This is a genomic window from Actinomyces sp. HMSC08A09, from assembly GCF_001807465.1.
In the GTDB taxonomy this organism is placed as follows: Bacteria; Actinomycetota; Actinomycetes; order Actinomycetales; family Actinomycetaceae; genus Actinomyces; species Actinomyces oris.
This window is the reverse complement of the sequence record NZ_KV789147.1, coordinates 1-56,386: the sequence shown is the minus strand read 5'-3', so window position 1 is coordinate 56,386 and position 56,386 is coordinate 1. Positions and strand designations below refer to the sequence as shown.

At 65.3% G+C, this 56,386-nt stretch carries 54 protein-coding genes, 3 tRNA genes and 1 pseudogene (1 of these 58 cut by a window edge); 29 read left to right on the top strand and 29 right to left on the bottom strand.

The features are described from left to right. From HMPREF3165_RS13340 to HMPREF3165_RS13330, 6 genes are all read left to right on the top strand, one after another. Window positions 1–360, top strand: the final stretch of a protein-coding gene (locus HMPREF3165_RS13340; protein WP_141745052.1) for a hypothetical protein. The gene continues 405 nt to the left of window position 1, outside the view; only the last 360 of its 765 coding nucleotides appear in the window; its start codon lies beyond the left edge, outside the window; the stop codon is at window positions 358–360. Next, window positions 345–836 (top strand): hypothetical protein, encoded by a 492-nt coding sequence (locus HMPREF3165_RS13335; RefSeq protein ID WP_141745051.1) that lies wholly within the window; start codon window positions 345–347, stop codon window positions 834–836. Before HMPREF3165_RS13340 ends, HMPREF3165_RS13335 begins: the two co-directional genes overlap by 16 nt. Window positions 837–909: 73 nt before the next feature. Continuing rightward, entirely contained in the window at window positions 910–1,821 is a 912-nt protein-coding gene (locus tag HMPREF3165_RS13045) for a hypothetical protein (RefSeq protein WP_083303296.1), read from the top strand. 163 nt (window positions 1,822–1,984) lie between these two features. After that, window positions 1,985–2,533 (top strand): hypothetical protein, encoded by a 549-nt coding sequence (locus HMPREF3165_RS10575; RefSeq protein WP_070513301.1) that lies wholly within the window; start codon window positions 1,985–1,987, stop codon window positions 2,531–2,533. 100 nt (window positions 2,534–2,633) lie between these two features. After that, window positions 2,634–3,260 carry a nucleotidyl transferase AbiEii/AbiGii toxin family protein gene (locus HMPREF3165_RS10570; RefSeq protein WP_070513290.1) on the top strand — a complete coding sequence of 209 codons (627 nt, stop codon included), beginning with the start codon at window positions 2,634–2,636 and terminating at the stop codon, window positions 3,258–3,260. 198 nt (window positions 3,261–3,458) lie between these two features. Next, complete coding sequence (locus tag HMPREF3165_RS13330) at window positions 3,459–4,229, top strand: hypothetical protein (protein ID WP_141745050.1); 771 nt, start codon at window positions 3,459–3,461, stop codon at window positions 4,227–4,229. 39 nt (window positions 4,230–4,268) lie between these two features. Here the strand turns inward: HMPREF3165_RS13330 and HMPREF3165_RS13040 are convergent, their stop codons facing one another. Continuing rightward, window positions 4,269–6,365, bottom strand: a complete 2,097-nt coding sequence (locus HMPREF3165_RS13040; RefSeq protein WP_083303295.1) for a KAP family P-loop NTPase fold protein — start codon at window positions 6,363–6,365, stop codon at window positions 4,269–4,271. Window positions 6,366–6,514: 149 nt separating this feature from the next. On the opposite strand from HMPREF3165_RS13040, the gene HMPREF3165_RS10565 reads away from it, so the two are divergent. Together HMPREF3165_RS10565 and HMPREF3165_RS10560 are read left to right on the top strand one after the other, a co-directional pair. After that, window positions 6,515–7,669 (top strand): hypothetical protein, encoded by a 1,155-nt coding sequence (locus tag HMPREF3165_RS10565; protein ID WP_070513286.1) that lies wholly within the window; start codon window positions 6,515–6,517, stop codon window positions 7,667–7,669. Window positions 7,670–7,800: 131 nt separating this feature from the next. Beyond that, on the top strand, window positions 7,801–8,052 hold the full coding sequence (locus HMPREF3165_RS10560) for a helix-turn-helix domain-containing protein (RefSeq protein ID WP_256275275.1): 252 nt from the start codon (window positions 7,801–7,803) through the stop codon (window positions 8,050–8,052). A 40-nt stretch (window positions 8,053–8,092) separates the two neighbouring features. On the opposite strand, the gene HMPREF3165_RS10555 is transcribed toward HMPREF3165_RS10560, so the two are convergent. Then, window positions 8,093–8,401, bottom strand: a complete 309-nt coding sequence (locus HMPREF3165_RS10555) for a helix-turn-helix domain-containing protein (RefSeq protein ID WP_256275274.1) — start codon at window positions 8,399–8,401, stop codon at window positions 8,093–8,095. A 336-nt stretch (window positions 8,402–8,737) separates the two neighbouring features. Between HMPREF3165_RS10555 and HMPREF3165_RS10550 the strand changes: the two genes are divergently transcribed. Then, window positions 8,738–8,822, top strand: a tRNA-Leu gene (locus HMPREF3165_RS10550). Window positions 8,823–8,967: 145 nt separating this feature from the next. On the opposite strand, the gene HMPREF3165_RS10545 is transcribed toward HMPREF3165_RS10550, so the two are convergent. Beyond that, window positions 8,968–10,218 carry a DUF1266 domain-containing protein gene (locus HMPREF3165_RS10545; protein ID WP_070513275.1) on the bottom strand — a complete coding sequence of 417 codons (1,251 nt, stop codon included), beginning with the start codon at window positions 10,216–10,218 and terminating at the stop codon, window positions 8,968–8,970. Between the two features lie 198 nt (window positions 10,219–10,416). Between HMPREF3165_RS10545 and HMPREF3165_RS10540 the strand changes: the two genes are divergently transcribed. Together HMPREF3165_RS10540 and HMPREF3165_RS10535 are read left to right on the top strand one after the other, a co-directional pair. Next, window positions 10,417–11,589 carry an aminotransferase class I/II-fold pyridoxal phosphate-dependent enzyme gene (locus HMPREF3165_RS10540; protein ID WP_070513272.1) on the top strand — a complete coding sequence of 391 codons (1,173 nt, stop codon included), beginning with the start codon at window positions 10,417–10,419 and terminating at the stop codon, window positions 11,587–11,589. A gap of 88 nt (window positions 11,590–11,677) precedes the next feature. Beyond that, the gene (locus HMPREF3165_RS10535; RefSeq protein WP_070513269.1) at window positions 11,678–12,718 is read left to right on the top strand and encodes a DUF1266 domain-containing protein; all 1,041 of its coding nucleotides are present in this window, start codon (window positions 11,678–11,680) and stop codon (window positions 12,716–12,718) included. Between the two features lie 98 nt (window positions 12,719–12,816). On the opposite strand, the gene HMPREF3165_RS13035 is transcribed toward HMPREF3165_RS10535, so the two are convergent. Then, a complete protein-coding gene (locus HMPREF3165_RS13035; protein ID WP_083303294.1) occupies window positions 12,817–12,957 on the bottom strand; it encodes a YdeI/OmpD-associated family protein in 141 nt (46 codons plus the stop codon). Between the two features lie 27 nt (window positions 12,958–12,984). Here HMPREF3165_RS13035 and HMPREF3165_RS10530 point away from each other — a divergent pair, with 27 nt between their 5' ends. Continuing rightward, window positions 12,985–13,899: an alpha/beta hydrolase gene (locus tag HMPREF3165_RS10530; protein WP_070513264.1), complete on the top strand. Its 915-nt coding sequence runs from the start codon at window positions 12,985–12,987 to the stop codon at window positions 13,897–13,899. A gap of 35 nt (window positions 13,900–13,934) precedes the next feature. On the opposite strand, the gene HMPREF3165_RS10525 is transcribed toward HMPREF3165_RS10530, so the two are convergent. After that, window positions 13,935–14,010: transfer RNA gene (locus HMPREF3165_RS10525), tRNA-Val, on the bottom strand. Window positions 14,011–14,175: 165 nt separating this feature from the next. Then, window positions 14,176–14,580 (bottom strand): DUF3052 domain-containing protein, encoded by a 405-nt coding sequence (locus HMPREF3165_RS10520; protein ID WP_009406144.1) that lies wholly within the window; start codon window positions 14,578–14,580, stop codon window positions 14,176–14,178. A 397-nt stretch (window positions 14,581–14,977) separates the two neighbouring features. Here HMPREF3165_RS10520 and aceE point away from each other — a divergent pair, with 397 nt between their 5' ends. After that, on the top strand, window positions 14,978–17,731 hold the full coding sequence (aceE, locus tag HMPREF3165_RS10515) for a pyruvate dehydrogenase (acetyl-transferring), homodimeric type (protein WP_070513258.1): 2,754 nt from the start codon (window positions 14,978–14,980) through the stop codon (window positions 17,729–17,731). A gap of 122 nt (window positions 17,732–17,853) precedes the next feature. Beyond that, complete coding sequence (locus HMPREF3165_RS10510; RefSeq protein ID WP_070513253.1) at window positions 17,854–18,492, top strand: DUF3060 domain-containing protein; 639 nt, start codon at window positions 17,854–17,856, stop codon at window positions 18,490–18,492. A 99-nt stretch (window positions 18,493–18,591) separates the two neighbouring features. Here the strand turns inward: HMPREF3165_RS10510 and aspA are convergent, their stop codons facing one another. Further along, window positions 18,592–20,070 carry an aspartate ammonia-lyase gene (aspA, locus tag HMPREF3165_RS10505; RefSeq protein WP_070513250.1) on the bottom strand — a complete coding sequence of 493 codons (1,479 nt, stop codon included), beginning with the start codon at window positions 20,068–20,070 and terminating at the stop codon, window positions 18,592–18,594. Between the two features lie 264 nt (window positions 20,071–20,334). Between aspA and HMPREF3165_RS10500 the strand changes: the two genes are divergently transcribed. From HMPREF3165_RS10500 to HMPREF3165_RS10485, 4 genes are all read left to right on the top strand, one after another. Then, window positions 20,335–21,534: a PucR family transcriptional regulator gene (locus HMPREF3165_RS10500; protein WP_020991465.1), complete on the top strand. Its 1,200-nt coding sequence runs from the start codon at window positions 20,335–20,337 to the stop codon at window positions 21,532–21,534. Window positions 21,535–21,795: 261 nt separating this feature from the next. Further along, window positions 21,796–22,047, top strand: coding sequence for an acyl carrier protein (locus tag HMPREF3165_RS10495; RefSeq protein ID WP_070513247.1), 252 nt, complete (start codon window positions 21,796–21,798; stop codon window positions 22,045–22,047). 8 nt (window positions 22,048–22,055) lie between these two features. Beyond that, the gene (locus HMPREF3165_RS10490; RefSeq protein WP_070513244.1) at window positions 22,056–23,309 is read left to right on the top strand and encodes a beta-ketoacyl-[acyl-carrier-protein] synthase family protein; all 1,254 of its coding nucleotides are present in this window, start codon (window positions 22,056–22,058) and stop codon (window positions 23,307–23,309) included. A gap of 174 nt (window positions 23,310–23,483) precedes the next feature. Next, complete coding sequence (locus HMPREF3165_RS10485) at window positions 23,484–23,984, top strand: DUF3145 domain-containing protein (RefSeq protein WP_004564722.1); 501 nt, start codon at window positions 23,484–23,486, stop codon at window positions 23,982–23,984. A gap of 97 nt (window positions 23,985–24,081) precedes the next feature. Here HMPREF3165_RS10485 and def read toward each other — a convergent pair whose 3' ends face one another. From def to HMPREF3165_RS10460, 5 genes are all read right to left on the bottom strand, one after another. After that, window positions 24,082–24,573, bottom strand: a complete 492-nt coding sequence (gene def / locus HMPREF3165_RS10480) for a peptide deformylase (protein ID WP_070513241.1) — start codon at window positions 24,571–24,573, stop codon at window positions 24,082–24,084. Window positions 24,574–24,737: 164 nt separating this feature from the next. Beyond that, window positions 24,738–24,812: transfer RNA gene (locus HMPREF3165_RS10475), tRNA-Asn, on the bottom strand. A gap of 90 nt (window positions 24,813–24,902) precedes the next feature. Continuing rightward, window positions 24,903–25,469, bottom strand: coding sequence for a hypothetical protein (locus HMPREF3165_RS10470; RefSeq protein WP_070513239.1), 567 nt, complete (start codon window positions 25,467–25,469; stop codon window positions 24,903–24,905). A gap of 50 nt (window positions 25,470–25,519) precedes the next feature. Further along, window positions 25,520–27,535 (bottom strand): DNA primase, encoded by a 2,016-nt coding sequence (gene dnaG, locus HMPREF3165_RS10465; RefSeq protein ID WP_070513236.1) that lies wholly within the window; start codon window positions 27,533–27,535, stop codon window positions 25,520–25,522. Window positions 27,536–27,603: 68 nt separating this feature from the next. Beyond that, complete coding sequence (locus HMPREF3165_RS10460; protein WP_070513355.1) at window positions 27,604–28,923, bottom strand: deoxyguanosinetriphosphate triphosphohydrolase; 1,320 nt, start codon at window positions 28,921–28,923, stop codon at window positions 27,604–27,606. Window positions 28,924–29,112: 189 nt separating this feature from the next. Between HMPREF3165_RS10460 and HMPREF3165_RS10455 the strand changes: the two genes are divergently transcribed. The 5 genes from HMPREF3165_RS10455 to HMPREF3165_RS10435 all read left to right on the top strand — a co-directional run bounded on the left by HMPREF3165_RS10455 (window position 29,113) and on the right by HMPREF3165_RS10435 (window position 35,570). Then, on the top strand, window positions 29,113–30,339 hold the full coding sequence (locus HMPREF3165_RS10455) for a glycosidase (RefSeq protein ID WP_070513233.1): 1,227 nt from the start codon (window positions 29,113–29,115) through the stop codon (window positions 30,337–30,339). A 112-nt stretch (window positions 30,340–30,451) separates the two neighbouring features. Further along, a complete protein-coding gene (locus HMPREF3165_RS10450; protein WP_083303293.1) occupies window positions 30,452–31,738 on the top strand; it encodes a sugar ABC transporter substrate-binding protein in 1,287 nt (428 codons plus the stop codon). A gap of 90 nt (window positions 31,739–31,828) precedes the next feature. Next, entirely contained in the window at window positions 31,829–33,403 is a 1,575-nt protein-coding gene (locus HMPREF3165_RS10445) for an ABC transporter permease subunit (protein ID WP_070513230.1), read from the top strand. A 27-nt stretch (window positions 33,404–33,430) separates the two neighbouring features. Further along, on the top strand, window positions 33,431–34,360 hold the full coding sequence (locus tag HMPREF3165_RS10440; RefSeq protein WP_070513228.1) for a sugar ABC transporter permease: 930 nt from the start codon (window positions 33,431–33,433) through the stop codon (window positions 34,358–34,360). 196 nt (window positions 34,361–34,556) lie between these two features. Continuing rightward, a complete protein-coding gene (locus HMPREF3165_RS10435; protein WP_004564713.1) occupies window positions 34,557–35,570 on the top strand; it encodes a LacI family DNA-binding transcriptional regulator in 1,014 nt (337 codons plus the stop codon). Window positions 35,571–35,613: 43 nt separating this feature from the next. Here the strand turns inward: HMPREF3165_RS10435 and HMPREF3165_RS10430 are convergent, their stop codons facing one another. Both HMPREF3165_RS10430 and HMPREF3165_RS10425 read right to left on the bottom strand, forming a co-directional pair. After that, window positions 35,614–36,864: a glycerate kinase gene (locus tag HMPREF3165_RS10430; RefSeq protein ID WP_070513225.1), complete on the bottom strand. Its 1,251-nt coding sequence runs from the start codon at window positions 36,862–36,864 to the stop codon at window positions 35,614–35,616. A 40-nt stretch (window positions 36,865–36,904) separates the two neighbouring features. Beyond that, window positions 36,905–38,293 carry a dipeptidase gene (locus tag HMPREF3165_RS10425; protein ID WP_070513223.1) on the bottom strand — a complete coding sequence of 463 codons (1,389 nt, stop codon included), beginning with the start codon at window positions 38,291–38,293 and terminating at the stop codon, window positions 36,905–36,907. A gap of 41 nt (window positions 38,294–38,334) precedes the next feature. Between HMPREF3165_RS10425 and HMPREF3165_RS10420 the strand changes: the two genes are divergently transcribed. Next, entirely contained in the window at window positions 38,335–38,943 is a 609-nt protein-coding gene (locus HMPREF3165_RS10420) for a DUF3043 domain-containing protein (RefSeq protein ID WP_070513220.1), read from the top strand. Between the two features lie 43 nt (window positions 38,944–38,986). Here the strand turns inward: HMPREF3165_RS10420 and HMPREF3165_RS10415 are convergent, their stop codons facing one another. Then, the gene (locus HMPREF3165_RS10415; protein ID WP_004564709.1) at window positions 38,987–40,042 is read right to left on the bottom strand and encodes a quinone-dependent dihydroorotate dehydrogenase; all 1,056 of its coding nucleotides are present in this window, start codon (window positions 40,040–40,042) and stop codon (window positions 38,987–38,989) included. A 150-nt stretch (window positions 40,043–40,192) separates the two neighbouring features. Between HMPREF3165_RS10415 and HMPREF3165_RS10410 the strand changes: the two genes are divergently transcribed. The 3 genes from HMPREF3165_RS10410 to HMPREF3165_RS10400 all read left to right on the top strand — a co-directional run bounded on the left by HMPREF3165_RS10410 (window position 40,193) and on the right by HMPREF3165_RS10400 (window position 42,219). Beyond that, on the top strand, window positions 40,193–41,101 hold the full coding sequence (locus HMPREF3165_RS10410; RefSeq protein ID WP_004564708.1) for a KPN_02809 family neutral zinc metallopeptidase: 909 nt from the start codon (window positions 40,193–40,195) through the stop codon (window positions 41,099–41,101). 193 nt (window positions 41,102–41,294) lie between these two features. After that, on the top strand, window positions 41,295–41,804 hold the full coding sequence (locus tag HMPREF3165_RS10405) for a flavodoxin family protein (protein ID WP_070513217.1): 510 nt from the start codon (window positions 41,295–41,297) through the stop codon (window positions 41,802–41,804). A 55-nt stretch (window positions 41,805–41,859) separates the two neighbouring features. Beyond that, window positions 41,860–42,219 (top strand): hypothetical protein, encoded by a 360-nt coding sequence (locus HMPREF3165_RS10400; RefSeq protein WP_004564706.1) that lies wholly within the window; start codon window positions 41,860–41,862, stop codon window positions 42,217–42,219. A 97-nt stretch (window positions 42,220–42,316) separates the two neighbouring features. Here the strand turns inward: HMPREF3165_RS10400 and HMPREF3165_RS10395 are convergent, their stop codons facing one another. The 5 genes from HMPREF3165_RS10395 to HMPREF3165_RS10375 all read right to left on the bottom strand — a co-directional run bounded on the left by HMPREF3165_RS10395 (window position 42,317) and on the right by HMPREF3165_RS10375 (window position 46,127). After that, complete coding sequence (locus HMPREF3165_RS10395; protein WP_070513214.1) at window positions 42,317–43,843, bottom strand: polyamine aminopropyltransferase; 1,527 nt, start codon at window positions 43,841–43,843, stop codon at window positions 42,317–42,319. A gap of 10 nt (window positions 43,844–43,853) precedes the next feature. Beyond that, a complete protein-coding gene (locus HMPREF3165_RS10390; protein ID WP_070513211.1) occupies window positions 43,854–44,099 on the bottom strand; it encodes a DUF350 domain-containing protein in 246 nt (81 codons plus the stop codon). Window positions 44,100–44,151: 52 nt separating this feature from the next. After that, on the bottom strand, window positions 44,152–44,874 hold the full coding sequence (locus tag HMPREF3165_RS10385) for a hypothetical protein (protein ID WP_256275271.1): 723 nt from the start codon (window positions 44,872–44,874) through the stop codon (window positions 44,152–44,154). Between the two features lie 44 nt (window positions 44,875–44,918). Continuing rightward, window positions 44,919–45,266: an S-adenosylmethionine decarboxylase family protein gene (locus HMPREF3165_RS10380; RefSeq protein ID WP_020991462.1), complete on the bottom strand. Its 348-nt coding sequence runs from the start codon at window positions 45,264–45,266 to the stop codon at window positions 44,919–44,921. 111 nt (window positions 45,267–45,377) lie between these two features. Then, window positions 45,378–46,127 carry a hypothetical protein gene (locus HMPREF3165_RS10375; RefSeq protein ID WP_070513205.1) on the bottom strand — a complete coding sequence of 250 codons (750 nt, stop codon included), beginning with the start codon at window positions 46,125–46,127 and terminating at the stop codon, window positions 45,378–45,380. Between the two features lie 190 nt (window positions 46,128–46,317). On the opposite strand from HMPREF3165_RS10375, the gene HMPREF3165_RS10370 reads away from it, so the two are divergent. Together HMPREF3165_RS10370 and HMPREF3165_RS10365 are read left to right on the top strand one after the other, a co-directional pair. Then, window positions 46,318–47,157 (top strand): MerR family transcriptional regulator, encoded by an 840-nt coding sequence (locus HMPREF3165_RS10370; RefSeq protein ID WP_070513202.1) that lies wholly within the window; start codon window positions 46,318–46,320, stop codon window positions 47,155–47,157. Between the two features lie 74 nt (window positions 47,158–47,231). Next, complete coding sequence (locus HMPREF3165_RS10365) at window positions 47,232–47,627, top strand: DUF488 domain-containing protein (RefSeq protein ID WP_070513199.1); 396 nt, start codon at window positions 47,232–47,234, stop codon at window positions 47,625–47,627. 19 nt (window positions 47,628–47,646) lie between these two features. Here HMPREF3165_RS10365 and HMPREF3165_RS10360 read toward each other — a convergent pair whose 3' ends face one another. The 9 genes and pseudogenes from HMPREF3165_RS10360 to HMPREF3165_RS10320 form a co-directional block, all read right to left on the bottom strand. Then, on the bottom strand, window positions 47,647–48,042 hold the full coding sequence (locus tag HMPREF3165_RS10360; RefSeq protein WP_004564698.1) for a metal-sulfur cluster assembly factor: 396 nt from the start codon (window positions 48,040–48,042) through the stop codon (window positions 47,647–47,649). A gap of 51 nt (window positions 48,043–48,093) precedes the next feature. Beyond that, a complete protein-coding gene (sufU, locus tag HMPREF3165_RS10355; protein ID WP_070513197.1) occupies window positions 48,094–48,570 on the bottom strand; it encodes a Fe-S cluster assembly sulfur transfer protein SufU in 477 nt (158 codons plus the stop codon). Between the two features lie 2 nt (window positions 48,571–48,572). After that, on the bottom strand, window positions 48,573–49,925 hold the full coding sequence (locus HMPREF3165_RS10350; protein ID WP_070513195.1) for a SufS family cysteine desulfurase: 1,353 nt from the start codon (window positions 49,923–49,925) through the stop codon (window positions 48,573–48,575). 161 nt (window positions 49,926–50,086) lie between these two features. Further along, complete coding sequence (sufC, locus tag HMPREF3165_RS10345) at window positions 50,087–50,836, bottom strand: Fe-S cluster assembly ATPase SufC (RefSeq protein ID WP_004564695.1); 750 nt, start codon at window positions 50,834–50,836, stop codon at window positions 50,087–50,089. Between the two features lie 68 nt (window positions 50,837–50,904). Next, on the bottom strand, window positions 50,905–52,164 hold the full coding sequence (gene sufD, locus HMPREF3165_RS10340) for a Fe-S cluster assembly protein SufD (protein ID WP_009405797.1): 1,260 nt from the start codon (window positions 52,162–52,164) through the stop codon (window positions 50,905–50,907). Between the two features lie 92 nt (window positions 52,165–52,256). Next, complete coding sequence (gene sufB / locus HMPREF3165_RS10335; RefSeq protein WP_070513192.1) at window positions 52,257–53,696, bottom strand: Fe-S cluster assembly protein SufB; 1,440 nt, start codon at window positions 53,694–53,696, stop codon at window positions 52,257–52,259. Then, entirely contained in the window at window positions 53,693–54,427 is a 735-nt protein-coding gene (locus HMPREF3165_RS10330) for a helix-turn-helix transcriptional regulator (protein ID WP_009747484.1), read from the bottom strand. Before HMPREF3165_RS10330 ends, sufB begins: the two co-directional genes overlap by 4 nt. Window positions 54,428–54,758: 331 nt before the next feature. Next, on the bottom strand, window positions 54,759–55,430 hold the full coding sequence (locus tag HMPREF3165_RS10325; protein WP_141745053.1) for an NUDIX domain-containing protein: 672 nt from the start codon (window positions 55,428–55,430) through the stop codon (window positions 54,759–54,761). A 53-nt stretch (window positions 55,431–55,483) separates the two neighbouring features. After that, window positions 55,484–56,359: pseudogene (locus HMPREF3165_RS10320) on the bottom strand (CTP synthase); the annotation flags it as partial. Between the last annotated feature and the right edge of the window lie 27 nt (window positions 56,360–56,386).

Here is a 56,386-nt window from a genome sequence, read left to right as displayed (position 1 = left end):
ATTCCGTCGAAGGCTGCGTTGTGCCAAGCAACATGTCGCCACATCGAAACCAAAATTGAAAGAGATCTAAACGACAAGGAAGTGGCCGCAGTACTTCAAGTCGTCGAGAAACTGGGAGGAGCGATAGCGATTCCCAAGGAAATGCACGAAAAGTTAAGCCGTACAATAGGTGGCCGCAATACCGATACACGTATACGTCAAGATAGTTCGGATATCATTCGTGCGATCAAAGCAGATGTAGATGCGTACACACCCGAACTCCGAAGGAAAGGCTATAGTGACAAAGACATAGAAATGATACACACTAAGTTAGTGACACGTTTTAGCTATCTTAAGGAGCAAATATGGCGACGAAAATAGATGGAGATATTAATCAATATATCAAATTGGTCGGAAGAAGCGACGAATCAGTTAAGACTGAAGTACAGCAAATCATTGATGAGTTGGACTGCGCTCCCGTAATCCGGGAGATTGACAAGGAGTTTACTGGCTACGGCTTGAGTAAATCATATTGGCTGCTGCACGATGCTGGGGTAGAATTCCGCTGGTCAAACGATCTGCTTAAGGCGGTGTCACTGTATACACAAAGAGGTGAATCATCCGTTTCGGAATACAAGCCTTATGCAAATCCGCTATTCTCGAACTTCTCCAACACTGCAACGCATGATGAGATTATTCGCCATCTTGGAACTCCCGCTAATGAAGCAGATCAAAACACAACGTGGGTGCGCTCAGCTTGGGTTCGTTATAATCACGAGACTGGCAACTGGATACATTTCGAATTTGATGACGATATGCATCTGAAGATGGTGACGATTTGCGTGCCCATAGGCTAGTCGACTCGGCTATCTTCCACTAATATGCTGTGTAGATACTCGTTGATAGGCTCAGTGGTGGTATCGTTCGCTCATGACATACTCAGCCACTGTCGTTCAGATGCTCCTCTCCAGCCCGAGCGACCTCCCGCCAACGCACAGGGATCTGATTCATAGCACGATACGCTCGTGGAACACAAACTATAGCCGACGCTTTGGAGTGCTGTTTTCACCTACCGATTGGCAGGAAGGAACGAGCCCGAGTTACGGGCAAGAACCACAGGCTTTTATTAACGAGCAGTTGGTTGCTTCATCTGACATGGGCTTGGTGGTGTTCACTAGTCGGCTTGGCACGCCGACGGAAACTCACCTGTCTGGAACGGTTGAAGAAATAGATCTACTACATAGTCAGGGCAAACGGGTCGCAATCCTGAGAAATATGACGCCAAGCGCTCCACCCACGACAGCAGAGGCGATCCAGCAGTCGGCTGCATTAAACGAGTATCTTACGTCAATCCAAAACAAGGCGCTCTTTAGCAATTATTCAACGAACGAGCAATTGACGCAGATTATCAACAACACGTTGAACAACGTTGCACGTGATTATGACCCACCCAGCGAGCCAATCGCCTCTCCCGCACATAATTCTAAGACTAATCCTTCGTTCGGCGTTTGGCCTTCAGTTGAGATTGAACGCTACACCGAAACTGATGGTAAGGGACGACTTAAGAACAAACGGCGACTGTATCTAACCCTCACAAACCGAACCGGGCAGCCAGTGACCAATGTGTCTTATCGATACGAAGACGGCGACGATGAGTCGGGCACGCCGTTCGATCTTAGTTTTGATGCCAACAATGTCATCAGCACGATGGCACCAGATGCTGTCCAACGGTACCCCATTTTTCAAGTCCACGGATCGACAAACAAGGCAGATTGTGTAGTCACCTGGACTGACGTGGACGGAACTAGCCATGAAACGAAGGCCAGCGTGAGGGTTAATTGACAATCAGGAAGATCATCAAATATTCAGGGGTGTAGTTGCAGTCCACCAGCAGCATGAACACAATGAAACGTTCAACATTATAGCATCGGCTATTTTACATCCTCCCACCCATTATGTTATCCTCAAAACATAAAGCATTTAACGGGTAAAGGAGGTGCTTATCATGCCGTCTGCCTATTCTCAGGCTGAATACCTTGCGTCTCTTCCACGGCAGGTCGAGATTCCTCCCACGACGCCAGAGCACTACATCACTGGCCTCTATGCTTTGAACCTGGCTGCGCCAGAAGGCACCAGTGGGGACTGGCATGACGTCTTCCACTGGCAGGACGGCGCTGAGCAGCCACGCCAGGTGACTCTGGCCGGTATGGGAGACATCGACACCACGCCGATCTACGGTGACCTAGGCATCTACGAGGGCAGAGACCGCTTAGTAGCCCAAGGCCTAGACATCCCTGCCAGTATGCAGCGGGTCTACATCGCCAACCACTCACGGGCCATCTTGGACTTGCTCTACCGCTCCCTCCATCGCTGGGGACGCGTCCTCAACCTAACTGGTGCCACCACCGACTGGCTCGACACCAGAGAGCAAGGCGAGCGGCTCCTCGAGCAGGCCACCTTGCTTGAGCCGGCCTTCCATCTAGCTGCCCAGGATGAGCTACGCCGCTGGATTGCTGATGAAGCACGCACGCTGAGGGCGGTGTATGGGCGATGAACCACCAATACCACCACGCCAGCACTCGCCAGAGGCCCACCTGCCAGGGCCGTTCGAGCACCACCCGTTCACGCCAGAGCAGGCACGCCACGTCGCCCTGATGCGGGCCATCGCCCAAGAGCTGACCAGCCGCACCGGTGACGCCTTCGTCCTCAAGGGTGGCACCGCCTTACTCCTGGCCTACGACCTGCCACGTTTCTCCATCGACCTGGACTTCGATGGCCGTAGTCCCTCCGTCGACCTGACCGAGTCCATCCAAGCCGGTGCCGCGGCCGCTCAGCTGACTGTCCACAGTCTGCGCGAGGCCAAGCACACGCCTACCGTGCACCGTCACATGCTGCACTACCGCGACGACGTCATGCGCCCGCTCAAGATCGAGGTCTCCTACCGCCAGGCCCAGCAGATCGACGAAGACGACGTCACCACCATCGATGGCATCCGCACCTACCGCCTGGAGAAGCTGGCCTCGCTCAAGATCGACGCCCTGGTCAACCGCACCAAGGCCCGCGACATCTTCGACACCAGCTTCCTACTCCACCGCTACCCCGAGGCCATCACCGACGACGACCTGACCCGCATCGACCAGCTCATCGACCTCATCGGTCTCAACGACCTGGAAGCCATCATGCAGGACGATGACATCCTCAACCGCTTCGACCTCACCCACATCGCCGTCAGCCTCGTCGAGAACGTGCTGAGGATGAGACGAAAGCGAGGAGGGGGATAGGGCAACTAAGGTTTCATAGCTCAGAACATACCAACCGAACAATTGGCCATGGCTGATGGACTGACTTTCTTGCCCACAAATTCGCACCGCCCGACCATTTGTTAGCTTACATTTTGCGAGGATTCTACTGTAACTAACTAGTCACGCGACGGTCGAGTAGCCTCGCTTACCTTCTAGCTAAGGGAGTAGAGTGGCACCATGGCACGGCAAGCTGGGTACTACGAGTGGAATGACGATCTGACCCCGGGCAAGAAAAAGGAAGGTGGGTGGCACCAGAATCTCTACGATACGGAAGGACGACTCAAGGGCAGTGCGCGCTTTGTCCCAGTAGACGACGACCAGGAGGATCCAATCGTCGTCACCGAGACGATGTATATCCCTGCTGATGAACGTCTTTCAAAGACGCAGGAGATGGTTGCAGATATAATTGCATCCGTTATTGTCAAACTCATCGAAGACGGCGCAAAGGCAGCTACACCGCGTGTCAAACGGTGGTGGAATGAAACCGCTGTGCCGTTCGCTAAAGAGAAAACAAACAGCTGGAAACGCCGCCACACCGCACGCCATTCCGAGAAGAAGCCACAAAGCGTCGAAGGCATAGTGATTGACGCCGTCGCTTCCTCTACAGAAGAGTCTTCTTCCGCCACGATAATGCCGACCGATGAGCGACCGGTTATGTCGAGTGCCGAAGCACAGGCTCGTCTTCTTGCCGCAGTTGCTGCCCGCGCCTATAGCGATGAGCAATTACGGATGGTGTCGGGGTCGCAGATTATTGATGTCGAAGATGTCGCAACTGTCCAGTCTGCTCTGACCCAAGTTCCTCGCGAGCACCTTGTCGAATTCATCAAATACATGACACGTAATCCTCGCCTGTTGGAGGAATCAAGCCTCGCGAACCTAGCAAGCCTTATTGGAGTAGTCGATCAGTCGGAGAATATGCCAGCTGATGGGATGACGTATACTGAATAGGTAGAGGATTATCAGAAGAGATAAAGGCACAGTCGTCCGTCAATCTATCTCTTCGGGTCGCCACCCATCCAAATACTTCTTAATCAGTTCGAGTAGATCTGCACTATCTGATTCAGGAGCCTCACACATCTTGTTGTAGACGTGCTCAATCGTTGACTCATCGGAGTAAACGCCGCAGAGCTCTCCCCATGCAAGAACAGGTGTGCGATGAACAGTCGCACTCCCAAAGGTTTGACGTCTATTTTCACCCACTGCTGACTTAAACACAACGTAGTGAACAGATAGTGGAGCAGTTGCATCAATCGTCTGGGCAATACGGTTCCCCCAGTACACGGGAGCGATCAGCACTCTCAGCGGCTTGTCTTCATGCACAAGTTGTTCGATCGGCATAGCAGCAGCGTCCTGCTCGTACTGCTGCTGAAGTTGCTGCGCGTACGACGATGACACGAGTCTGCGCCCTGCATCCGGTACGTGGCCAACAAGCAGCATTAGCTCAAGCTTAGCCGAAAGACTCCGCAACCGAGGAATGATGGAATCGACTGCAGCCTCTACGGCGCCTCCATTCCTTTGGTACTGCTCCAGAATTTTATTGATGGTATAGGTAACATTATATCGAGCCTCCGGCATAAACACTGACCTATCATCATGCCGAGGAAGGCGTGTCATTGCACCAAGAATTTCCACAATTACGTTAATAAGTCCCGCTTTAGAATATTCTCCCGCGAATCGACCAAGATCGCTGATGACGTCCTCTAGCTCATCGTCCACTATCGCATTGAACGCATGCGCCAGGGCTACATCATCGTCAGTAAGTTGATAGATTCTCTCTGCATTCGCAAACGCAATCAGCTGATCAGGAAGTACCTGCTCGAGATAGACTTTCATGACCTCTGAGTAAGCAACACGCCGTTTTCGAAGATACTCATCTGGTCTGCCAATTTCAGCAGAGAACATGCCAGGTTCATAGTATGACGAGGTTGGCAAAGTGATACGAAGAAAGGCGTCGATAATTGCTTCGTCTTGAGGAACGTTGCTCAACGCCTGACTAATGTTGATTTCCTTTTCTTCCTTACTTCGAATTTCATCGATATTGATCTTCGAATTTCCTTCCGGTAACCGGTGGGCCACAAGATACCAAAACGCGTCCGGCAGGAAGAGGCGCATCGACTCGAGTGCAACGATGTCCGAGACTTCGACGCTATCAGTGAGTGCAGCAACCGTCGATCGTACTGCCATCGCTAGACGCCGCACATCTCGCATATTCTTTATAGCCGGCACCACGATACTGAGGAGCGTATTATCCCACACTTCTCGGTCGAGTCTAACTTTCACTTGCTCCAGCGCAAAATCCAAAGCCTGAGCCACTTCACGAGTGAGCACCTTCCTTGGAATCAATGGAATCTCAAACCCATTTTGCACAATCTTCTCAAGATAGGCACGTCCAGGCACTCCATCCTCCGTCAGAGCATTTTCTACTCGTATACGATCAAAAGACAGGAGGTAAATGACATTAGGAAAGTTCGCTGTCAGACGCACCAGTTTGAATATCTCGCGTACTTCCACTTTATCAAGCCGATCAATGTCGTCCACAATAACGACAATTGAGGAGTCTATGTTCGTCAGCGCTTCGGCTACTTGTTCCTTTTGCTCAACCACACTAGTTGTTCGTAGGTTGCGATGCTTTGCCATCACCTGAAACGGCGTCAGTACACCATTTGCCCACGCCCCCACCACAGGCACAGAAGTCAACGGCGTCAACATTTCGCCATAGTCTATAATTTTGTCAATAGCGGCGCGATACTTCACACCCTTTTTATTGAGTTTAGCATTGATTTCTCGAAATAATCCATCCACGAGTTCTTCCACACCCGATAATAGCCAGGGATTGTACTCGACAAGCATTGACCCACTATTCGAAAGCCGTTCTTTAACGAGGTTAAGCACTGATGTCTTACCTGACCCCCATTGCCCCATAACTGCCATAACATAGCCTTGCGACGCGTCGATCATGTCGATCTCACGCACGATTCGCTCGACGAACTTGCTGCGTTGCAGTAGATCTTCCGAGGCCGTCGAGATGGGATTGTCCGCAAAATAGCTGATAGCACTCGGTGTTTTCTTGGGGTGATCAGTCATCAGTGACCCTCTTGATAAATAGGACTGCTGACGCCCGGGAGTGTTTGGTCAGCACTATATGGACGAATCATACCTGGCCAGTTTCGCGCAGCAAGATCACGGTTGCGTACATATACGCAAACATTTTTATGTTATAGTAATAAATAGATATGCCCAATTTCTCACTCTCTCCCCACCACCGCCTCCGCCGGCTCAAAGCCGCGCTGTTGGCCGTCTCTCTGACGCTGGCTGGCATCCTCCTCATGATGCTCAACGCCTGGATCGCTCCGCTGCGGCTAGGTGACTGGCAGTGGCTGCACGCCCTGCCGTTGGGAGAGCTGGGTGGGACGTTGTTTGGTGCGGGGCTGCTGTCGACGTTCTTCGAGTACACCTTCCGGAGGGATCAGGAGGCGCACACACTGGCACGCTTCCGCCAGATCATCCGCGAGGAGGCTCCAGCGATGCGTGACGCGGTGGTGGAGGGCTTCGCCATCCACCCTGAGGACTTGAAGCGTGTGGCTACGCCGGAGCTGCTGGATGACATCGCCGCTAACGTGATGGCCCTGCGCCTGGGTGACGAACAGTTCGCCCGCGAGATCTACCGCGACATCCGCGACCAAGCCATCCGCGCCGCCGAGCGGTGGTACGACGTGACGGTGCGCGTTCGGCTCTCTACTGCAGTAGAGAGGAGTACCGCAGGTACTCCTCTGTTTGACGTCACCGTGGAGTGGGAGTACACCACCGTACCCAGCAGTGCCACCCGGCGCTTCGCGTGCGTGTCTGACCAAGATGAGTACAACGAGCTACTCGCCGATACACCGGCCACGGCAGCATGGCTTCTCCAGAACCGTCCAGGCGTTGACGCAGCCAGCCGATCCTCCTACCAGCTCCTCGAGCTGACGGTAGACGGACGCTCACAGACGATTCGTCGCAGCACCCGCAAGACAGGCCAGACGTACAGCGTCAGCCTGGATGAGGACGCCGTACAAGGGCAGCCAGTCCGTATCCGCCAAGTGATCCGCACAGTGGTGCCGAGATGGGGCCACCGTCTCTTCTTCGAGGTCGCCCAACCCACCCGAGACCTATCGGTACACCTCGACTACAGCGATACGACCATCGCCGACCTGCGCGTCAGCGACACCGTAGCCACTGCTCAATCTGCTCGCGTCACCCGTATGCCAGATGCGGTACCAGGCAAGGCCGTCACTGTCGAGGCAAGCGGTTGGCTCATGCCACACTCCGGCTTCGCCTTCACCTGGGCACTGCAAGACGAGCTGCCCCAGACCACTCAGCCTGAGGCAGCCACCGCTCGACGAGCGGGCTAGTTCTGATCACTCGCCGCCACCCATGATGACCACCTCCTCACCTACTCGACCGCTACGGACAACCCCAGAATACATCGTCCTGAGATACATAGTCTCTGGATTGGGAGTCTTCGGCCGGTTGAGATGGAGCCGTGCCCACCGACCGCAAGCCACCGCTCTCACCAGCCACCGGTGAGTTCGGCCGGCGTGTGCGCGCCCGCCGCGAGCAGATGGGTCTGTCCCAGGAGAAGCTGGCCGAGCGCACCACCCTGCACTGGTCGTACATCGGCCAGGTCGAACGCGGCCAACGCAACCTCAGCCTCCACAACATCCTCCGCATCGCCCACGCCCTCGACACCGACGCCGGCGGGTTGGTGAGCGGGTTGGAGGTGTCGCCAGGTTGACTTTGAACGGTCTTTAAGACCGACGGCACCGCAGTTGCCGTCACTCCTCGCGAGCAGCTGCCAGGTGACGCCCGATGGTCATGCCACTGAAGCCTAGCCGCTTGGCGATCTCAGCAATGGTCAGGCCTTGCTGGCGGAGGAGGATCGCCTGGGCACGGTCTTCGTCGGTGAAGCGGTGCCTGCGCTCCAGCCCTGCCTGCCCGCGCAGCCGGTAGACCGTCGAGCGGTTGACGCCCGTCTGCCGGACGATCTCCTTGACGGGGACGCCGGCGCGGTACAGGTCAATCACCTGCTGGCGCTGCTCGGATGTGAGCGGCCGGAACTTCGTCTGCTTGATGCGGCCGACCACGCGCGGCGACCGTGACGCTGTGTCGGGCGCATCACTCTCACCGTTCGGCCGCTCCCCCACGCTGGTGGCCGGCGCGGCGCATCGTGGCTGCAGGGACTCACCTTCGGGCCCTGCCGCATCTGCCCCATGAGACGGCCTGGACTCGTCCGCATCGCCGACCGCACCATCCGCCCCGTCAATAGCCGGCAGATGCGCTACATTGGGGCCGGTACACACCTGGCCGCCCTCACCGGCGGCCAGCTTCCTTCGGAAGTCCAGAAGCACCATCAGGTTGTTAGGGTCAATGGTGCGGAGCTGTACTGTCGCCCCTTTTGCTCAAATATTGGGGCGCATCTCGCCTCCGTGGTGGAATCGGTAGACACCGCGACCTTAAAAGTCGCTGCCTACGGGCGTGCGGGTTCGAGTCCCGCCGGAGGCACCACAGCATCGCTATACAAACCCTCACCACTGGCTCGGAAACACGTCACAGAGTTCCTCTCGCATCGGTTCAGTCTCTGGACTGGTTGCGGGCCTGGAGCCCGGCCGAACCAGGTGAGGCTAATGAGCTCAACGGCAACCCACCTTGCTCATAACGGGTAAGCGGCACTGAAGGCACGCACGCGCGGTCCCAGACCATTCATGAAGGACTCCAGGCGCAACGGCAGGTCGGGGTTAATCGCCCCCACCACATCCCAGTCGGGGAAGAGCGTGCCAAGCTTCTTGTCATTGGCGTAGAAGACGATGTCCTGCCCCGGCATCACTGACACCGTGAACCTCACCTGCTCCCATGGAATCGGGATGAAGACTCGACGCAGTGCCTTTCGGGAGACCAGGAAGCAGGCATCCTCGGTCATCACGGAGGTAAGCCGAGCACCCTCACTCGTACGCAGGAACGGCACGCCGCTCCAGTGCTCCTGATCAAGACTCGAGTCGGTCCAGAACGTGGTCGCCGCAGCGCCGTCGCCGCCAGCAGGCAGATCCCACAGAGGTATACGGGCAGCTCTCAGATCTTCGAAGACGCCCCCGATGCCTCCTGCATCGGCAGGACGCCAGAAGACCTCCTGCGCCAGAGCACGTGCACGCAGGAACGTCCCCACATCCGTGTCCGCATTCTCAAGCACCTTGGCGGTAGCCGAGTCCAGAGGATGCTCAGCCGTCGCCAACCATCCCCTGGCGCCGAGACGGACAGCACGCACACGCTCGGCAGGAATGAGGGCCTCGATCGCGCCGATCAAGGCACTGAGATCCTCCGCAGGCCAGATTTCGGTGCGGAACAAGGTGACAGGAGCAGTCAGTGCCATGATGTGTGCGCCTTCAAGAATGATCGCAGCATCAACATGGCGAGTCTCAGGTGTTGCGTACATGACCTGGAACGCCACCTTGCCCACGATGACCGAGGCCAGATACTGCCCCCACCCGGAGCAGCGGTCAACGAAACCCTGCACGTAGCGCTCAAGGAGGGCCGCCAACGTACGCTCATCTATATAGCCCGCTGCGCGAGCCGAGGTGAGGATGTTGATGACGCGGCAGCAGTCGAAGCCGGCCGCCACTGCGGAGCCGGCGAGCATCGACACGGCGGGTACGTGCTCAGCCACGAGACTCGAATCCGGCCATAAGCCGGCCTCGGTCTCCAACGAGTCACACCACTCGATCGCAGAGGCGGCGTCCACAACCGCGAAGGACTCCTCCAGGAGAGTCGCCGCGACCTCTTGACTCAACCCCGCCAGACCAGCACCCTCCGTGTCCCAGAGCTCAGGAGCTGCATCGTGATACGGCCTAGCCAGGAACTCGTAGTCAGCGTGAAAGGGAGAGACAAGCATCATGGCGTCAGTGAGCACGATCGGACTCCGTTCTAGGCATGAGTGTTGCTCTCAGAGCCTTTCAGACACAGTACGGGAGGACAAGGTATTAACCGGGAAAATACGGGATCAGGAGGTCTTGTCGTCTCCTCTTCTCCCGGGTCTACGGGACCTTTGCCCTCCCGCTACGGGAAGGGGGACACTGTCCCTGCCCCACCCCCGCATCAAGGAGCCGTCATGAAGATCGCCGCCCGGGCCGAAGCCGCTCAGCCCTTTTATGCGATGAGCATTGGCGAACGCGCCGGGATCCTCCAGGCAGAGGGCCACTCGATTGCCAAGCTCAGCCTGGGCGAGCCCGACTTCGGCGCCCCTCCCGCGGTCCGCGAGGAGATGCGCCGTGTCATGGACGGCCGGCCACTGCCCTACTCCCCCGCCCTGGGTCTACTCGCACTGCGTGAGGCCATTGCGGGCTTCTACCGGGACAGGCACGGCGTTGAGATGGATCCCGCCCGGATCGTCGTCACCACCGGTGCGTCCTCGGCGCTCCTGCTGGTGGCCGCTGCTACCACCCAGCCCGGTGACGACGTCGTCATCGCAGATCCGTCCTACCCCTGCAACCGGCAGCTGGTGGAGACCTATGGCGGTCGGATCGTTCTGGCGCCCACCAGTCCTGCCAGCCGGTACCAGATGGACCGGGCCGCAGCCGAGGCGGCGTGGACTGAGCAGACGAGCGCGGTGATGCTGGCGACCCCCTCCAACCCCACGGGCACGTCGATTCCCTTCGAGGAGCTGGCGTCGATCTGTGCACTGGCGCGCGAACGCAGCGCCTGGCGGATCGTCGATGAGATCTACCTGGGCCTGGCCGATCCAGACAAGGACGGCGCACCGGCCCGAACTGTCCTGGAGACCGACCCCGAGGCAATCGTCATCAACTCCTTCTCCAAGTACTTCGGGATGACGGGGTGGCGACTGGGCTGGGCGATCCTTCCCGAGGAGCTGGTGGCCCCCGCGGAGAACCTGGCGGTGAACTACTTCCTGTGCGCCTCGACGCCTATTCAGCAGGCCGCGCTGGCGGCGTTCTCCCCCGAATCCATCTCCGTGTGCGAGCAGCGCCGCCAAGAGCTCTTCGCCCGCAGGAGCATCGTGCTCGACGGGCTGGAACGCATCGGCCTCCCGGTCCCGGTCCTGCCCGACGGCGCCTTCTACGTCTACTTCGACGCCTCCTCCACAGGGCTCGATGCCCAGACCTTCTGTCACCGTGCTCTGGAGGAGGCGCATGTGGCGCTCACTCCGGGGCAGGACTTCTCCACGACCACGGCCCGCTCCCATGTACGACTGTCCTACGCAGCCTCCCGCGACGAGCTGCGCGAGGGAATGGAGCGCCTCGAAACTTTCATCAACAGTCTGTAAATAAACAGGCATTCAACTCAATAATCTAGTGTCGAGCCATGTGCATCAATGTGGCACTCACCTGTTCACATGTTGCACAATTCTCGTCATGTCCGTGCAGACCCTGCTTCTCTCCGCCGCGCTGGCGGTTTTTGGAGTGATCGCCACTATCGAGATCTCCAAAACAACCCATCAGAAAATACGCTTGCGCCGCGACAAGGCAGCTTCCGCCCCACACCGGGGTGAGGAGTCCACATGGAATGAGCTGACTGAGCACCATCGGCCTGTCAAGGATTCCACGCCCGATGAGTTCACCGCCGGCCCACATGAGCGACTCCTGGCGATCTGCGCGCCGTACTCCCTGTGCCGCCGGGACCCGTGCGACCGTCTCACCTGCTCCGATCTTGACGGCACGCGCACCATGCTCTCCCTCGATTGGGGAGTGTGCTCCCGCACCGATCTCCTCTCCCGGGTCCACTGGCTCATCACCTCCGGCCACCGCACCGGCTTCGAAGCGGAGCGCGCCCGCTGGATCGACACCTCCCTGGCGGAGGCTGAGCGCCACGAGCTGCGAGAGTCTGCCGCGTCATCCTCAGACGCTGCCGAGACGCTGTGGCGCCTTGAGCGCATGCTCAACAATGATCGGGACATCCGGAACGTGGACTTCTCCGCCTGGGACCTGGTGCGTGCCGGCATGCTGACGCGCTGCGGATTCGCGCTGGGCTGGCTGACCGAGGAGGAGACCTGGGACACGCTCGCGATCCTGGACCGTGGGCTGCGGGAGCGTTATCGGAGCTGGACGCAGGTGTCGGAGTCGTTCCGGCTGGCCCGCTGGTACTGGAACTCCACGAGCGGCAAGGACGAGCACTTCAACGACCTGCACGACCTCAACCGCTCGCTGGTTCTCCTCAGCCCCGACGGGCCATGGGGGCTCATCGACTGGGACGTCGAGACTCCTGAGCCCTCGTTCCTGATCCTCGACGACCTGCTCGATGCCGGCGTGGCCACACCATTGAGTGCAGGCGATCGGAAGCGCGCCACGCACTGGGAACGCTGGGTCGACGATCAGGTCATTGCCCGCGGGCAGCACCGCCCCCAGCACTTCGGCACCCACGCCGACCAGCACCACCGCTTCGCCAAGCGCGCCTGAGGAATCGCGTCAACGGCGGCACTGCACCGAGACGCCGGACTGTGCCCGCCTATCACCATGACGACCGCTCGGCGCGGGCAGCCAGGTCCGGGCTGGGACTATCCGTGCTTGTCCACCATCATCTCTGCTGCTTTGACGGCCCGGCGACGACGTGTCTCGGCGCGCTTCGCCTCACCGATCCATCGCAGGTACTCGTTACGGTGCGATGGGTGCAGAGCCGCGAATATCCTCTCCGCCACCGCGGCTCACGCAACTAGCATCGACGTATGCAGGCCAATCCGTACGTGCCCTTCCTGCCGCCCCACCACCAGCACGCGGCCTCGCTGGTGCCTAGGTCGACGTGGTGGCGGTGGCACGGCCATCGTGTGCACATTGCGCGTGCATCCGCCCCGGGGGCGCCAGCCCGGGTGCTGATCGTCCACGGGGCGGGCGGGCACAGCGGGGCGCTGTGGCCCATCGCCGCACTGGTGGCCTCACGCGGCATCGACGTCAGTGCCGTCGACCTGCCTCTGTACGGGCGCACGAGGTCTCCGGTTCCCGCAGCCGTGCGTTACGACACCTGGGTCAATCTCCTCGTCGACCTCATTGAGGCCGAGCGCGACCACCGCCCCCTGGTGCTTCTGGGCGCTAGCATCGGTGGTCTTCTCACCTATGAGGTGGCGGCCCATTCGCCGCATGTTGCGGCGGTGGCAGCCACGTGTCTGCTTGACCCGGGCAACTGGCGCGCCCGAGCGCATATGACGCGTGCAGGAGCACTGGGCGTCCTGGGCGGGCCATTGTCGATGCTCGCCCGAGGAGGACTGGCGCACACCATGGTCTCGATGAGCGCGGTGGCGAACCTGCGGAGGATGAGCCGCGATCGCGCGCTGTCTCGTCTGTGCTCTATCGATCCGCGTGGGGGCGCCGCCAGGGTCCCCTTAGGGTTTCTCGCCTCCTACCTGCGGTTCACACACACCCCACCCGAGCGCAACCGCACGCCGGTGACGCTTCTGCACCCAGGTCGGGACGCGTGGACGCCGATCGAGCTCAGCACCCGAGTTCTGTCGCGAGCAGCGGGTCCGGCCGACCTGGTGATTCTGCGCGAGTGCGGCCACTTCCCCGTCGAGGACCCCGGAGTCACGGAACTCGTCGACGCCGTCGCCGGCCTGGCTCGGCGCCTCGGTTCGCAGGGTGAGGCCTGAGGAACTGCGGGCCCGCCGGTGCCCAGCCACACTCATGGTGGACCCGGCCGGACTCGAACCGACGACCGACGCGGTGTAAACGCGTTGCTCTACCAACTGAGCTACAGGTCCAGGTGCAGTGGCGGCCGGGAGCACGTTGCCCGAGTTCCCAGTGCCTGCACACAAAACTGACGGCGCGAGCCGCCTCAGCCGGAGACTTTACCGCCTCCGCCGGACGTGCCACCAATCATCTCCGCCACGGAGAGCGGAGAATGTCACGCGGCCATCGGGGTCGTCTCAGCGCCCTCGGCTGGAGACCCTGATGCCACTCCAGTGCTGCCCCATGGAGGCTGCGGAGGTCGCATGCATGCCTGCCGTCTGGGCGGCCTCCTCCACCTCAGCGGCCGGGACGGCGCCGGTGGTGCGCGCCTTGGGCGTCAGCACCCAGATGAGTCCTGCGCCGTCGAGGTTGGCCTGAGCGTCCACGAGGAGATCGGTGAGGTCGTCGACGTCGCCGTCGTCGTCACGCCACCACACGATGGCCGAGTCGGCCACGTCCTCATAGTCCTCATCCACCAGAGTGGTTCCGGTCTCCGCCTCAACGGCCTGCCGCAAGGTCTCGTCGACGTCGTCGTCGTAGCCGAACTCCTGAATGATGAGACCGGAGGCGAAGCCGAAAGCCCCACCCGCTGTACTCGCCACGTCTTTACACCGTCCTTCTGGGCCCAGCCCGTCTACCGCTCGCCCGTTGCTGGACGATAGGTACTAGCCCACCGCACCGGGCACCAGCCGCGCAAGTGAACACGCACGTCAGGTTACCTTGGACTTTCCTTTGAAGGCTGGTTCCAGCGCGGCCGCGAACTCGAGGCTCCTTCCCCTCTGCCCCAGGTACCGAAATCAACCCACCATCATGTGAGTCACACCATACGTGAGGTAGGACTTTCCTCCCGTTGGGTGCAGCGTTCGCGCCGTTGCAGGTCGTAGATTAGGGCCGTCATCCACAGTGGCCTGACTTCAGGCGCACGCCGACGCCACCTTCGGCGCCACGGCACGCAATGAGGCTCAGGCCGACCGCACAGACGCGAGGAAAGAGGATTCCGTGAGCCCCACCAGTGACTCCACGCCGCTCATTGACGGCCTCCTGACAAAGGTGACCGACAACGACCCAGAGGAGACCAAGGAGTGGCACGAGTCCCTCGATGCCCTCATCGCGGACAAGGGCGCCAAGCGCGCGCGCTACATCCTGCTGAGCATGCTGGCCCAGGCCCGGCAGAAGAACGTCACGGTCCCCACCGAGACGACGACGCCGTACATCAACACCATCGACGTCGCCAACGAGCCCTACTTCCCCGGTGACGAGAGCGCCGAGCGCACCTACCGGCGCTGGCTGCGCTGGAACGCCGCCGTCATGGTCACCCGCGCCCAGCGCCCCGGGGTCGGGGTCGGCGGACACATCTCCTCCTACGCCTCGACCGCGACCCTCTACGAGGTCGGCTTCAACCACTTCTTCCGCGGCAAGGACCACCCCGGCGGCGGCGACCACGTCTTCTTCCAGGGCCACGCCTCACCAGGAAACTACGCCCGCGCCTTCATCGAGGGACGTCTCACCGAGGCCGACCTGGACGGCTTCCGCCAGGAGGAGTCGCGCCCGGCCGGTGGCCGCGGCCTGCCCTCCTACCCCCACCCGCGCCGCATGGAGGACTTCTGGGAGTACCCCACCGTCTCCATGGGTCTTGGCCCGTCGGAGGCGATCTACCAGGCCTGGTTCGACAAGTACCTCCAGGGCGCCGGCATCAAGGACACCTCTCAGCAGCACACCTGGGCCTTCCTGGGTGACGGCGAGATGGACGAGCCCGAGTCGCGCGGCATGCTGCAGCTGGCCGCCAACCAGCAGCTGGACAACCTCACCTTCGTCATCAACTGCAACCTCCAGCGCCTCGACGGCCCGGTGCGCGGAAACGGCAAGATCATCCAGGAGCTCGAGGCCTTCTTCAAGGGCGCGGGCTGGAACGTCATCAAGGTGATCTGGGGCCGTGGCTGGGACCAGCTCCTCGCCGCGGACAAGGACCACGCCCTCGAGCACCTCATGATGGAGACCCTCGACGGCGACTACCAGACCTTCAAGGCCAACGACGGCGCCTACATCCGTGAGCACTTCTTCGGCCGCGACCCGCGCACCGCCGAGCTCGTCAAGGACTGGACCGACGACGAGATCTGGGCCCTGCAGCGCGGCGGCAACGACTACCGCAAGATGTACGCCGCCTACAAAGCGGCCACGGAGCACAAGGGCCAGCCCACCGTCATCCTGGCGCACACGGTCAAGGGCTACCTCCTGGGCGGCCACTTCGCCGGCCGTAACGCCACCCACCAGATGAAGAAGCTGACGCTGGACGACCTTAAGGCCCTGCGCGACCGGCTCCACATCCCGATCACCGACGAGCAGCTCGAGGCCAACCCGAAGATGCCGCCCTACTACCGGCCGGCTGCCGACGACCCCTCGCTGCTCTACATGCTGGACCGGCGCCGTCAGCTCGGCGGCTTCATCCCCGAGCGCCGCGATGCCGGTGTCGAGCTCGAGCTGCCCGGTGACAAGACCTACGACATCCTCAAGGGCGGCTCGGGCAAGCAGGAGGTCGCCTCCACGATGGCCTTCGTGCGCCTGCTTAAGGAGCTCATCAAGGACAAGGGCATCGGACGGCGCATCGTCCCAATCGTTCCGGACGAGTCGCGCACCTTCGGGCTGGAGTCACTCTTCCCCACCAAGAAGATCTTCAACACCCAGGGTCAGAACTACACGCCGGTCGACGCCGACATGATGCTGTCCTACCGGGAGTCCGCCTCCGGTCAGCTCATGCACACGGGCATCAACGAGGCCGGTTCGGTCTCCCTGTTCCAGGTGGCCGGAACGAGCTACGCCACCCACGGCGAGCCCATGATCCCGGTCTACATCTTCTACTCGATGTTCGGCTTCCAGCGCACCGGCGACCAGTTCTGGGCCGCCGGCGACCAGCTGACCCGCGGCTTCATCATCGGGGCCACCGCCGGGCGCACCACCCTGACCGGTGAGGGCACCCAGCACATGGACGGTCACTCCCCTGTCATCGCGGCCACCAACGACGCCGTCGTCAGCTACGACCCGGCCTATGCCTACGAGATCCGGCACATCGTGCGCGACGCCCTGGAGCGCTGGTACGGCCCGGACTCGGGTCGCAACCGCGACGTCATGTACTACCTGACCGTTTACAACGAGCCGATCCACCAGCCCGCTGAGCCCGACGGTGTCGACGTCGAGGGAATCCTGCGTGGTATTCACCGCATCAGCACGGCTCCTGACGGCGAGGGCCCTGAGGTCCAGCTCCTGGCCTCCGGCGTCGGGGTGCCCTGGATCGAGGAGGCTCGCCGCATCCTGGCCGAGGACTGGGGCGTGCGCGCCGCCACCTGGTCCGTCACCAGCTGGAACGAGCTGCGGCGCCAGGCTCTGGAGGTGGAGAAGGCCAACTTCCTGGCCCCCGACGGCGAGCGGCAGGTCCCCTACCTGACGCAGAAGCTCTCCGAGGCCACTGGTCCCTTCATCGCCACCAGCGACTACGACCACCTGGTCCCCGACCAGATCCGCGCCTGGGTGCCCGGCGACTACTACACGCTGGGCGCCGACGGCTTCGGATTCTCCGACACCCGGGCCGCCGCCAGGCGCCACTACCTCATTGACGCCCAGTCGGTGGTGGTGCGCGCCCTCCAGGCTCTGGTGGAGCAGGGACGCCTCGACCGCTCCGTCCTGGCCCAGGCCGTTGCCCGCTATGACTTGACCAACGTCAACGCAGGCACCTCCGGCTCCCAGGGAGGGGAGTCCTGATCCGCCCCGTGCGGCTATAGTTGGACGCACTGACCAATTGTGGTGCCGGTGGAGCGCGGTCTTCCGTGTTCCACCGGCACCACCATGTCTGCCGAATCATGTCTGCCGAATGAGGTCCCCCCTTGTCCCGCTCCCAGCTCCTGCGCTCCACCGCCTTCATGGCCGCGTGCCTACTGACCCTGTCCGGTTGCTCAGTCGGCTGGACCGGCGCCAGGGGGACGTCCTCGGCCCCGCCGGACCAGGCTCAGGACGCCCCAGAAGCCGCGGAGGAGCCGACAGGGAAGCTGGAGGACACCAGTCCCATGGATCCGCTGGAGTACGGCAACTGCACATCCTCCGACATCCAGGACTACGACGACGAGCTGACCGACAACGACGCGGAGGACACCCGCGCCCAGGCGGAGGCCCAGGTCACCAAGGTCATACCGGCCTCCGAGCAGGTCAGTGTCACCGCTAACGAGCTCTCCACCGATCAGGTGGTCAAGGTCTCGGCAGGCGCTCGAGACGTAACAATCACCGCACAAAGTCTCGTGGTCGTCATCGAAGGAGAGATCGAGTCACTGACCATCAACGGCTTCGACAACACGGTCTGGGTCGGCGCTTCCAATAAAGTCACGTTCGGCGCGAACGACGGTGACAGCCAGAATTACGTCTTCTGGCACTCCAGGCCTCCGCAGGCGAAGGTGGATCCGCAAGGCCTCAACATCATCGGCAAGGACGTTCACGCCCCGGTCGTCCGCTCCTGCCGTTCCTTCTCATGATGCCCTGCGGGATATAGAGCCGGAATCGGCCTTCCGAGGTCGGCGAGGCAGTGCGACAAGCCGCTGACCGCCCGCAGGCCTTCGGAAGGCCGATTCCCCTTACCCCTCCGAGTCAGGCGCCGCGGACACAACCGGCGGAGTTGACGGATCGGATCCTGAGTAGACGTTCAAGTCGCGGAAATGGGGGCGCAGAAGATTCTCAGGGCTGAGAATCTCATCAAGAACAGACTCCTCGAGCAGCCCCATCTCCAGAACCACCTCTCGCACGCTGCGTCCTGAACGGGCGCACTCACGGCCCACCAGGTCACCGTTGTGATGACCGATCACCGGGTTGAGGTAGGTAACGATTCCAATCGAGTCCAGCACATTGCGGCGACATACCTCCTCGTTGGCCTCGATCCCCACGACACACAGCTCCCGCAGGGTCGACATCCCGCGGGTGAGCAGATTGATCGACTCGAAAATCGCCTGGGCGATCACCGGTTCCATGACGTTGAGCTGAAGCTGTCCCGCCTCAGCGGCGAAGGTCAGCGCCACATCGTTTCCCATGACCTTGAAGCAGACCTGGTTCACCACCTCGGGGATCACCGGATTGACCTTGGCCGGCATGATGGAGGATCCGGCCTGGCGTTCAGGCAACCTGATCTCCCCCAGCCCCGCACGAGGTCCGGAGGACAGCAGGCGCAGGTCGTTGCAGATCTTGGACAGCTTCACCGCCAGACGCTTGATCGCCGCATGCATCGAGACGTAGGCACCTGTGTCACTCGTGGCTTCCAGCAGGTCATGCGCTCCTCGAATGTCCAGACCGGTGATCTCCCGCAGACGCCCGACAACAGTGCTCTGATAGTCCGGAGGCGTGTTGAGCCCCGTGCCGATCGCCGTGGCCCCGAGGTTCACCTCCAGAAGCAGGGCGGCATTGTTGTGAAGCCGGCTGACCTCCTCCTCCAGCAGAACGGCGAAGGCCTCGAACTCCTGCCCCAGGCTCATCGGAACAGCATCCTGAAGCTGAGTACGCCCCATCTTCAGAACATGGACGAGCTCGGTTCCCTTGGCTCGCATCGCCGCGATGAGTCGCTCGAGCTCCTCGATGAGCGAACCGACGAGGGCGAACAGTCCCAAACGGAATCCGGTCGGGTAGGCGTCGTTCGTCGACTGGGACTTGTTGACATGATCGTTGGGATTGATGATGTCGTAACGGCCCTTGGCATATCCCAGGTACTCCAGCGCGAGGTTGGCGATCACCTCGTTGGTATTCATGTTGACGCTGGTCCCAGCACCCCCCTGGAACTGGTCGACCGGGAACTGATCGAGGCAACGCTCAGCAACCAGCACCTGGTCACACGCCCACACAATCGCACCAGCGACCTCCGGGTCAAGAGCCCCCAGATCACTGTTCGCTAACGCTGATGCCTTCTTCACCTGCACCATGCCGCGAACAAAGGCCTCTTCGTCGCCAACCACTGATCCAGAGATCTGGAAGTTCTCCATCGCACGTAGCGTGTGGATTCCCCAATAGGCTTCTAATGGAACTTCCCGTGCACCAAGAAGATCTTCCTCTGTGCGGGTTGCCTTCGTCATCCTGAGCCTCCGAGTTGTCTAGCTAGGCACCTGCTTGCGCACATCCATGCTGACATACGACGCGCACGTTCAGGTCATTGCAGATTCACATACCATGGCTTCCACAATGGTTACGCTATTGTAACCTGACTAATCCGCTCCGCCTCGACGACACACCACCCTCAGTTATCCCCGTATTTTCAAGACAAACTCGTGTCGGATCACACGCCGCGCCAATCGAGAACCTACTGTCCTCAGGATATTCCAGTCGGTAGCATCCACAGCATGGATGAGTTGAGCGCTCCGGGAGTGTCTGCACTGCGACAGGCGCAGGACACAATTATTGAACACTCACTGGACCGCATCAGTTCGGCCCACGATTTCTACCGAACCCTGCCGGAAGGATCGCGTGACCAGATCGCGGCGGTGGCCCGCCTGGGCGTCACCATGTTCGTCGACTCGGCGGAGAACCCCTCGACACCGCTGACCCCCTCGCAGATCTTCTCCGTGGCGCCTGCGGCCCTGACCGGCGTCATCACGCTGGAGCAGACCCTGGCTCTGGTGCGCACCGTCCTCGACGTTGTTGTTGACGAGGCGCCTCGAGCCGTACCCGAGGAGGACCATGACACCGTCCGCATCCTCGTCCTGACCTTCGGACGTGACGTCGGCTTCGCCGCGGCCGAGGTGTACGCCCGGGCAGCTGAGGCCCGCGGCGCCTGGGACGCACGGTTGGAGTCCGTAGCGGTCGACGCGATGCTTCATGACGCCCCCGAGGACGCCGCGACCCGGGCCGGAACCGCCGGCTGGAACGGGACCGGGCCGGTGGCGGCCATCGCCGCCAAGACCACTCTGGATGCGCTCGGCGTCTCCAGGCTGCGTCACGAGTGCCGCAACCTGGCCAGCGACTGTCTGGTATCCGTACGCGGCGACTCCGTCCTCATCGTCCTGGGCGACAGCCAGGCGGCTCACGCTGGGACGTCCAAGCACTCCGGCCGGGAGGCCACCCCTGAGCAGCTGGTGGACCAGGCGGCCATGCAGGTGGCCGGCGGCCTGGGCGGGTCAGCCGTCGTCGGCCCGGTGGTTCCAGGGATCTCGCACGCGGGCCGTTCACTGCGCTCGGCCCTGGCCGGGCTGCGCGCGCTGCCCGGCTGGGCCGAGGCTCCCAACCCGGTCCACGCCGACGATCTCCTTCCCGAGCGCCTTCTGGCCGGCGATGAGCTCGCCTGCGAGCAGATCCTCAACCTGGTGCACGCCCCCCTGCACGAGATGGGCGACCCCTTCGAGAGCACGGTGGCCACCTATCTTGCCCTGGGCGGCAGCCTGGAGGCCACTGCTCGGAACCTGTTCGTGCACGCCAACACGGTGCGATACCGCCTGGGCCGGGTCAGCGAGCAGGTCGGCTGGGACGCGACGAACGCCCGTGACGGCCTCATGCTGCACATGGCAATCATCGTGGGCCGACTCGCTGTCAGCCGAGAGGCCTGACGCGCCGCGCCCTAATACGCACTCTCGTCCACTCCTTCACGACCGGACCCGTCCATCACCCTCGGACAGGTCCGGTCGTGGCGCTATGACCGTGCCCCGGCCGCAAGCCGGCCCCTGTGACGCACCGATGCAGGAGCACCCCTTCTCATCTGGGACAATGGTCTGACCTGCGGCGCAGCCGCCGGCTAACCACAACCATCATCGAGTCACTGCGCCGCGACGGAACCTGGATGCTCCGTCACGGCGCCCGAAGGAGCCACCATGGCTGAGCAGAGCAAGGACGACGTCCTGTCCGTCATCACCCAGATCGTCAGTGAGGAGTCCGGCGTCGCCGCCAAGGACATCACCCGCGAGACCGCCTTCGCCCAGGACCTCGACGTCGACTCGCTGGGTCTGCTGACCATCGCCACCCAGGTCGAGGAGCGTTTCGGCGTAGCCCTGGACGACTCCCTCATCCCGACCCTGCCCACTGTTGGAGCGCTGGTCGACCTGGTGACCTCCAAGAAGGCCTGACAACAGACATGAGCCCGGAAGCCGAGTGCCGCCCTGATGACGTCGTCGTCACCGGACTGGGGACCGTCAATCCTCTGGGCGCAGACGTCGAGTCCACCTGGAGCGCCCTGCACGAGGGCGCCTGCGCGGTTCGCACCCTCGAGCACGAGTGGGTCGAGAGCCATGACCTGCCCGTGCGGATCGGCGCCCCCCTGGCGGTCGATCCCGCCGCGATGCTCCCGCCGCGCCAGCTGCGCCGCCTCGACCGCGCCAGTCAGTGCGCGCTGCTGGCCGCCCGCCAGGCCTGGGAGCAGGCGGGGGCCCCGCAGGTCGCCTCACAGCGTCTGGCGGTATCCGTCTCCCCGGGTATGGGGCCGGTCCTGTCGGTCATGGAGGCCTGGGACACCCTGAGGGACAAGGGGCCCCGGCGGGTTCTGCCAACGGCGGTCCCGGCGCTCATGCCCAACGCCCCGGCGGCCGCCGTCGGAATCGAGCTGGGGGCCCGCGGCGGCATCCATGCTCCTGTCTCAGCCTGCGCGTCGGGAGCCGAGGCCATCGCCTACGGTGCGGATCTCATTGCTCTGGGGCGGGCTGACGTCGTGGTGGCCGGGGGGACGGATGCGGCCCTCCACCCGATGACCGTGGCCGCCTTCGCTGCCATGCGGGCCCTGTCGACACGCAACGCCGACCCGCAGACCGCCTCCCGCCCCTTCGCCCCGGACCGCGACGGCTTCGTCCTGGGCGAGGGCGCCGGGCTCCTCATCCTGGAGCGCGCCGCGCATGCCAAGGCCCGAGGAGCCCGGATCCTGGCCGTGATGGCAGGCTCCGGGGTCACCGCCGACGCCTACGACGTCGCACGTCCGGAGCCATCTGGCGCGGAGCAGGAGCGAGCCCTGCGGCTGGCTCTGGAGCGCGCGGGGCTTGATCCCGGCTGTGTCGGGCACGTCAATGCTCACGCCACCTCGACGCCGGCCGGCGACGTCGTCGAGGCCGGTGTCCTGGCCAGGACGGTTCCGAACGCGGCGGTCAGCGCCACGAAGTCCGCCACCGGTCACCTCCTGGGTGGGGCCGGGGGGCTGGAGGCGGTACTGACCGTCATGGCGCTGCAGGCGCGCTGGGCCCCGCCCACGCTGCTGCCGGCCGGAGTGGATCCAGAGCTGGCCCAGCTCGGGCTGGACGTTGTTGGACCGCAGGGCCGGGACCTGCCCCAGGTGACGTCGGCGGCCAGCACCTCCTTCGGCTTCGGAGGGCACAACGTCGCCCTGGTCTTCACCCGCCAGTAGCCGTGCTCAGGCGGGAGCCGCCGTGAGACCTCGCCTGTGACCCACGGCGCTGGACCCGGCCGGTGCGGTCAGGCACAATAGCCGTGCATGCCGCGTACGTCATGACATGAGCCCGGTTGTGGGTCGAGACCGTTGGGGAAGGCGAATCTCGAAACCAACCAGGAGGCGATACTCATGATCGGTGCCTACACCCGCGGTGTACTTTTCGTGCATTCAGCACCTCGGGCGCTCTGCCCCCACATCGAGTGGGCAGCGGCCGAGGTGCTCGGTTCGCGTGTCCACCTCGACTGGACCGAGCAGCCTGCGGCCCAGGGCATGATGAGGGCCGAGACCAGCTGGGTGGGGCCCGCTGGAACAGGAGCCAGCCTTGCCTCCGCCCTGCGCGGCTGGGCAAACCTGCGCTATGAGGTGACCGAGGAGGCGAGTGTCGGCACCGACGGCGGCCGCTGGTCCCACACCCCGGACCTGGGCATCTTCCACGCCCAGACGGATGTTCACGGCAACGTCGTCGTCCCTGAGGACCGGATCCGTGCCGCGCTCGTCTACGCGGCTGATCCTGACAGGATGCGCCGCGAGCTCGACCTGGCTCTGGGCCAGGCCTGGGATGACGAGCTCGAGCCCTTCCGCTACGCCGGAGCCGGCGCGCCCGTGCGCTGGCTGCACCGCGTCGGCTAGGAACGCCGAGCACAAGACGCCTCATCGCCTGCTGAAAACCGGGTGGGGCAACAGGTCTCGCAACCTGTTGCCCCACCCGGTTTGCGTCCTGGGGACGTTACAGTCCCTGCGCTCGCAGCTCCTTCATCGCCTTGGCCCGGTTCTTGCGGTCGAGACGGTCGAGGTAGAGGTGGCCCTCCAGGTGGTCGCACTCGTGCTGGATGCAACGAGCCATGAGCTCCTCCCCCTCGACGACGACCTCCTTGCCGTCCAGGTCCACTCCCTCAGCACGGGCGTACCAGGCCCGCTCCGTGGGGAACCACAGACCCGGCACTGACAGGCAGCCCTCGTCCCCGTCCTGGTACTCCTCCTTGGAGACCTCGACGATCTTGGGGTTGAGGATGTAGCCGATCTCGCCGTCGATGTTCCAGGAGAAGGCGCGCAGACCGATCCCGATCTGATTGGCGGCCAGGCCGGCCCGGCCGTCCTCATCGACTGTCTCGAGCAGGTCCTCAACCAGGGCCTTGACGGAGTCGTCGATGTCAGTGATCCAGTCGCACTCGGTGCGCAGGATCGGGTCGCCGATGATGCGGATGTCGCGGTATGCCATGGCGGCATCCTCCCATGACCGCAGCGACGCGGTCATGTTCGACCCATCTCGTGATCTGCTGCTCGCACACCGCACCGGCACCATCGAGAACAGACCACCTGGCCCCAGGGCCGAGTACGTGAAAAGGAAGAGTCCCCGGCCTGATCGACCGAGGACTCCCCTGGTGGCTCCTGCGGCTGGACTCGAACCAGCAACCGTCCGATTAACAGTCGGATGCTCTGCCATTGAGCTACGCAGGAATGCGTTTGACGCGCAGTGAACTCTAGCAACATCCCGCGGCGGCGTCGAATCCGGCGAAGCACAGGAAACGCTGATATTCCAAGGACATCCTACCGTGTGGGCAGGCCCACACCCTCACGGACGCGGTTTTCCAGCTCTCGAAGCGTGCGACGATCCTCCGCCTCGTCGACCTGTGAGATCAGTGGCCGGGTGACGGAGTAGAGCTCGCCATCACTGCCCCGACGCACGCTGGCCGTGGCCATGGCGCCACTGGGGAGCGTTGCCACGGCGCTGTGGATGATGGCGGCCTCGACCCGTTGGCGCAGGGCCTTGGCGAAGGGGGCCACGTCCGCTGAGGCGTAGGCATCGCCGTTGCTGACTCCGGCCGGGACCTTCAAGGCAAGGTCCTTGCGATTCTGCTGCGTCCACCTCAGGGTGAAGACGCGGTCCTGGCCGTCCCAGCTCCCCTGCTCCACCTCGTCCCAGGGGTGGGTCTCGGGCCCGCTGCGCCCGTTGAAGACCACCAGGGAGCTTGCCGTGGCCACCGCCCATGTCGAGCCCTCCGCGTCCAGGGGAACGGCCCCCAGGGCGGGCTCGCGCAGCTGTTCGCGCATCTCCAGCGGAAGCGTAGCGGTGGAGCGGGTGGATGTGCCTTGACGACGGCGCAGGATCGGCATGACCGCCAGGCTACCTGCACCTGCTCGCCGACGTGGGCCGCCGCCCGGCCTCAGGTCCCCTGCCGGATCTGCATGCGGCGCTGCTCGAGGGCGGCGATCTGGGAGAACAGCTCGCGGTAGCCCTCCTCCTGCGGCGACATCCGCCGGTGGCGTGAGCGCATCTCGACCAGCCGGCGGTTGATGCCCATGACGGCCAGGGAGTCGAGCACGCCCTTGGCGTAGCGCTCCAGACCGGAGGCGTCCACCTCGGTGCCCCGTCCCCGGATCGTGGGCAGGGGCAGGGGTGCCACGGCGAGCTCGGTGATGGCGGCCTCGACCAGGCCGATGGCGCCGTCGCGCACCTGCTGGAGCCAACGCAGCGTGGCCCGGCGCTGCGCCTCCTGCTCCCCCATGCCGGCGGCCACCGCCTGCTGGACCAGCCCCGGCACCTCCCCAGTGCCTCCGGCGGCGGCGACGGCCTCATAGACGGCCCGGTGGGTGAGCTGGCCGAAGGAGTCGGCCCCCAGCTCGTCTGCACCGGCCTGGTTGGCCGCCACCGGGAACTGGATGATGACCGCCAGAGCCTCACGCTCGAGCTGCTCAACAGGATCAGTCACCGGAGGCAGGCCCCGCACGGGGGCCGCGGCATCGGGGCCGGCGGTCTCATCAGCGGGCCACTGGCCGCCCCGCCCCGCGCTGGGCTGCGCCCCTCGCCTGCCGGCGGCCTGGACCGCGGCGTGCACCTCCGCGTCAGGCAGGCCCAGCCATCCAGCCAGTCGCCGGGTGTACTCGCGCTTGAGCGCCCGGTCCCGGATGCCGGCCACCACCGGCGCCGCCGAGCGCAGCCCTCGGACCCGTCCTTCGGAAGTGTCCAGGTCCAGGTGGGACAGGGAGGTGCGGATGACGAACTCGAACAGCGGCACCCTTCGGGACAGCAGGCGCGGAATGCCCGGATCCCCCTCCTTCATCCGCAGGTCGCAGGGGTCCAGGCCGCCGGGGTCGACGGCCACGAAGGTCTGGGTGGCGAAGCGCTGGTCCTCGGCGTAAGCACGCAGGGCGGCCTTCTGGCCGGCTGCGTCCCCATCGAAGGTGAAGATGACCTCGCCGCCGCGGGCCTCTCGCCCCTGACCGGTGACCACTCCCGCCGCCGGGTCGTCAACGTCTCCCAGCAGGCGGCGCACGACCCGCACGTGGTCCGCGCCGAAGGCGGTCCCGCACGTGGCCACGGCCGTGGTCACCCCGGACAGGTGGGCGGCCATGACGTCGGTGTAGCCCTCGACGACGACGATCCGGTGGGAGCGGGCGACCTCCCGCTTGGCCAGGTCCAGCCCGTAGAGGACCTGGCTCTTGTGGAAGACGGGGGTCTCGGGGGTGTTGAGGTACTTGGGGCCCTGATCCTCCTCCGAGAGCTTGCGCGCCCCGAAGCCGACGGTGGCTCCGGTGACGTCCCGGATGGGCCAGATAAGGCGGCCGCGGAAGCGGTCGTAGACACGGCGCCCGTCCTGCCCGCCCCGGCTGCACAGGCCGGAGTCGACCAGCTCGGCCTCGGTGTAGCCGGAGCTGCGCAGGTAGCGGGCGAGGTTGTCCCATCCGGCGGGCGCGTAGCCGACGCCGAAGTGCGCGGCGGCATGGCGGTCGAAGCCCCGGGACGTGAGGAAGTCCCGCCCCGGCTGGGCCTCCGGGGTGGCGAGCTGCTCGCGGAACCAGGCCTCGGCCAGGCGGTTGGCGTCCATGAGGCGCTGCCGAGTGCCCGGCTCGACCCCGCGCCGCACCGCGCCGCCCTCCTCGTAGCGCAGCTGGACCCCGGTGCGGTCAGCGAGGTACTCGACGGCCTCGGCGAATCCGAGGTGGTGGATCTTCTCGATGAAGGTGATGACGTCACCGCCCTCACCGCAGCCGAAGCAGTGCCAGTAACCGAGCTGGGGGCGGACGTGGAAGGAGGGAGTGCGTTCGTCGTGAAAGGGGCACAGCCCCTTGAGCGAGCCGACGCCGGCGCTCTTGAGGGTCACGTGCTCACTGACGACGTCCTCAAGCCTGGCGCGCTCGCGCACCGCCTCGATGTCCTCACGTCTAATCAGTCCCGCCACAGGGCCATCGTAGGCGAGGGCACCGACATCCTGCGCCAGGGCTTGAAGGGGCTCCCCGACCAGTACAGCTAGACCTCGGAGAACATGCCGCACAGCCGGGCGTGCCAGGCCCGCGCGGAGGTGTCCGTCAGAGAGGCGATCTGGTCGACCACTACCCGCAGGCGCGCATCGTCGTTCTCAGCCCGGTGCCAGACATCGAGCAGAACCGGGTCGATTCCCTTCCCGCCGCCGGTCATGAGGACGTCGGCGAGGTCGAAGATGAGAGTGCGCTGGCGCAGGTAAACCGGCTCGTGCTCCCTCGGCTCCATGACGTAGCGCACGGCGATGCCCTTGAGCAGGAGGATCTCCGCGGCCGTCTCCTCGGGGATGACGAGCTCGGCCTCGTAGCGAGTCAAGGGCCCGTCGCCGTAGGTCTGGCGGGTGGCGGAGGCGACCGCGGAGACGAAGCGTCCGATGATCTCGCTGGTGAGGTTCTTCAGATGCGCTGCGTCGGCCACCGAGCCGTTGTAGGAGCGGATCCAGTAGGGCCGGCCGGCCAGCCTGTCGAAAGCCGCCCCAAGGGCGTCGGCGCTCAGGTCGGTGCCGTACCAGGCCCGCGTGGCCCCGAGCAGCTCATCGACCTCCTTGGGGTCGGTCAGGCAGGCCGGGTCCAGGCGTCCCAGGGCGATCGCGTCCTCGACGTCGTGGACGGAGTAGCCGACATCGTCGGACAGGTCCATGATCTGTGCCTCGATGCAGCGCCTGCCCTCCGGGGCCCCCTGACGCATCCAGGCGAAGATCTCGGCGTCGTCGTCGTAGGCGGAGTACTTGCGCGCACTGCGCCCGCTCGGTCCACCCGGCCCCCTCCCCTTGAGCCACGGGTACTTCGCGACGGCATCGAGGCTGGCCCGCGTCAGGTTGACGCCGACCGGCCTCCCGGCCGCATCAAGGGTCTTGGGCTCCAGCCGGGTGAGGATCCGGAAGGTCTGGGCATTGCCCTCGAAGCCCCCGATCTGGCGGGCCACGACGTCGAGCGCCTTCTCACCGTTGTGCCCGTAGGGAGGGTGGCCCAGGTCATGGGACAGGCAGGCGGTGTCGACGACGTCGGGGTCGCATCCCAGCGCCTGCCCCAGGGCGCGCCCCACCTGCGCCACTTCCAGGGAGTGGGTGAGCCGGGTGCGCACGAAGTCGTCAGCAGCGGGCCCCAGCACCTGGGTCTTGGCCCCCAGGCGCCGCAGCGCCGAGGAGTGCAGGACCCGGGCCCGGTCGCGTTCGAAAGGGGTGCGCTGGGGATTCTTCGCCTGCTCGTGAACGAAGCGCTCCACGTCCTGCACCCGGTACCCGGACAGGTCAAGGGCGTCTCGTCCGTCGATACGCACAGGTTCGGATCCAGATTTCTGCGCTGACATGGTCACAAGGTAGCGCAGAAGCGGGTTACCATGGTCGTCACCATTCCGACACCTCCGACACCATCCCAGGGGAGCACCGGTACCCGATCCCTCCAGCTTGTGGTCACCACGCACCCTCCTCACATCGATGAATCACTTCTTGGACGTCAAGTCCCCGGGCGCACACCCGGTGGAAGGGAGACACCTGCCGTGACCACCACCACAACCCTCATTCACCGGCCCTACGACGGTCCGGAAGAGTGGTGGCGCCACGCACTGGTCTACGAGATTCCCTCACCTGCCCTGGGAGCAGCCGAGCTGGACCGCGCCGATCCCATCATCAAGCACGCCCGCTACCTGGACATGGACGCGGTACTCATCCGTCCGAGCCTGCTCGACATCGACACCGAGATGGACTCGATCCGCCGCTTCATCGACGAGGCCGGGGAGCAGGGGCTGCGCACCATCGTGCGCATCTCCGGTGCGCTGGGTCCGATCACGGGCCCCTACGCCAAGCAGACCACCGGCTTCGTCACCGGTCTCGAAGGCGCCGCTGACGACCTGCTGCGCCGTTCGGAAGCCTACCTGCAGGCCGGTGCGGCCGGCATCGACCTGGGCACGATCGTGCCTCCCCAGCTCACCAGCGGAATCCGGCTGGATCGACTCAGCACCTACTGCGCCATGCTGCACGGCCAGCTGGCCGAGTACGTCGACGAGGGCATCATCGGTGCCGACGTGACCGCCGACTACCCGGAGTCACTGCGTCATCACCTCCAGGACGACTGGGTGCACCACTTGCGCGACGACTGTCTGACACTGACACGGTGGAACGCCGAGTCGCTCACGTCCCACCTGACCCGGTCGCTGGACGAGCACGACCGCTTCGGGGCACCCCCCACCTGGCGATTCCTGCCTCCCCACATTCTCTCCGAGCACCTGGATCCGGGCGACGGGCAGCGCTGGTACTCCGTCAACCACGATGAACGGCTGCGTCGAGGGCTCGCCCTGCAGGCCATGATGCTGGCCCTGCCCGGCTCGCTCTACCTACGTCAGGGCGATGAGATCGCCCTGTCCGACTCCGACAAGCCAACCGCTCCCCTGGAGCTGGCCGACATGGTGGCTGAGCACACGCAGGTGCAGTCCTCTCAGTTCGGCTCTCCGACTGCGACCGTGCGCCACGCGGGCCACGTGCGGCACGAGTACAACCTGGCCTGCGCTCCCCTGGCCTTCGTCACCGGGCTGGAGTGGTGCCCGCCCCAGACCCTCTCCTTCCTGGTGCGTGGCGTCCTGGTCGTCGTCAACACCTCCGACTCCCCCGTCACCTTGCCGGCCGAGGCCAAGGTTCTCCTATCCTCCCAGCCCCTGCGCCAGGAGGAGGGGCGTCTACTCGTGCCCCCGGCGACGACGACCTGGCTGGAGGCCACAACCGTTGCCTAGGGCACACGGATGCAAGTTTCATTAGTCTCTTGCAATCTTTACATAAGCCGATTAAATTATGGTGCCAGGCGAGGAACTCCTCGCTGCGGATCTGATTCGAAGGAGAATCCCTGTGGCACCCACCCGCCGATCCTTCCTGACGATGGCCGCTCTGGCCTCCACCGTGCCAACGTTGGCCTCCTGCTCCGGCTCGCGCAATACTGCGGGTACGGCGGCCTCGGGCGGCGCTGCCTCACAGGCATCTGACGCCTCGGCAGGCGACTCCGATGCCGATCTGGTCATCTGGGCGGATCAGAAGAAGGCGGACTCCCTCAAGGAGATCGCCAAGACCTGGGGCGAGCAGCAGGGCATCTCGGTGGCGGTCCAGACCGTCGCCAATGACTTGCAGCCCAACTTCATCACCGCCAACCAGGCCGGCAACGGCCCTGACATCGTCCTCGGCGCACACGACTGGATCGGCAACCTGGTGCAGAACAGCGCGATCCGGCCGGTTGTTCTGAGCCCCGAGGCCGAATCCAACTACTCCGACATCGCGCTCAAGGCGGTCACCTACGACGGCCAGATCTACGCAACGCCCTACGCCGTCGAGTGCCTGGGCCTGTTCGTCAACAAGGCACTGACCTCAGTGACGCAGCCGGCCAGCATCGAGGAGATGATCGAGGCCGGCAAGGCGGCCGGAACCGAGCTCGTCCTGTCGCAGGTCGTCGACGAGAAGGGCGACGCCTACAACATGGAGCCGATCTACACCGCCGCCGGCGGCTACATGTTCGGCAAGAACCCTGACGGCTCCTACGATCCCAATGACCTCGGTATCGGCAAGGAGGGATCCATCAAGGCCGCGGAGAAGATCCGCCAGCTCGGCCAGCAGGGAGTCCTCAGGAAGTCGGTCACGGCCGCCAACCACATTTCCTTGTTCACCGATGGTAAGGCTCCCTACCTCATCTCGGGGCCATGGGCCCTGGCGGACATCAAGAAGGCCGGTATCGACTACCAGCTCACTCGGATTCCGGGCTTCAAAGACATCAAGAACAGTCAGGCGAGCCCCTTCGTCGGAGTCAACTGCTTCTATGTCGCCTCCAACGGGAAGAACAAGGCCTTCGCCGAGACCTTCGTGGCCGACGCGGCCAAGGACATGACCTTCGCGGCATCGATGTTCCCCACCAACGAGCTGCCCCCGGCCCAGAAGGACCTCGCGGACAAGCTCAAGGCGGAGCACCCCGACATGGTCACCTTCACGGAGCTCTCCGCCAAGGCCGACCCCATGCCCGCGATCCCCGCCATGTCCTCAGTGTGGGAACCCCTTGGACGTGCTCAGGCCAACATCGTCGGTGGGGCCGATCCCGCCAGCACCATGACCGGGGTCGGCCAGACCATCAAGGCGTCGATCAAGGGCTCGTAAACCGCCTCGACGCCGAAGAGCGGAACGCTTCTCCACGCACCCGGTTATTCCTCATACTGCTTTCCCACTTCTGGAAAGGACCCGCAGATAATGACGTCCGCATCCACCACCCCGAGGGAGAAGACCACGACCATCAGAGGTCTCGTCGGTCGCATCATCGTGCTGTCCCTCACGCTGGTCGCAGCGATCTACCTCGTCCCACTTCTTATCGCCTATCGGATGTGGTTGTGGCTGGGAATCGTCGTCCTGACCACGGGGGCCATGTTCCTGCTGTACTCGACCAAGAGATTCGTGCCCGCCAAGTACCTCTTCCCCGGCACGTTCTTCCTCACCGTCTTCCTCATCGTCCCCATCGTGCTGACCATTCAAACCTCCTTCACGAACTTCGGGGACGGGTATCGCGGGAACAAGGAGGAGGCCATCGCCTCCATCACCAACAACTCCATGGTCCGCACCGAGGACTCTCCCACCTATGGTCTGTCAGTCGCGACCGACGGCGACGTCACCAAGGGCCCCTTCTCACTGTTCCTCGTCAATCCGCAGACCAAGGAGGTGCTGCGGGGAAGTGACGGGAAGAAGCTGGAGAAGGTCGACGCCAGCACCGTCACCGTCGACAACGGCGTGGTGACCAAGGCGGAGGGATACACGATCCTGTCTCCCAGGCAGATCAACACCGCCTACGAGGACATCAGCGCCATGTCGGTTCCCTTCAGGGACAAGACCACGGTCAAGGTTCAGGGCATCCGGACCGCTTTCGAGGGAACCAAGCGGATGGTCTACAACAAGTCCTCCGACACCATTACCAACACCGCCACCGGGGACGTCTACTCGGTCAAGAAGGTGGGGCTGTCCGAGCACTTCGTCAACGCCGAGGGAGAGAGGCTGGCCCAGTCCTGGAAGCAGAACGTGGGGCTGGCCAACTACTCACGGCTCTTCACTGAGGGCAACCTGGCCTCCCAGTTCCTCAAGGCCTTCGCATGGACCATCATCTTCGCCCTGGGCTCGGTGCTGCTCACCTTCGGCCTCGGTTTCTTCTTGGCGCTGACCCTCAATGATGATCGCATCAAGGGTAAGAAGCTCTACCGCTCCTTCCTCCTGCTGCCCTACGCCGTACCCGGCTTCATCTCGCTGCTCGTGTGGTCGAACTTCTACAACCAGGACTTCGGCCTCATCAATCGGATGATGCACCTCAGTATCCCGTGGCTGTCCGACCCGACCATGGCCAAGATCGCCGTCCTGCTCACCAACACGTGGATGGGCTTCCCCTACATGTTCATCGTGTGCACCGGCGCTCTGCAGTCCATCTCCGGCGATGTCAAGGAGGCGGCCAAGATGGACGGCGCCAGTGGCATGCAGGCCACATGGCGCATCGTCACCCCACTGCTCCTGGTCGCCGTCGCCCCTCTGCTGGTGAGCACCTTCGCCTTCAACTTCAACAACTTCAATGCCATCCAGCTGCTGACCGAGGGTGGGCCCTTCCCGGCCGGGGAGTACACACGCGGCGGAACCGACATCCTCATCTCCATGGTCTACCGCATCGCCTTCGGCCGTGCCGGCTCGGACTTCGGATTCGCCTCGGCCGTCTCCGTGGTCCTGTTCGCCGTCACCGGCGTCCTGGCCGCATTGCAGTTCCGAGCCACCAAGAAGCTCGAAGACGTCAACTGACCAGCCGACCTCGGAAAGAACATCATCATGAGCACCTCATCGCAGCCCGTGTCCCGGTCCGCATCAAACAGTTCCGAGGACAGCGTCGTCATCGAGAATCACATGCCGTTCTCACGCTGGTTCCGGGAGATCGGCTGGAGACACGTCGTCGGCGTCATCGCCCTGGTCTTCGCAGCCTTCCCCGTCCTCTACGTCATCTCCGCCTCTCTCAACCCCCTGGGCACGGTGGCATCCACCGGGTTGATCCCAACCAAGGTGAGTCTGGTCAACTACCAGAACCTGCTGTCTGGAGCGCGAGGCCCATTCCTGCGCTGGTACCTCAACACGATCATCATCTGCACAGTGGTGGCAACCGCTCAGGTCTTCCTGTCCCTGCTGGGGGCCTACGCCTTCTCCCGGTTCCGCTTCACCGGACGCCGCGGCGGCCTGCTCGCCCTGCTTTTGATTATGATGTTCCCCGCGATCCTGTCCATGATCGCCATCTACACGATGATCTCCGACATCGGCCAGGTCGTCCCCTTCCTCGGCCTCAACACCCTGGCCGGCTACAGCCTGGCGCTCATGGGCGGAGCACTGGGGCAGGTGTGGCTCATCAAGGGAACCTTCGACACGATTCCCCGCGAGCTCGATGAAGCCGCCATCATCGACGGCTGCACGCACTGGCAGGTCTTCCACATCATCCTTCTGCCCACGCTCAAGCCGATCATCGCCACCACCTTCCTGCTGGCCTTCGTGGGTGTCATCAGCGAGTTCCTCCTGGGCTCGATCATTCTGACCGACAACTCCCAGAAGACGCTCGCAGTGGGGCTCTACGGCATGCTCGTCGGCGACCGCTCCAACAACCTGGGCATCTTCGCTGCCGGAGCGGTCCTCACCATGGCCCCGGTGATCGCTCTGTTCCAATACCTGCAGCGCTATATCGTCGGCGGATCGATCTCGGGTGCGGTCAAGGGCTGATCGGGGCCGGGCGCCTTGACGCATCCTTCCCGTCCCATCAGCCGGGAATCAGGGGCCGACGGCGCCACCTCACCGTCCCGGATTCCCACAAACGGGACATGAACTGCGATGATGGTCAGTCGAGGGACGCGACGTTCCGCTGTCGGTTCAGGCGAGTCAGCCCCTCCATCCTGACCGTTCTTCGTAGGATTCACTCATGCCACAGAGACTCACTCTCACTGACATCGCCGACCAGGCGGGCGTCTCCACCGCGACTGTCTCCCGTGTGCTCAATGGAAAGTCCAACGTGGCTGACTCGACCCGTCGGCAGGTACTCGCTGCGCTCGACATCCTGGGCTACGAGCGGCCCGAGTCGGTGCACCAGACCTCCCGCGGTCTCATGGGGCTGATCGTGCCCGAGCTGAGCAACCCGATCTTTCCGCTGTTCGCCCAGCAGATCGAACAGCTCCTGGCACCCTCCGGGCACACTCCCCTGCTGTGTACCCAGACCCCCGGCGGTATCAGCGAGGACGAGTACATCGAGATGCTCGTGGACCGCGGTGTCGCCGGCATCATCTTCGTCTCCGGACGCCACGCGGACACCACCGGTGACGTGACCCGCTACCAGCGCCTGCGTGAGCGTGGCGTACCACTGGTGACGATCAACGGCAACGCGCCGACCATCAAGGCACCGGGCTTCGCCACCGATGACCGCCGGGCGACCCGCATCGCGGTGGATCACCTCATCGCCCTGGGTCACCAGCGCATCGGCCTGGCCATGGGGCCGATGCGCATGGTGCCGGCTCAGCGCAAGCGCTCCGGTTACGAGGACGCCATGGGCGAGGGCCTTCCCGAGGAGCCGCTGCGCATCGTGGAGACGCTCTACACCTACGAGGGCGGGGTCAGCGCAGCATTGCACCTGCTGGAGCAGGGCTGCACCGGCATCGTCTGCTCCTCGGACGTCATGGCCCTGGGTGTGGTCCACGGGGTGCGCCAGACGGGCAGGTCAGTGCCTCATGACGTCTCCGTCATCGGCTACGACGACTCGCCACTCATCCCCATGACGGACCCGCCGCTGACCACGGTGCGTCAGCCCGTGGAGTCCATCTGCCGGGCGGCCGTCTCCACGCTCCTCGCGCAGCTCAACGGGCAGCGGCCGGCCGACACCGAGATGCTCTTCGCCCCCGACCTCATCGTGCGCGACTCGACCGCCGCGGCCCCCATCGACTGAGCCCCGGTTGGCCGGCAGCGGTGTGCTGACGCCAGTGCTCCGGTCAGCGCGACCACGTGCGGGCCAACCGGGAGCCGAGGTCTACCAGCCGTGCCTCCAGCCCGTGGGAGTCAGTCGCTTCCCAGGGCTCGGCGGCGTGAGCCTCCTGCAGTCCGTAGGCGTTGGTGACACCGGTTGCGGCCAGCTCGCCGCGACTGACGGCGCAGCGCCCGCACACCAGGATGCACGGCTGTGCCTGTGAGGCGGCCTGCTGGCCGACGACGCCCACGACGCCGTCGGCCAGGACGTCGTAGAGCTCTCCCCAGGCCGAGACCACCAGGTCCTGCCCGTAGGCGGCCTCGCTCAGACAGACGAGCTCAGCCATGACTCGCGCCCCGGGCCGCGCCCAGGCTCCCAGGGCCCGCAGCAGCAGGGCGCTGCCCCCGCCCGCCCCGGTCCCCCAGGTCGACACGCTCAGGCGAGCCGTCCCTGCCGAGTCCGCCGCGTGCGCAGAGGCGGACGGCCCGGCGTCGTCGAGTGCAGAGACGACAGGCAGACTCCTGCGTGCATTGAGGCCACCGGGATCGAGGTCCTCGGCCGCCCTGACGCTTTCCATTGCCTTGGCGCAGGCGCGGCGGTCCAGTTCCTGGGCCCGCTCCGGGCTGATGGAGGTGATACTCGTCAGTGCCGCCCCGGCACCGTTCATGCCTCCCAGGGAGATGTCGTCGGCCAGGGCCAGTCCCAGGCTGCGATGCGACAGCAGGTCCTTGGCTGCTCGCAGGCCGCCGAGCGCATCGATGGCTCCCAGGCCCCCGTCGTGGACGGCGGAGCGCGACATCCCCACCACAAGCGTGTCCACGGGGCCGGTACGGCTCAGGGCTGCACCGATGACTTCTCCCAAACCGGAGGTGCTGCCCTCCAGCGCCTCCTGGGCCGCCTCATCGGGATCTGAGGGAAGCGCCAGGAGACGGGCGGCGTCCAGGAACCAGGTGCTCGCTTCTGCGGGGTGCCGGTTCCCGGATCGTGAGGGCCTGGGAACCAGACGCACCAGGTCGACCTCTCTGACCTCTCCGAGCGGGCCCCGCCCCTGAATGACCTCCCGGGAGGCGACCTGATCGGGGGCGATCACCTGCGCCGAGCCCGGTCCGCCGTCCGCCATGGGCAGCAGGGTCAGGGAGTCATGGGGGCGCGCCGCCCGCCAGCCACGCGCCAGACAGGAGGCGACCCGGCCCGGGGCAAGACCAGTTCCCGAGCCCGCCAAAGGCACTCCAGCGGGCTCGGGCCACAAGCCACCAGGGGCGAGGAGAACCTTCATGGGCTCGTTCTCCGGTTGCGGTCTCGGTGAGCACTGGCCGTCATGAGTCGATGGCACCGCCCAGACGGGCCAGGAGGAGGGCCTCGGCAACCACGATGTGCTCGAGCTCGCCCAGGTGCATGGACTCGTTCTCACTGTGGGCGCGAGTATCGGGGTCCTCGATCCCGGTGACGAGCACCTGGGCACCCGGGAAGGTCTCCTTGAGGGTAGCGATGAAGGGGATGGAGCCGCCCTGTCCGATATTGACGGCCTCGGTATCCCAGGCGGTGGACAGGGCCCAGTGAGCGGCCTCGGAGGCGGGCGTGACCTCGGAGCCGTCGAAGGCCGGCCCGGCTTCACGGCCGGTGACGGTCAGCCGGCCCCCGAAGGGCACGTGCTTCTCCAGGTGGGCGACCAGGGCCTCCTGGGCCGCGGCCGGATCCTGTCCAGGAGCGATGCGCAGCGAAAGCCGGGCCGTGCACGAGGGGGTCAGGACGTTGCCGGCCAGCTCCAGGGGCGTGACGTCCATGCCGATGAGCGTCAGCGAGGGCTTGGTCCACAGCCGGGCAGTGAGGTCACCGGTGCCGGAGAGCTCGACGCCGTCGAGAATGCCGGCGTCGGCGCGGAAGTCGGCCTCCGGGTAATCGGGGAAGTCGGCGTCGGCCTGGGACCGGCTGACCAGTCCGGCCACGGCGACGTCACCGGCGTCGTCGTGGCAGGAGGCGATCAGTCGGCACATGGCGGTGGCGGCATCCAGCACGGGGCCGCCGTACATGCCGGAGTGAAGCGCGTGGTCGAGCATGTCGAGACGGACGTCAACCTGGACGACGCCGCGCAGCGAGGTGGTCAGGGACGGGATGCCGACCTTCCAGTTGGAGGAGTCGGCCACGACGATGACGTCGGAGGCCAGGCGGTCGCGGTGAGTGGTCAGAAAGTTCTCGAAGGAGGGGCTGCCCACCTCCTCCTCACCCTCAATGAAGACCGTCACGGAGCAGGGCAGCTCGCCGTCGGCCAGGGAAGCCAGGATGCGCAGGGCGTGGGCGTGGGTGATGACGCCGGCCTTGTCGTCAGCGGTTCCGCGTCCGAACAGCCGCTCCCCGCGCCGCTCGGCGGTGAAGGGGTCGGCCTGGTCCCAGCCGGTCGGGTCGCCGACGGGCTGGACGTCGTGGTGGGAGTAGAGCAGGACGTGCGGGCTGCCCTGGGGGCCGGCCTTGTGGGCCAGGACGGCGGGCCGACCGGGGGTGCCGTCAGGGGCGGGCACCGAGAGGATCTCGGCATCCAGACCGCTGTCGCGCAGGAGCGCGGCCACGGCCTCGGCGGAGCGCTGGACCTCAGACTGGTCGTGGCTGGAGGCGGAGACCGAGGGAATCGCGACCAGATCCGTCAGGTCGGAGACGATGGTGGGCATGGAGGTGTGCACGGCGGTGCGCACGGCATCAACGGTGATCATGGTTTTCAGGGTATCGCGCCGCTGCCGCTAGTCTTGGCACCGTGAGCCTGTTCAAGAAGCGCAGCCAGACCCCTGAGCCGGAGCCCGTGGCCGAGCCCTCCCCCAAGCCCGGAGGCAAGGGACGCCCCACGCCCCGGCGTAAGGACCAGCAGGCCAAGAACCTGCACCCCGTGGTCCCCAAGGACCGTGCGGCCGCCAAGCGGGAGGCGCGAGCGGCCCGTGACGCCGCCTGGAAGCGCCAGAACGAGGCCATGGTCACCGGTGAGGAGAAGTACCTTCCCTCCCGTGAGAAGGGGCCGATCAAGCGCTACATCCGCGACTTCGTTGATGCGCGCTTCAACCTGGGCGAGTACTTCATGCCCCTCATCTTCGTCCTGCTCATCATCTCCTTCGGATTCAGCCGCATCCTGCCCCACTACCCGCTCGTCAGCTTCTACACAGTGCTGGCGATGAACGGCTACCTGCTTCTGGCGATCGCCGACGCCGTCTGGTGCTGGGCGCGCCTGCGCCGCCGCCTCATCGCAAAGTTCGGTCAGGAGAAGGTCAAGGACGAGGGGACGATCCTCTTCTACATCATGTCGCGCTGCTTCATGCTGCGGCGCTGGCGCCGTCCCGCCGCCCTGGTCAGTCGGGGCCAGTACCCCTCCTGATCCGCTCCGGGGCCGCTGTGGGGCGGCCCCGGTCGCCCGGGGCTCAGGCAGTCGCCCGGGCGGCGGAGCCCGTGGCCAGGGCCCGGTTGATGCGCCCCGGCCAGGCGGGACCGTTGTAGATGAAGGCCGTGTAGGCCTGAAGCAGGTCCGCACCCGCGTCGAGCATGAGCTCGGCGTCCATGACGGAGGAGATGCCTCCGACGCCGATGATCGTGGGCTCCTGCCCCAGCCCGCGGCGCAGGCGGCGCACGACCTCCAGGGCGCGGGGCAGAAGTGGGGCGCCGGACAGGCCGCCCTCCCCCAGGTCGTGGTCGATGGTCGTGTTGGTGGCCACCACCCCGTCGAGGCCCATGTCCAGGACCATCTGCGCAACCGCGTCGATGTCCTCGTCAGCCAGGTCCGGGGCGATCTTGACCAGGAGCGGCACGTGCCGCCTGGCGGCGCGGTCGGCGGCCTCGCGCACCGCCTCGAGGATCGGTCGCAGCGTCTCAACGCTCTGCAGGCTGCGCAGCCCGGGGGTGTTGGGGCTGGAGACGTTGACAACGAGGTAGTCGACCCAGCGGGCCACTGCCGCGGCCGAGTAGCGGTAGTCCTCCACCGCCTCCTCGAGCGGGGTCACCTTGGTCTTGCCGATGTTCGCGCCGACGACGATGGATCGCCCTCGAGGGGTGCGGCGCAGTGCCCGCAGGCGCTTGGCGGCCTCATCCGCCCCGGAGTTGTTGAAGCCCATGCGGTTGCGCACGGCGCGCATCTGCGGGTAGCGCCACATGCGGGGCTTGTCGTTGCCGCCCTGGGGGTGGGCGGTGAAGGTGCCGACCTCGATGAAGCCGAAGCCGAGCATGTCCAGGCCCTCGACGGCCTGTCCCTCCTTGTCCATGCCCGCTGCGAGCCCCAGGATGCCTGGCACGGGTCGGGCGAAGGGACCGCCCTGGTTGGCCGAGGGCACGGGGAAGACCGGCCTGCGCCCCCACATCTGGCGCACCACGTCCCTGACGAGGGGAACCTTGCCGGTGATCTCGATCGCGTCCAGGCACACGTCGTGGATCAGCTCGGGGTCGATACGGGTCAGCACGGTCTTGTACAGCAGGTCGTAGAGCACGGCATCAGGCTACCCCGACCAGGCCTTCCAGGGACTGTGCAGGATCCCGCCATTATTCTCCTCTGTGTCCCCGCTTCGCACCGGTGACGGTGTCACGGTAGCGTGGGCTTCGTCCGAGCCTCATTGCAGGCGTGTTCTCAGAGGTGGCCAGTGTCCTTCAACCGCGATATCCAGCTCGACCCCAACCGGGTCCAGACCCGTTCCGGCGGAGGTCGGGGCGCCGTGATCGGTGGCGGCTCCATCCTGACCGTCATCGCCGTCGTGCTCATCTCCCAGCTCACGGGAGTGGACCTGACCTCCATGCTGGGGGCGCAGCAGCAGACCGGGACGACGACGTCGACGGCCTCATCGATCGACACCTCCGTCTGCACCAGCGGGGACAGTGCCAACAAGTACACCCAGTGCCGCATGGTGGCCACCGCCGAGTCCCTCGACGCGGTGTGGACCGAGCAGCTTCCCGCCCAGGCGGGGCTCAAGTACGCCAAGCCCGAGTTCGTCCTGTGGGACGGCACCCAGATCTCCTCGGCCTGCGGCAACGCCTCCTCGGCGGTCGGTCCCTTCTACTGCTCAGGGGACCGGACGGTCTACCTGGACATGAGCTTCTTCTCCGAGATGGAGCGCTCCCTGGGGGCCGCTGACACGCCCCTGGCGGAGGAGTACATCGTGGCCCACGAGTTCGGCCACCACATCCAGCACCTGACCGGGCAGATGGCCAAGGCCGACCGCTCGGGCAGCGGTGCGACGTCGGACTCGGTGCGACTGGAGCTCCAGGCGGACTGCTACGCGGGGATCTGGGTCAACCACGCCTCCTCCACCCCCGACCCGGACACCGGCAAGCCCTTCCTCAATCGTCCCAGCAGTGAGGAGATCAAGGGCGCGCTGGGCGCGGCCGAGGCCGTGGGCGATGACCACATCCAGGAGCGGGCCAAGGGGCACGTCGACTCCGACACGTGGACCCACGGATCCTCCGAGCAGCGCGTGCGCTGGTTCACCACCGGGATGAACTCCGGCTCAGTGCAGGCCTGCAACACCTTCGCCGTCGACGCCTCCCAGCTCTGAGACACGCCGGGGGCGACGCCGTTCGTCGCCCCGGCTCGTCCTTCCTCCCCACCGATCCTCTCGGTCTGACGGGGCCCGCCGCCTTGAGAGCGGCGGGCCCCGTTTGCGTGCGACGTGGCGTCACACCTGACAGTGGGTTCATGACGCACACGTCGCCAGTGACATCGCCGGTACCAGCCTTCAGGAGGACACCATGACCAGGGCGCTCATCGTTGTTGAGTCCTACTTCGGCAATACTCGGGCCATCGCCGAGGCCGTCGCCGCCGGGTTGATCGAGGGCGGCATCGAGGCTCAGGTCATCGACGTTGCCCGGGCTCCGAGTGCCCTGCCCTCGGACCTGGATCTACTCGCCCTGGGAGCTCCCACCCACAACCGGCGCCTGCCGACCACGACCACGCGGGCCAAGGCCCGTGAGCAGGCGGCGTCGGAAGAGGCCTCCCCTGGGATCGGCGAGTGGCTGGAGACCGTGGCAATCCCGGCATCCATCGACGCCGCGGCCTTTGACACGGTCATCTCCAAGGGCTGGCTCAGCGGTTCTGCGGCCAAGGCGATTGCCAAGACGCTACAGCGGCGGCAGGGTCGGCGGACGGTGTCGGTCAGAAGCTTCGTGGTCACGGCGAGCAAGGGCCCGCTGGCCAGCGGCCAGGAGTCCGACGCCCACAGCTGGGGACGCGAGCTCGCGGCTTCGGCGAACACCAGATAACGACAGACGTCTTGGCGACAACTACGCATCTCATCATCGGAAGGAAAACAACAACATGACAGCAACGAACCGCGACAAGTCGTCCCGGCTGCAGTTGAGCGGACGAGACATCGCCGGAGCATGCCTGGCCGTCTGCGGTCTCCTCATCATCATCTGGGGAGGGACGCTCGAGTCGGTCAGCGTCACTGACCCCGGCTTCATGAGCTTCGCCGTCAGCGGCCTGGTGATCGTCGCAGCCGGGGCATGCCTGGTGACAGCCCTTCCTCGCGCTGCTCGTGTCACACTCATCTGGCTGGCAACGCTGACGTCGATGTTCTATCTGTTCATCCTCGGCATGGCGGTTATCGTGTCCCTGATGAGCTGTGTGGTGATCGCTGGGATCGCGGCCTGGCTGACCATCAGAATCCTGAGATGAGGTAAGGCGGCCAACTCGGTGCGATAAGAGCGCAGCGGCGAAGTCGCCTCCGGAGTTCTTCAGACCGAGCCGATTTCGCCGCCTCTCCCTGAGTGGTTCAGTAGTAGCGCCACTGCCGCATGTCTTGGTTGTAGACCTCGACGATCCGCGGATGCAGGAGGGTGGAGGGCTCCATGAACTCGGTGCGGGCCGGCTTGGTTCGCATGATGAACTCCAGGGTCTTGCGGTCCTGGTAGGTCAGGCCTTGGGGCAGTGGCTGGCTGATGAGGTTCTGCGGCGTCCTGGTGGACAGCACGAAGCCCCACTCCCCGAAGGAGGGGACATTGGTGGAGAAGGGCAGGATCTGTCGATCCGGCTGAGCGGCGGCGACGGTGCTGGCCACCGTGGAGAAGGCGTGGGGTGAGAAGAAGGTGGAGGTCGCTTGGGTGACCATGACGCCCTCGGGTGCCAGCCGCGCCTCGATGTTCCGATAGAACTCGGTGGAGTAGAGCTTGGCGAGTTTCTCGTTGGAGGGGTCGACCAGGTCGATGAGAGCGACGTCGTAGGTCGCTTTGGAGTCCTGGACGTAGGTGAAGGCGTCGTCGTTGACGACCTTCACCCTGGGGTCGGACAGGGAGGCGTGGTTGAGGTCCTTGAGCAGGCGGTTATTCCGAGCCAACTCGGTGACATCAGGGTCGATGTCCACGATGGTGACGTCGGTGACGCTGGGGTAGCGCAGGATCTCCCGGGCCAGCAGACCGTCACCGCCGCCGAGCACAAGCACGTGGGCGGGATCCTTCACCGAGGTCATGGCACTGGCGGACAGAGTCTCGTGGTACCTGGCCTCGTCCAGGCTGGAGAACTGGAGCTGGCCGTTGAGGTACAGGCGCAGGTCATCCTGGTACTGGGTGAGGACGACCTTCTGGTAGGCGGTCTGCTGGTAGTAGACGATCGGGTCGTTGTAGGTCAGCGCCTCCACACTGCGCTCGATGCGGTTGGCGGCTGCGAACATGCCGACCAGTGCCACCACGGCGGCGGTGGCCGCCCACAGGATCTTGCGCGGTGTGCGCACCTGGAGCAGGACGAGCAGTGCGACCAGGACGTTGAGGGCGCCTACCAGGTAGGCCCCGCGCATGAGGCCGAGCTGTGGGAGGAGCACCAGGGGGAAGACCAGGGAGGCCACCAGGGAGCCGAAGTAGTCGATGGCCATGACCTTGCCGAGCAGCTCACTGGTCGAGCGGCGCCCGAAGGCGGCGAAGGTCCGCACCAGCAGCGGGATTTCCAGGCCGATGAGGATGCCGATGGTCAGGCTGATACCGCCGAAGACCACCCAGTGCAGGCGTGTGCGCCCAAAGGCCAGGTACAGCAGGAGGACGGAGTTGCCACCGATGAGGCCCAGGAGCACCTCGCTGACACCGAAGACGACTGCCGGCGCTGCACGGAAGCGGTTGACCAGCAGCGAGCCGATGCCCATGCCGAACAGGGTGATACCAGTGGCCAGACTGAAGCTGAGCACGGAGTCGCCCAGGAGATAGGAGGCGGCCGTGCCCAGGATGAGCTCGTAGATGAGCCCGCCGATCGCGGCGAGCAGCGCCGCAGTGAACAGGGCGACGTTCTCCCGTCGCCCGATTCGGCCGTGGGTCATGGTGTGCGGCTCAGCTCAGAATGGTCGCGGCGATGATGATGGCGATGGCCAGCGCCGTACCGGCGAAGGCGACCCCCAGGCCGATGTTCTGGTCCTCAATGAGCTCACGTCTGAGGTCAAGACGGAAGATGCGGTTGACCAGCAGCGCGAACACCATGAGCAGGAACACTCCGAGCACCGCGTAGACGATGGTGCTCAGCAGTGACTGCCAGTTGAGGTCGACCGATGAGTGGTGAGCGATGGTCATGAGCGACATGTCTTCTCCTTCGTGTATGACCGTCGAGGGGGTTGAGTCAGTGGGCTCCAGGTCATTTTCCGACGCCGCCGCCCCCGCCGCCGTAGACCGAGCGATTCCGGAAGGAGACGCCGCCTCCTGAGGGAAAGAAACCCTCATCTTCATCGATCAGCTCGGCAAGCACCAGCACCACGAACATCAGGACGATCCAGAACACGGGGGCCCACACGCTACCGTTCGTCCCGGAGATCGCCGCGGGGAACCACCGCCAGAACCTTCGCACGAAACCGGGTATCCACCACGGTCGAGTCACGGGCCTACCGAAGACCCTGTACTGCTTCGAGGAGGACAGACCTGTTTCGCTGTAGATCTCTCGGGTGTGGAGGCGATGTGCATCGACCACCATGGTGGAGATCGAGCCCTGAGCATCCACCACGCGGAGCTCGGCACACGTCGTCGCGGTGAGAGCCCCCTGCGAATGATCGATGGCCCCGGTCTCGTGGTCGATCTCAGCACGGCGCACATTCATGACCTCGACGGTGCACGGCCGGCCACGGACTCTCAGCTTCCGGCTCCAACCGACCTCGAGCGTGAGCGGGTCAATCGCCGGCTGGACAGGAACCGGCTCGTGAAGAACAACCTTGTTGGTATCTCGACGGATCTCCAGCCAGAGCTCTCTACCCTCGTCGTCGATCAGGCGCCACTGCTCCCGCTTGACGAAGCGCCGACTTCCCTGATCCCGTCGCTTCAGGACAACTCGCCCCATGACGGTGTAGTACCGGCGCTTCTTCCTCAAGGAACCGCGAAGCGTCTCACCGACTCTCAGATCGCCTCTGACACTCACAGCGTGATCTCCGAGCTGGTCACCTGCTGGGCCCGCAGGCGCCTGCGCACCAACTCCCCCACGGCCTCGATCTGGGCGGGGGTCAGTGTGCGACAGCTGGTGAGCGTCACGTAGCCGGTGCCGGACTCGGGCCAGGTGTGGGCGGCGATATGCGACTCGGACAGAATGATGACGGCGCTCAGTCCCTGGGGCTCGAAGCGGTGGTGAGCGCTGGATACGGCTGTCAGTCCCGCCGTCTGGGCGGCGCCAAGGAGAATTGACTCCACGGTGGACAGGTCGTTGAGCGCATACGGCTCGGCGCCACTGATCTTGTAGCTGACGGAACACAGGCTCACCGCACTCACGCGAGCACGGTAGCAACGAGGCAGGCAGCCGACAAACGGGCTGAGGTCCCCATCCTCGCTCTCCCGCCGTCAACAACGCATGGCGGGAAGCCCACCACCGATGGGGCGGGCCTACTTACCGACTCCACCTCCGCCGCCCCCGTAGACCGGGCGGTGACGATAGCTCCGTGAGGAGCCCGAGTGCGAGGTGCTGGTGGAATCGGCGTCGCCATTGGAACGGCCAGGGTTGGAGCAGGCGGAGAACAGTCCGCCGATGAGCACGATACTGACGAGGGCGGCGACGACCGCGCATCCGATGTTCCGGCCGGTTCTTCCGGGGACAGATCGGCGGTTGTACAGGACCCGCCCGAAGAGCTGCTTCTGCTGCGCAGTGGACAAGGAGGTCTTGCGGTATGCCAGGAGGTCACGGAAACGGTGGCTGTCGATGGTCAGTCTGCTGGTCACGCCGGCCGGGTCCGTCAGCCGTACCTCGGCGTAGGTCATGGTCTCGCCGATGTTGAGTGGGCACACCGGGGAACCGATGACGTTCTCGAGCGTTCCGGTGGTCACCTCCTCAACCATGCCCCGGTGCAGGACGCCATTGATCGTCAGCGGCATCGTCTGGCCGACGGTCAGGGCCCACGGCTCGATCGTCTCCTGGAGACGAACGGGTTCGTAGAAGAGGACCTCGCCGGGATCGTGGTCGACCTCGACCCAGGTGTCGGCGTTGCTGGCCCCGATGAGCTGCCACTCCTCCCAGTAGTAGAAGCAGTGGTCCTGGGTGTCCCATTCCTTGAAGAGCAGGCAACCTGTGACTGACAGGGCGCCTGCACTGCCCTGGAGCAGGTCGCCGACCTGCAGGTTGCCTCGCGTGCCGTTCACCAGGACCCTCCCGCCTGCGGAAGGTGAGACGGGGCGCCGCTGCCGCCGTCAGTACCTGATCCGCCTGTCATCACGCGGGCACAGTAGCAACGCGGGCATGCCCCGGCAAACGGATCGCACTCCCCATGATCCGGCCCCACTACGTGGATCCGAACGGCTCAGGATCCGGGTGCCGTGTGAGACTGTCCCCATGCGCGTTGCCGAGATCGCCGAGCTGACCGGAACAACCGTGCGCACGGTGCGCTACTACCACTCGCTGGGTCTGCTTCCAGTTCCCGGAGAACGGGGCGGCTGGCGCGACTACGACCTGAGCCACGTCGCCCGGCTCTCCCGGATCCGCTGGCTGGTCCAGGCCGGTGTGTCCCTGGAGACCATCAGGCGCGTTCTCGACGAGTCCGAGGCGACCGGCGTCGAGCAACCCGACGACGCGCCCGCGGCCGGAACGGTTGAAGCACGCGCGGCGGCCGGCTCCGTGGTCGAGGACCTGGCCGGGGCACTGGCCGCCGTGGAGGATCACCTGGCCGAGGTCGCCAGGCAGAGGGACATGCTCGCCGGCCTGCTGGAGCGAGCCAAAGCCGGTTCGACGGTCTCACCGATATCCCCACGTATGGCGGCCTTCTTCGACCGGCTGGAGCAGGCCGCTGCCGATGAGGCCACCCGCTGCGCCGTGCGCAAGGAGCGGGACCTGACCGACCTGGCCTGCTATCGCGGCCAGATGCCGCCGGAGGCGGAGTTCCTCTTCGTGGACCCGGATCCTGACTACGACGCCGAGTCACTGGCCCTTTACTCCCAGGAGCCGACCGAGATGTCAGAGGCGCAGATCGAGCAGCGCGCCCAGGTCATGGTCTCCCGGATGGAGGCCCGGCTGCCGCCTGAGCGCCTTGCAGCCCTGGCCAGCAGCGTCGACACCGATGCGGTCCGGGGACTCTTCAGCCTCATCGGAGCCACGGGGTACCCCGATGCGCGGCTCACCCGGGCCTTGGAACGGGAGTTCCTCACCGCGATCGACCGATGGCGCCTGAGTCGGTGAGCGCCGCTCGCACGCCCGGTTCACTGCGAGCCGATGGGACCGCACCAGCAGCCGAGGCGAGTAGCGTCGCTGGTATGAGTCAACACCTTCCTTCATCTGACAACGTGGTTCTCAAAGGCATCCGTGAGGAGCCCAGCGCCGAGGACGGAGCACGGGTCCTGGTGGACCGGCTCTGGCCCCGCGGCGTGTCCAAGGAGCGCGCCGCTCTCGACGAGTGGGCCAAGGACGCCACCCCCACCACCGAGCTGCGGCGGGCCTTCCACAGCGGGGACCTGCCCTGGCTCCAGTTCGTCGAGGCCTACCGGGCCGAGCTCACTGAGAGGCCCGAGGCGGCCGCCGCCGTCGAGCACCTGCGTCACGAGGCCCTTACGGGGCGCGTGACGCTCCTGTTCGCCGGCCACGACCACGTCCACTGCCACGCGCGTGTCCTGCGCGAGGCGGTCCTCGGTGTCGAGGAGGACCTGACCTGACGGCGGCCTCGAAGGAGACTCAGACGTTGAAGCCCAGGGCGCGCAGCTGCTCGCGGCCCTCAGGGGTGATCTTGTCCGGCCCCCACGGCGGCAGCCACACCCACTGGATGCGGACCTTGTCGGCGATGAGGGACAGGGCCTGCTGGGCCTGCTCCTCAATGACGTCGGTGAGCGGGCACGCGGCGGTGGTCAGGGTCATGTCGAGCACGACGGTACCGTCGGGCTCGATCGATACCCCGTAGAGCAGGCCGAGGTCGACGACGTTGATACCGAGCTCAGGGTCGATGACGTCGCGCAGGGCCTCCTCGACGGCGGCGACGTCGACGCCCTCGGTGCTGGCGACGGGGGCCGGCGGCTGCTGGGCGGCCATGGGGTTGTCGGCGGCTGCCGGCATCCCGCTGGGGTTGTCACTCATGGCTTCTTCCTTCTTCCTCGCGGGTCGGACAGTGGTGTCAGGACGGTCGGGCTACTCGGGGTCGTTCGGCTCAACGGTGGGCAGGGCGACGCCGGACTTGGCCAGGGCGTCCTTGAGGGCCATCCACCCCAGCAGGGCGCACTTGACGCGGTTGGGGTACTTCGAGACGCCCTCGAAGGCGGCCCCGTCCTCCAGGTCATCCAGGATGGTGTCGTCGACGCCCTTGCCGCGTGAGTGCATGAGGGTATCGAAGTCCGCCTCGAGGCGGGCCACGGTGGCCAGGTCGGCGCCGTGGACGAGGTCGTGCATGACGGAGATGGAGGCCTGGGAGATGGAGCACCCGTCCCCCTCCCAGCCGATGGCCTCAATCTTGCCGTCCTTGACGCGCACTCCCAGGGTCACGTCGTCACCGCAGGTGGGGTTGACCTGGTGGCTGGTGGCGTCCGGGGCCTCCAGGGCGCCGGAGCCGTGGCGCTCACGGGAGTGGTCGAGGATGACTTGCTGGTAGAGCTGGTCGAGTTCGTTCATGCTCACCTCTGGAAGTAGCGCCGGACGTCGGCGATGGCGGACAGGAAGCGGTCCACCTCCTCGGGAGTGGAGCAGGCCCCGAAGGACAGGCGCGAGGAGGCGTGGATGCCGAAGTGCTGGTGGATGGGCTGGGCGCAGTGGTGGCCGGTGCGCACGGCGACGCCGGCGGCATCGAGGACCTGGCCGACGTCGTGAGGGTGGACTCCCTCGATGGAGAAGGCGACCACACCCAGGCGGTCGGTGGTGTCGGTCGGGCCGACCAGGCGCAGCCCGGGGGCCTGGGCCAGGCCCTCGAGCACCTGCTGGGTCAGGGCCTGCTCGGTGGCGTGGAGCCGGTCCAGGCCGATCCGGGCCAGGTACTCCACGGCGGTGCGCCATCCCGCGGCCTGCGCCAGCGGCTGGCTGCCGGCCTCGAAACGGGGCGGGCCGCTCATGAAGGTCGACGACTCCATGGTGACGATCTCAATCATGGAGCCGCCGGTGAGCACCGGTGGCATCGCAGCCAGGAGCTCCTCGGTGGCCACGAGCGCGCCGATGCCGGTGGGGCCGAGCATCTTGTGGCTGGAGAGCACCATGGCGTCCACGCCCGCGGTCTTCAGGGCGCCGAAGTCCAACGGGAGGTGAGCGGCGGACTGGCAGGTGTCCAGGACAACGAGCGCACCGACCTGCTGGGCGCGTGGGAGGATGAGGTCGAGTGGGCTGATCGCACCGGTGACGTTGGAGGCGTGAGTCAGGGCCAGGACGCGGGTTTGCTCGGTGATGACGTCCAGGGTGGCGGCATCGATGCGCCCGTCCTCGGTCAGGTCCAGCCAGCGCAGGGTGGCGCCGGTGCGGGCGCACAGTTCCTGCCAGGGCACGAGGTTGGCGTGGTGCTCAGCGCGGGTGACGACCACCTCGTCGCCCTCTCCGATGATGAGGCGCCGAGCCGGGTCATCGGCCGCGGCGGGCCCTCCACCGCGGGCCGCCGACCGGCCCTGGCTGGCGTGCCCGATGGCCAGAGCCACGAGGTTGATGGCTTCGGTGGCGTTCTTGGTGAAGACGAGCTCGCTGCCGCGCGCCCCGACGAAGGCGGCGACGGCGTCGCGGGCGTCCTCAAAGGTGGCGGTGGCCTCGTCGGCGAGCTGGTAGGTCGAGCGCCCCGCCGCGCCGTTGGACATGCGGTAGAAGTCGGCCTCCGTGGCGATGACGCCGGCGGGTTTCTGGCTCGTGGCCGCCCAGTCCAGGTAGGCCAGAGCCTCGCCGTTGCGGGCGGCCCGCTCCAGGTAGGGGAAGTCGGCGCGGATCGCGGCGACCTCCTCAGCGTTGAGCGCGCCGGTCGAAGGCGCCCCGGTGAGTGGGGCCGTGGACTGAGTCATGACGTGCCTTTCCGATTCGGTGCGGGGCGGTTCCGGGCATGGTCGCCGACGGCGGGGTCTGAGGTCACGAGGAACCTTAGTCCCCCTGCCTCAATGCCGGGGCCGGCGACGGCGCCTTGTTGCGCGGCGCGCCGTCGTCGGCCCCGGCACGGTGAGGACTGTCAGGCGAGGTAGCGGTCGTAGCCCTCTTCCTCGAGGCGGTCGGCCAGGTCGGGGCCGCCGGCCTCGGCCACGCGCCCGTCGACGAAGACGTGGACGTGGTCGGGCTTGATGTAGCGCAGGATGCGCGTGTAGTGGGTGATGAGGAGGAAGCCGGCGTCGGTCTCGTCGTGGAGGCGGTTGACGCCCTCGGAGACGATGCGCAGGGCGTCAACGTCCAGGCCGGAGTCGGTCTCGTCCAGGACGGCGAAGCGGGGACGGAGCAGCTCCATCTGGAGGATCTCGAAGCGCTTCTTCTCACCGCCGGAGAAGCCGGCGTTGACGTCGCGCTGGGAGAAGGCGGGGTCCATCCGCAGGTTCTTCATGGCCTGGTTGACCTCGCCGACCCACTGGCGCACCTTGGGGGCCTGGCCGTCGATGGCGGTCTTGGCCGTGCGCAGGAAGTTGGCCACGGTGACGCCGGGGACCTCGACGGGGTACTGCATGGCCAGGAAGAGGCCGGCGCGGGCGCGCTCGTCCACGCTCATCTCCAGCAGGTCGACGCCGTCGAGGAGGACCTCGCCGTCGGTGACCTCGTAGTCGGGGTGCCCGGCGATGGAGTAGGCCAGGGTGGACTTGCCTGAGCCGTTGGGGCCCATGATGGCGTGGACCTGGTTGGAGTCGATGGTCAGGTCGACGCCCTTGAGGATGGGCTTGGGGCCGTCGTTGGTGGCGACCTGGACGTGGAGGTTCTTGATCTGCAGAGTGCTCATGCGACGTTTCTTTCAGCTGGGTTGTGGTCTGGTTGCGGGTGGGCGGACCGTCGTGCGGGTCCGGCCTGTCACTCGGCTGCCGGCTCGGCGGCGGGGTCCTGGTCGGTGCGGGCGGTGATGAGTCCGGTGAGCTCGAGCTCCTTCTCGATGGCGGCCATGAGGCGCTCCTCGACCTCATCGACACCGATCTCGGCGACGATCTCGTTGAAGAAGCCCAGGACGACGAGGCGGCGGGCCTCGGTCTCGGGGATGCCGCGGGCACGCAGGTAGAACAGCTGCTGGTCGTCGAAGCGGCCGGTGGCGCTGGCGTGGCCGGCCCCCTCGATGTTGCCGTTCTCGATCTCCAGGTTCGGCACGGAGTCGGCCTTGGCCCCCTCGGTGAGGACCAGGTTGCGGTTGAGCTCGTAGGTGTCCGTGCCGCGGGCGGCCTGGCCGATGAGGCAGTCCCCCACCCACACGGCGTGCGCGCCCTCGCCCTGGAGGGCGCCCTTGTAGGTGACACGCGAGTAGCAGTGGGGCTCGGTGTGAGCCACGTAAGGGCGGTGCTCCTGGTGCTGACCGGCATCGGTGAAGTAGACGCCGTAGGCGTCGATGTGCCCGCCCTCGCCGGAGAAGCCCAGGTCGGGGCAGATGCGCACGTCTCCGCCGAGGCTGACGACGACGTGCTTGAGGACGCCGCGGTCACAGACCTTGACCCGGTGGTTGGAGGCATGGACGGCCCCGTCCTCCCAGCCCTGGACGGTCACCAGGGTGAGCTCGGCGCCGTCGGCGACCGTCACCTCGACACCCTGGGTCAGGGCGGCGGTGCCGGTGTGGTCCAGGACGACGGTTCCCTTGGAACCGGCCTCGGCAGCGACGAGGATGTGCTGGGCGGTGGGGCGGGCGAGCTGTGCGTCCTGGCCGATGATGTTCAGTCGGGCGGCCCGCTCCAGCTGGGCGCCGGGCTCCAGCGTGAGCACCGTGGCGGTCTCTGTGCCGTTCCAGGCGGTGACGCCGGTGCGGTCGACCGGGGCACCCACGGTGCCGATGCGGGCGTCGCTGCGCGCGACCGTCTCCAGGCTCACGCCGTCGGGCAGGTCCGTCTCGATACGGACACCGGCATCGCTCTGGCCTGCGGTGGCCGCGCGGATGGCGTCGAGGTCGAACAGCGGGGCGAAGCGCTTCATCGGCGTGAAGCGCCACTCCTCCTCACGGCCGCGCGGCACCGGGATGTCGGCGGGGTCGAAGGAGGTGGGGCGGTCGGCGCGCGAGGAGACGTAGCGCGGCCCGCCGTGGGAGTGGGCGCCGTCGAGCGTGGCGCTCGAGTGGTCGGTCGAGAGTTCAGGCATGTGGAGGTGCTCCTTGGCCGGTAGCAGGCCGGTGTGATGAGGTGTGGGTCGAAGGCTGAGTGGGCTGACGAGGGAGGATCCGCTGCGGTGGGTCAGCCCACCGAGTTCTCCATCTGCAGCTCGATGAGCCGGTTGAGCTCGAGGGCGTACTCCATGGGCAGCTCCCGGGCAATGGGCTCGACGAAGCCGCGCACGATCGTGGCCATGGCCTCGGTCTCGGTCAGCCCGCGCTGCATGAGGTAGAAGAGCTGGTCGGCGCTCACCTTGGAGACGGTCGCCTCGTGGCCCATCTCGACGTCGTCGGTGCGCACGTCGACGTAGGGGTAGGTGTCCGAGCGGGAGATCTCATCGACCAGGAGCGCGTCGCACAGCACGTTGGACTTGGAGTGCCGGGCGTTCTTCATGATCTGCACCAGTCCGCGGTAGGCGCTGCGGCCACCGTGGCGGGCGATCGACTTGGAGACGATGTGGCTGGAGGTGTGGGGCGCCATGTGGACCATCTTGGCGCCGGTGTCCTGGTGCTGGTCCGCGCCGGCGAAGGCGATGGACAGGGCCTCGCCGCGGGCGTGAGGGCCCATGAGGAAGACGGCCGGGTACTTCATGTTCCGCTTGGAGCCGATGTTGCCGTCGATCCACTCCATGGTGGCGCCCTCCTCGCAGGTAGCGCGCTGGGTCACCAGGTTGTAGACGTTGTTGGACCAGTTCTGGATGGTCGTGTAGCGCACGCGGGCGTTCTTCTTGACCACGATCTCCACGATCGCCGAGTGCAGGGAGTCGGTGGAGTAGATGGGGGGGGGGCAGCCCTCGACGTAGTGGACGTAGGAGTCCTCGTCGGCGATGATGAGCGTGCGCTCGAACTGGCCCATGTTCTCGGTGTTGATGCGGAAGTAGGCCTGGAGCGGGATCTCGACGTGGACGCCCTTGGGGACGTAGATGAAGGAGCCCCCGGACCACACGGCCGTGTTGAGGGCGGCGAACTTGTTGTCGCCGGCGGGCACCACGGTCCCGAAGTACTCCTTGACGAGCTCGGGGTACTCGCGCACGGCGGTGTCGGTGTCCACGAAGATGACGCCCTGCTCCTCCAGGTCACCGCGGATCTGGTGGTAGACGACCTCCGACTCGTACTGGGCGGCCACGCCGGCCACCAGGCGCTCGCGCTCGGCCTCGGGGATGCCGATGCGGTCGTAGGTGTTCTTGATGTCCTCGGGCAGGTCGTCCCAGGAGTTGGCCGGCCGGTCCGTGGAGCGCACGTAGTACTTGACGGCGTCCATGTCGAGCTGGGAGAGGTCCACGCCCCAGGTGGGCATGGGCTTGCGCTCGAAGGTGGAGTAGGCCTTGAGACGCTTGGCCAGCATCCACTCCGGCTCTCCCTTGATGGCGGAGATCTCGCGGACCACCTGCTCATCCAGGCCTCGCTTGGCCTTCTCACCGGCCTCGTCGGAGTCGTGCCAGCCGAAGTCGTAGCTCGTCGAGATCGAGTCGATGATCTCGTCGTCGGTGCTACGCGTGGTCTCGGTTGTCGGCAGTGTCATCGGGTTCCTTCCATTCGCTTGGTCTCAAGGCCTCGCGTCTTAGCCGCCGCCCGAACCGCGCGCTTGCGCAGCGCGGGCATGGCGATCGGAATGTGGGTGGTACAGACGTGCTCGCCTCCGGCCAGGGTGGCCAGACGCTGGACCGGGACGCCCACGAGCCGGGAGATGGCCTGGGTCTCGGCGTCGCACAGCTCGTGGAACTCCCCGGCCACGTCGCGCACCGGGCAGTTGCCCTGGCACAGCTGGACGGCGAAGGAGCCGTCCCCGACGTCGCGTACCGAGGCCGCGTAGCCGTCGAGAGTCAGGGCGTCCGCCAGGGCGCGGGCCCTCTCCGAGGGATCCTTGCCGGCCGCCTCGACGACGGTGGCGTAGCGGCGCTCGAGGTCACGGCCCCTGGCCGCGGCGAAGGAGTCGACCGCCTTGTCACCGGCCACCTGGGACAGGTAGTGCAGGGCACGGTTGGCCAGGTCGGAGTAGCCCTCCGCGAAGGAGGTGCGGGCCTTGGGCGTCAAGACGTAGTGCCGGGCCGGGCGACCGCGGCCGCGCTTGCCCGTCTGGGCCGGCGTGTGCACCTCGATCTGCTCAGCGTCCTCAAGGGCGGTGATGTGCCTGCGCACGGCGGCCGGCGTCAGGCTCAGGACCTTGGCGAGCTGCGCCGCCGACACCGGTCCCTTCTCGGCGATGAGGTCGAGAACGCGTGCCCGGGTAGAGTCGTCGTCGCTCTGCGTCATGACGGTTCTCCTCCCCTAGTCGCTTCCGACGCCTCACGGCCTGCCCCGTTGCGGCCGGTTCGGCTATGCCCTGGACCGGCTCCAGGCACTGACCTGCGAGGCGTCGCTGGTCGTTGTGCCACGAGTTTAACCAAGATCTTGCTTGCCGAATTCAACACTGGCAAGTTCACGACGGAGCGTCGCAGGGTGGGATTGAACACGCCACCTAATCAAAGGTGAGCCTCACTTAGGAACACCTAACTAGTGGAATGGCGCTGATTCCACGACTGTGAGGCCCGTTGCTGCCCTGTACTGTCTACTACTCCTGCAGCCGTTACTCCGGTGCGGGTTCCTAGAGGCTCTCCGGGCTGCGCAGCCAGGGGGCGTCAGCGGGACGCAGTCCCGCCCAGCCGCGGGTGCGCGCCTGGGCCGTGGCCAGGACTCCGAGCACCGTGGAGGGGTTGTGCAGGCGGCCGCCCATGACGGCGTCGAGGGCCTCGTCCAGGCGGACCCAGGTGGGCACGAACTCGGCCTCCTCGTCCTCGCGGACGGTGCGCCGGTCCTCGGGCAGCAGGCTCAGGTCCTGGGCGAGGAAGATCCTGGCGCCCTCGGTGGTGAAGCCGGGTGAGGCGTAGAACTCGGCCAGCGTGTGCCAGGTGGCCGCCTCGTAGTCGGTCTCCTCGGCGAGCTCTCGGGCGGCGGCGACGGCCGGTTCCTCCCCCGCCACGTCGAGCAGTCCCGCGGGGATCTCCCACAGGCAGGCGCGCACGGGATGACGGTACTGGCGGATCATGAGGATCTCCGCGGCACCGTCGGCCTGGGAGGATGCCTCGCCCTCGCGCAGGGCGACGACGGCGACGGCGTCGTGGTGGACGACGACCTGACGGGCCACCGGCTCCTGACCGGGGCCGAGGCGCACCTGGTCGGCGTCGACAGCGAAGATCGGCCCGCTCCAGACCCGCTCGCTGGAGACCAGCTCCCGCCCCAACTCGCGTACATCGACGAGCCTGCTCGTGTCGCTCACGACGTCGTCATTCTCGGCGGCCCTGCTGTCCGTTCTGTCCACGCCCGGCTCCTTCACTCGTTGTCCGCGTCATCGCTGCACACATCGGCGTAGTTGATGGTATCGCCGCTGTCGTTGCTGGCAGTGGTGAAGCACTCGGCCGGTTCATCACCCGGGACGACATGTTCCCCACACCGGTGAGAGGCGTAGACCTCCCGACGACGATCCAGTCCTGCGCACACAAGCGCGGCGAACAGCGGGTGGGCTCGGGTGGGACGAGAGCGGAACTCAGGATGGGCCTGGGTGGCAACGTAATATGGGTGCCGGCTGCGGTCGAGCTCAACGAACTCAGTGAGGCGACCGTCCGGGGAGGTTCCGCTGACTCGTAGCCCCACCGAGGCCAGGCGCTCCCGGTAGTCGTTGTTGACCTCGAAGCGGTGGCGGTGGCGTTCACTGACCTCATTGGTTCCATACGTCTCTGCGACGATCGAGCCTTCCGTCAGAACCGCCGGGTAGGAGCCCAGGCGCATGGTGCCTCCGAGGTTGCCGTCACCGTGGAGGATCTGGCGCTGGGAATCCATGGTAGCCACGACCGGATCAGGAGTCTCAGGCTCCATCTCAGTGGAGGAGGCCGCGCTCAGGCCCAGGAGATTGCGAGCGGCCTCGATGACCATGCACTGCAGCCCCAGGCACAGTCCTAGGGTCGGGACGCGGTGCTCCCGGGCCCAGCGCAGAGCACCGACTTTGCCCTCGATCCCACGTACACCGAAACCTCCCGGTACGACGATCGCGTCAACGCCCGCGAGGGCCCGCTGGGCTCCCTCAGGGGTCTCGCAGACGTCAGAGGCCACCCAGCGGATGTCGACACGGGCGTGGTTGGCGAAGCCGCCGTGACGGATCGCCTCGGAGACGGACAGGTAGGCGTCGTGCAGGTCGACGTACTTGCCTACTGTGCTGTCTCCTCACTTCTGAGACAT

Bases quoted from the DNA above. Each gene is read 5' to 3' on its own strand.
- HMPREF3165_RS13335 (WP_141745051.1), top strand. From the start codon at position 345: ATGGCGACGAAAATAGATGGAGATATTAATCAATATATCAAATTGGTC.
- HMPREF3165_RS13045 (WP_083303296.1), top strand. From the start codon at position 910: ATGACATACTCAGCCACTGTCGTTCAGATGCTCCTCTCCAGCCCGAGC.
- HMPREF3165_RS10575 (WP_070513301.1), top strand. From the start codon at position 1,985: ATGCCGTCTGCCTATTCTCAGGCTGAATACCTTGCGTCTCTTCCACGG.
- HMPREF3165_RS10570 (WP_070513290.1), top strand. From the start codon at position 2,634: ATGCGGGCCATCGCCCAAGAGCTGACCAGCCGCACCGGTGACGCCTTC.
- HMPREF3165_RS13330 (WP_141745050.1), top strand. From the start codon at position 3,459: ATGGCACGGCAAGCTGGGTACTACGAGTGGAATGACGATCTGACCCCG.
- HMPREF3165_RS13040 (WP_083303295.1), bottom strand. From the start codon at position 6,365: ATGACTGATCACCCCAAGAAAACACCGAGTGCTATCAGCTATTTTGCG.
- HMPREF3165_RS10565 (WP_070513286.1), top strand. From the start codon at position 6,515: ATGCCCAATTTCTCACTCTCTCCCCACCACCGCCTCCGCCGGCTCAAA.
- HMPREF3165_RS10540 (WP_070513272.1), top strand. From the start codon at position 10,417: ATGAAGATCGCCGCCCGGGCCGAAGCCGCTCAGCCCTTTTATGCGATG.
- HMPREF3165_RS10535 (WP_070513269.1), top strand. From the start codon at position 11,678: ATGTCCGTGCAGACCCTGCTTCTCTCCGCCGCGCTGGCGGTTTTTGGA.
- HMPREF3165_RS10530 (WP_070513264.1), top strand. From the start codon at position 12,985: ATGCAGGCCAATCCGTACGTGCCCTTCCTGCCGCCCCACCACCAGCAC.
- aspA (WP_070513250.1), bottom strand. From the start codon at position 20,070: ATGACGAAGGCAACCCGCACAGAGGAAGATCTTCTTGGTGCACGGGAA.
- HMPREF3165_RS10500 (WP_020991465.1), top strand. From the start codon at position 20,335: ATGGATGAGTTGAGCGCTCCGGGAGTGTCTGCACTGCGACAGGCGCAG.
- HMPREF3165_RS10495 (WP_070513247.1), top strand. From the start codon at position 21,796: ATGGCTGAGCAGAGCAAGGACGACGTCCTGTCCGTCATCACCCAGATC.
- HMPREF3165_RS10490 (WP_070513244.1), top strand. From the start codon at position 22,056: ATGAGCCCGGAAGCCGAGTGCCGCCCTGATGACGTCGTCGTCACCGGA.
- HMPREF3165_RS10485 (WP_004564722.1), top strand. From the start codon at position 23,484: ATGATCGGTGCCTACACCCGCGGTGTACTTTTCGTGCATTCAGCACCT.
- def (WP_070513241.1), bottom strand. From the start codon at position 24,573: ATGGCATACCGCGACATCCGCATCATCGGCGACCCGATCCTGCGCACC.
- HMPREF3165_RS10470 (WP_070513239.1), bottom strand. From the start codon at position 25,469: ATGCCGATCCTGCGCCGTCGTCAAGGCACATCCACCCGCTCCACCGCT.
- HMPREF3165_RS10460 (WP_070513355.1), bottom strand. From the start codon at position 28,923: ATGTCAGCGCAGAAATCTGGATCCGAACCTGTGCGTATCGACGGACGA.
- HMPREF3165_RS10445 (WP_070513230.1), top strand. From the start codon at position 31,829: ATGACGTCCGCATCCACCACCCCGAGGGAGAAGACCACGACCATCAGA.
- HMPREF3165_RS10440 (WP_070513228.1), top strand. From the start codon at position 33,431: ATGAGCACCTCATCGCAGCCCGTGTCCCGGTCCGCATCAAACAGTTCC.
- HMPREF3165_RS10435 (WP_004564713.1), top strand. From the start codon at position 34,557: ATGCCACAGAGACTCACTCTCACTGACATCGCCGACCAGGCGGGCGTC.
- HMPREF3165_RS10430 (WP_070513225.1), bottom strand. From the start codon at position 36,864: ATGAAGGTTCTCCTCGCCCCTGGTGGCTTGTGGCCCGAGCCCGCTGGA.
- HMPREF3165_RS10425 (WP_070513223.1), bottom strand. From the start codon at position 38,293: ATGATCACCGTTGATGCCGTGCGCACCGCCGTGCACACCTCCATGCCC.
- HMPREF3165_RS10405 (WP_070513217.1), top strand. From the start codon at position 41,295: ATGACCAGGGCGCTCATCGTTGTTGAGTCCTACTTCGGCAATACTCGG.
- HMPREF3165_RS10400 (WP_004564706.1), top strand. From the start codon at position 41,860: ATGACAGCAACGAACCGCGACAAGTCGTCCCGGCTGCAGTTGAGCGGA.
- HMPREF3165_RS10395 (WP_070513214.1), bottom strand. From the start codon at position 43,843: ATGACCCACGGCCGAATCGGGCGACGGGAGAACGTCGCCCTGTTCACT.
- HMPREF3165_RS10390 (WP_070513211.1), bottom strand. From the start codon at position 44,099: ATGTCGCTCATGACCATCGCTCACCACTCATCGGTCGACCTCAACTGG.
- HMPREF3165_RS10370 (WP_070513202.1), top strand. From the start codon at position 46,318: ATGCGCGTTGCCGAGATCGCCGAGCTGACCGGAACAACCGTGCGCACG.
- HMPREF3165_RS10365 (WP_070513199.1), top strand. From the start codon at position 47,232: ATGAGTCAACACCTTCCTTCATCTGACAACGTGGTTCTCAAAGGCATC.
- HMPREF3165_RS10360 (WP_004564698.1), bottom strand. From the start codon at position 48,042: ATGAGTGACAACCCCAGCGGGATGCCGGCAGCCGCCGACAACCCCATG.
- sufU (WP_070513197.1), bottom strand. From the start codon at position 48,570: ATGAACGAACTCGACCAGCTCTACCAGCAAGTCATCCTCGACCACTCC.
- HMPREF3165_RS10350 (WP_070513195.1), bottom strand. From the start codon at position 49,925: ATGACTCAGTCCACGGCCCCACTCACCGGGGCGCCTTCGACCGGCGCG.
- sufC (WP_004564695.1), bottom strand. From the start codon at position 50,836: ATGAGCACTCTGCAGATCAAGAACCTCCACGTCCAGGTCGCCACCAAC.
- sufD (WP_009405797.1), bottom strand. From the start codon at position 52,164: ATGCCTGAACTCTCGACCGACCACTCGAGCGCCACGCTCGACGGCGCC.
- sufB (WP_070513192.1), bottom strand. From the start codon at position 53,696: ATGACACTGCCGACAACCGAGACCACGCGTAGCACCGACGACGAGATC.
- HMPREF3165_RS10330 (WP_009747484.1), bottom strand. From the start codon at position 54,427: ATGACGCAGAGCGACGACGACTCTACCCGGGCACGCGTTCTCGACCTC.